Source organism: Paracoccus aestuarii (assembly GCF_028553885.1).
Taxonomy (GTDB): Bacteria; Pseudomonadota; Alphaproteobacteria; order Rhodobacterales; family Rhodobacteraceae; genus Paracoccus; species Paracoccus aestuarii.
The window spans coordinates 2,630,026-2,684,569 of record NZ_CP067169.1 but is presented as its reverse complement, the minus strand read 5'-3'; the positions used below and the strand labels follow the sequence as shown (position 1 = coordinate 2,684,569).

General features: G+C 69.5%; 58 protein-coding genes and 1 pseudogene (2 of these 59 running past the window's edge). 26 read left to right on the top strand and 33 right to left on the bottom strand.

Features of this window, described 5'->3' with window-relative positions:
* Positions 1-229, bottom strand: the start of a protein-coding gene (locus JHW48_RS13610) for a transglycosylase domain-containing protein (RefSeq protein WP_119886615.1). Its footprint begins 2,054 nt before the window's first position; the window shows 229 of its 2,283 coding nt (coding positions 1-229); its start codon is at positions 227-229; the stop codon falls past the left edge of the window.
* 377 nt (positions 230-606) lie between these two features.
* Here JHW48_RS13610 and JHW48_RS13605 point away from each other — a divergent pair, with 377 nt between their 5' ends.
* Positions 607-1,947 carry an ammonium transporter gene (locus JHW48_RS13605; RefSeq protein ID WP_119886616.1) on the top strand — a complete coding sequence of 447 codons (1,341 nt, stop codon included), beginning with the start codon at positions 607-609 and terminating at the stop codon, positions 1,945-1,947.
* A gap of 69 nt (positions 1,948-2,016) precedes the next feature.
* Here the strand turns inward: JHW48_RS13605 and JHW48_RS13600 are convergent, their stop codons facing one another.
* The gene (locus JHW48_RS13600) at positions 2,017-3,018 is read right to left on the bottom strand and encodes a polyprenyl synthetase family protein (protein ID WP_119886617.1); all 1,002 of its coding nucleotides are present in this window, start codon (positions 3,016-3,018) and stop codon (positions 2,017-2,019) included.
* Positions 3,019-3,093: 75 nt separating this feature from the next.
* On the opposite strand from JHW48_RS13600, the gene JHW48_RS13595 reads away from it, so the two are divergent.
* The 3 genes from JHW48_RS13595 to JHW48_RS13585 are packed head-to-tail and all read left to right on the top strand — an operon-like array spanning position 3,094 to position 4,261.
* Positions 3,094-3,303: a putative signal transducing protein gene (locus JHW48_RS13595; protein WP_119886618.1), complete on the top strand. Its 210-nt coding sequence runs from the start codon at positions 3,094-3,096 to the stop codon at positions 3,301-3,303.
* Positions 3,296-4,036, top strand: coding sequence for a tRNA1(Val) (adenine(37)-N6)-methyltransferase (locus JHW48_RS13590; RefSeq protein ID WP_119886619.1), 741 nt, complete (start codon positions 3,296-3,298; stop codon positions 4,034-4,036). Before JHW48_RS13595 ends, JHW48_RS13590 begins: the two co-directional genes overlap by 8 nt.
* A gap of 60 nt (positions 4,037-4,096) precedes the next feature.
* Positions 4,097-4,261, top strand: coding sequence for a YdcH family protein (locus JHW48_RS13585; RefSeq protein WP_119886620.1), 165 nt, complete (start codon positions 4,097-4,099; stop codon positions 4,259-4,261).
* A 75-nt stretch (positions 4,262-4,336) separates the two neighbouring features.
* Here the strand turns inward: JHW48_RS13585 and phbB are convergent, their stop codons facing one another.
* From phbB to JHW48_RS13565, 4 genes are all read right to left on the bottom strand, one after another.
* A complete protein-coding gene (gene phbB / locus JHW48_RS13580; RefSeq protein ID WP_119886621.1) occupies positions 4,337-5,059 on the bottom strand; it encodes a beta-ketoacyl-ACP reductase in 723 nt (240 codons plus the stop codon).
* Between the two features lie 83 nt (positions 5,060-5,142).
* Positions 5,143-6,315, bottom strand: coding sequence for an acetyl-CoA C-acetyltransferase (locus JHW48_RS13575; protein WP_119886622.1), 1,173 nt, complete (start codon positions 6,313-6,315; stop codon positions 5,143-5,145).
* A 110-nt stretch (positions 6,316-6,425) separates the two neighbouring features.
* Positions 6,426-7,253 carry an EAL domain-containing protein gene (locus tag JHW48_RS13570; protein WP_119886623.1) on the bottom strand — a complete coding sequence of 276 codons (828 nt, stop codon included), beginning with the start codon at positions 7,251-7,253 and terminating at the stop codon, positions 6,426-6,428.
* A gap of 97 nt (positions 7,254-7,350) precedes the next feature.
* Positions 7,351-7,899, bottom strand: coding sequence for a TlpA disulfide reductase family protein (locus JHW48_RS13565; RefSeq protein WP_240637873.1), 549 nt, complete (start codon positions 7,897-7,899; stop codon positions 7,351-7,353).
* A gap of 22 nt (positions 7,900-7,921) precedes the next feature.
* Between JHW48_RS13565 and argH the strand changes: the two genes are divergently transcribed.
* The 4 genes from argH to JHW48_RS13545 are packed head-to-tail and all read left to right on the top strand — an operon-like array spanning position 7,922 to position 13,254.
* The gene (gene argH, locus JHW48_RS13560) at positions 7,922-9,322 is read left to right on the top strand and encodes an argininosuccinate lyase (RefSeq protein ID WP_119886625.1); all 1,401 of its coding nucleotides are present in this window, start codon (positions 7,922-7,924) and stop codon (positions 9,320-9,322) included.
* Complete coding sequence (locus tag JHW48_RS13555) at positions 9,319-9,483, top strand: argininosuccinate lyase (RefSeq protein ID WP_119886626.1); 165 nt, start codon at positions 9,319-9,321, stop codon at positions 9,481-9,483. The genes argH and JHW48_RS13555 overlap by 4 nt, the downstream gene beginning before the upstream one ends.
* Position 9,484: 1 nt before the next feature.
* Positions 9,485-10,750, top strand: coding sequence for a diaminopimelate decarboxylase (gene lysA / locus JHW48_RS13550; RefSeq protein WP_119886627.1), 1,266 nt, complete (start codon positions 9,485-9,487; stop codon positions 10,748-10,750).
* Positions 10,741-13,254, top strand: coding sequence for a DUF4175 domain-containing protein (locus JHW48_RS13545; RefSeq protein ID WP_240637874.1), 2,514 nt, complete (start codon positions 10,741-10,743; stop codon positions 13,252-13,254). The genes lysA and JHW48_RS13545 overlap by 10 nt, the downstream gene beginning before the upstream one ends.
* Here the strand turns inward: JHW48_RS13545 and JHW48_RS13540 are convergent.
* Complete coding sequence (locus JHW48_RS13540; protein ID WP_272835631.1) at positions 13,251-14,030, bottom strand: zinc-ribbon domain-containing protein; 780 nt, start codon at positions 14,028-14,030, stop codon at positions 13,251-13,253. The genes JHW48_RS13545 and JHW48_RS13540 overlap by 4 nt on opposite strands.
* A gap of 110 nt (positions 14,031-14,140) precedes the next feature.
* Between JHW48_RS13540 and JHW48_RS13535 the strand changes: the two genes are divergently transcribed.
* From JHW48_RS13535 to JHW48_RS13525, 3 genes are read left to right on the top strand one after another with little or no spacing between them, the layout of a single operon-like run.
* A complete protein-coding gene (locus JHW48_RS13535) occupies positions 14,141-14,815 on the top strand; it encodes a cell division ATP-binding protein FtsE (protein WP_119885238.1) in 675 nt (224 codons plus the stop codon).
* Positions 14,812-15,738, top strand: coding sequence for a cell division protein FtsX (locus tag JHW48_RS13530; protein ID WP_419182389.1), 927 nt, complete (start codon positions 14,812-14,814; stop codon positions 15,736-15,738). The genes JHW48_RS13535 and JHW48_RS13530 overlap by 4 nt, the downstream gene beginning before the upstream one ends.
* Positions 15,735-16,541 carry a lysophospholipid acyltransferase family protein gene (locus tag JHW48_RS13525; protein WP_119885237.1) on the top strand — a complete coding sequence of 269 codons (807 nt, stop codon included), beginning with the start codon at positions 15,735-15,737 and terminating at the stop codon, positions 16,539-16,541. The genes JHW48_RS13530 and JHW48_RS13525 overlap by 4 nt, the downstream gene beginning before the upstream one ends.
* Here the strand turns inward: JHW48_RS13525 and JHW48_RS13520 are convergent.
* The 3 genes from JHW48_RS13520 to JHW48_RS13510 form a co-directional block, all read right to left on the bottom strand.
* Positions 16,526-16,756 (bottom strand): hypothetical protein, encoded by a 231-nt coding sequence (locus JHW48_RS13520; protein ID WP_119885236.1) that lies wholly within the window; start codon positions 16,754-16,756, stop codon positions 16,526-16,528. The two genes, JHW48_RS13525 and JHW48_RS13520, sit on opposite strands and share 16 nt — an antisense overlap.
* A gap of 319 nt (positions 16,757-17,075) precedes the next feature.
* On the bottom strand, positions 17,076-18,038 hold the full coding sequence (locus JHW48_RS13515; RefSeq protein WP_119885235.1) for an acetyl-CoA carboxylase carboxyltransferase subunit alpha: 963 nt from the start codon (positions 18,036-18,038) through the stop codon (positions 17,076-17,078).
* A 67-nt stretch (positions 18,039-18,105) separates the two neighbouring features.
* Positions 18,106-19,290 carry a MalY/PatB family protein gene (locus JHW48_RS13510; protein ID WP_119885234.1) on the bottom strand — a complete coding sequence of 395 codons (1,185 nt, stop codon included), beginning with the start codon at positions 19,288-19,290 and terminating at the stop codon, positions 18,106-18,108.
* A 79-nt stretch (positions 19,291-19,369) separates the two neighbouring features.
* Here JHW48_RS13510 and def (JHW48_RS13505) point away from each other — a divergent pair, with 79 nt between their 5' ends.
* Genes def (JHW48_RS13505) through fmt form a run of 4 tightly spaced genes read left to right on the top strand, consistent with a single transcriptional unit; the run spans position 19,370 to position 21,815 of the window.
* Positions 19,370-19,891 (top strand): peptide deformylase, encoded by a 522-nt coding sequence (gene def, locus JHW48_RS13505; protein ID WP_240637712.1) that lies wholly within the window; start codon positions 19,370-19,372, stop codon positions 19,889-19,891.
* A complete protein-coding gene (locus tag JHW48_RS13500) occupies positions 19,884-20,396 on the top strand; it encodes a peptide deformylase (protein WP_240637711.1) in 513 nt (170 codons plus the stop codon). Before def (JHW48_RS13505) ends, JHW48_RS13500 begins: the two co-directional genes overlap by 8 nt.
* Positions 20,393-20,893, top strand: a complete 501-nt coding sequence (gene def / locus JHW48_RS13495; RefSeq protein ID WP_119885232.1) for a peptide deformylase — start codon at positions 20,393-20,395, stop codon at positions 20,891-20,893. Before JHW48_RS13500 ends, def (JHW48_RS13495) begins: the two co-directional genes overlap by 4 nt.
* A gap of 28 nt (positions 20,894-20,921) precedes the next feature.
* Complete coding sequence (gene fmt / locus JHW48_RS13490; protein ID WP_119885231.1) at positions 20,922-21,815, top strand: methionyl-tRNA formyltransferase; 894 nt, start codon at positions 20,922-20,924, stop codon at positions 21,813-21,815.
* A gap of 147 nt (positions 21,816-21,962) precedes the next feature.
* On the opposite strand, the gene infB is transcribed toward fmt, so the two are convergent.
* The 6 genes from infB to pip form a co-directional block, all read right to left on the bottom strand.
* Positions 21,963-24,515: a translation initiation factor IF-2 gene (gene infB, locus JHW48_RS13485; RefSeq protein WP_119885230.1), complete on the bottom strand. Its 2,553-nt coding sequence runs from the start codon at positions 24,513-24,515 to the stop codon at positions 21,963-21,965.
* Between the two features lie 8 nt (positions 24,516-24,523).
* On the bottom strand, positions 24,524-25,144 hold the full coding sequence (locus tag JHW48_RS13480) for an RNA-binding protein (RefSeq protein ID WP_119885229.1): 621 nt from the start codon (positions 25,142-25,144) through the stop codon (positions 24,524-24,526).
* Positions 25,145-25,169: 25 nt separating this feature from the next.
* Positions 25,170-26,849: a transcription termination factor NusA gene (gene nusA, locus JHW48_RS13475; RefSeq protein WP_119885228.1), complete on the bottom strand. Its 1,680-nt coding sequence runs from the start codon at positions 26,847-26,849 to the stop codon at positions 25,170-25,172.
* 3 nt (positions 26,850-26,852) lie between these two features.
* The gene (gene rimP, locus JHW48_RS13470) at positions 26,853-27,527 is read right to left on the bottom strand and encodes a ribosome maturation factor RimP (protein WP_119885227.1); all 675 of its coding nucleotides are present in this window, start codon (positions 27,525-27,527) and stop codon (positions 26,853-26,855) included.
* Positions 27,528-27,655: 128 nt separating this feature from the next.
* A complete protein-coding gene (gene tspO / locus JHW48_RS13465) occupies positions 27,656-28,120 on the bottom strand; it encodes a tryptophan-rich sensory protein TspO (RefSeq protein ID WP_119885226.1) in 465 nt (154 codons plus the stop codon).
* Entirely contained in the window at positions 28,117-29,109 is a 993-nt protein-coding gene (gene pip, locus JHW48_RS13460) for a prolyl aminopeptidase (protein ID WP_119885225.1), read from the bottom strand. The genes tspO and pip overlap by 4 nt, the downstream gene beginning before the upstream one ends.
* 47 nt (positions 29,110-29,156) lie before the next feature.
* On the opposite strand from pip, the gene ubiG reads away from it, so the two are divergent.
* Positions 29,157-29,885, top strand: coding sequence for a bifunctional 2-polyprenyl-6-hydroxyphenol methylase/3-demethylubiquinol 3-O-methyltransferase UbiG (gene ubiG, locus JHW48_RS13455; protein ID WP_119885224.1), 729 nt, complete (start codon positions 29,157-29,159; stop codon positions 29,883-29,885).
* 3 nt (positions 29,886-29,888) lie between these two features.
* On the opposite strand, the gene JHW48_RS13450 is transcribed toward ubiG, so the two are convergent.
* Genes JHW48_RS13450 through JHW48_RS13435 form a run of 4 tightly spaced genes read right to left on the bottom strand, consistent with a single transcriptional unit; the run spans position 29,889 to position 32,283 of the window.
* Positions 29,889-30,347: a MarR family winged helix-turn-helix transcriptional regulator gene (locus JHW48_RS13450; protein ID WP_170152227.1), complete on the bottom strand. Its 459-nt coding sequence runs from the start codon at positions 30,345-30,347 to the stop codon at positions 29,889-29,891.
* 25 nt (positions 30,348-30,372) lie between these two features.
* The gene (locus JHW48_RS13445) at positions 30,373-31,242 is read right to left on the bottom strand and encodes a carbon-nitrogen hydrolase family protein (RefSeq protein WP_119885243.1); all 870 of its coding nucleotides are present in this window, start codon (positions 31,240-31,242) and stop codon (positions 30,373-30,375) included.
* Between the two features lie 14 nt (positions 31,243-31,256).
* Positions 31,257-31,517: a glutaredoxin 3 gene (gene grxC / locus JHW48_RS13440; RefSeq protein ID WP_119885222.1), complete on the bottom strand. Its 261-nt coding sequence runs from the start codon at positions 31,515-31,517 to the stop codon at positions 31,257-31,259.
* Between the two features lie 31 nt (positions 31,518-31,548).
* Positions 31,549-32,283: a double zinc ribbon domain-containing protein gene (locus JHW48_RS13435; protein WP_119885221.1), complete on the bottom strand. Its 735-nt coding sequence runs from the start codon at positions 32,281-32,283 to the stop codon at positions 31,549-31,551.
* Positions 32,284-32,314: 31 nt separating this feature from the next.
* Between JHW48_RS13435 and JHW48_RS13430 the strand changes: the two genes are divergently transcribed.
* The 3 genes from JHW48_RS13430 (at position 32,315) to JHW48_RS13420 (ending at position 34,802) form a co-directional block, all read left to right on the top strand.
* A complete protein-coding gene (locus JHW48_RS13430) occupies positions 32,315-33,148 on the top strand; it encodes a methyltransferase domain-containing protein (protein WP_119885220.1) in 834 nt (277 codons plus the stop codon).
* Positions 33,145-34,182 carry a ferrochelatase gene (gene hemH, locus JHW48_RS13425; protein ID WP_119885219.1) on the top strand — a complete coding sequence of 346 codons (1,038 nt, stop codon included), beginning with the start codon at positions 33,145-33,147 and terminating at the stop codon, positions 34,180-34,182. The genes JHW48_RS13430 and hemH overlap by 4 nt, the downstream gene beginning before the upstream one ends.
* Positions 34,183-34,247: 65 nt before the next feature.
* Positions 34,248-34,802, top strand: coding sequence for a hypothetical protein (locus JHW48_RS13420; RefSeq protein WP_119885218.1), 555 nt, complete (start codon positions 34,248-34,250; stop codon positions 34,800-34,802).
* A gap of 53 nt (positions 34,803-34,855) precedes the next feature.
* Here the strand turns inward: JHW48_RS13420 and JHW48_RS13415 are convergent, their stop codons facing one another.
* Complete coding sequence (locus tag JHW48_RS13415) at positions 34,856-35,461, bottom strand: L,D-transpeptidase (RefSeq protein WP_119885217.1); 606 nt, start codon at positions 35,459-35,461, stop codon at positions 34,856-34,858.
* Between the two features lie 250 nt (positions 35,462-35,711).
* Here JHW48_RS13415 and dalA point away from each other — a divergent pair, with 250 nt between their 5' ends.
* Positions 35,712-36,227, top strand: coding sequence for a divisome-associated lipoprotein DalA (dalA, locus tag JHW48_RS13410; protein WP_272835630.1), 516 nt, complete (start codon positions 35,712-35,714; stop codon positions 36,225-36,227).
* Between the two features lie 52 nt (positions 36,228-36,279).
* Here the strand turns inward: dalA and JHW48_RS13405 are convergent, their stop codons facing one another.
* The 6 genes from JHW48_RS13405 to hslO all read right to left on the bottom strand — a co-directional run bounded on the left by JHW48_RS13405 (position 36,280) and on the right by hslO (position 42,693).
* Positions 36,280-36,801, bottom strand: coding sequence for a L,D-transpeptidase family protein (locus JHW48_RS13405; protein WP_119885216.1), 522 nt, complete (start codon positions 36,799-36,801; stop codon positions 36,280-36,282).
* Positions 36,802-36,865: 64 nt separating this feature from the next.
* Positions 36,866-38,086: a class I SAM-dependent RNA methyltransferase gene (locus JHW48_RS13400; RefSeq protein WP_119885215.1), complete on the bottom strand. Its 1,221-nt coding sequence runs from the start codon at positions 38,084-38,086 to the stop codon at positions 36,866-36,868.
* Entirely contained in the window at positions 38,083-39,927 is a 1,845-nt protein-coding gene (locus JHW48_RS13395; protein WP_119885214.1) for an ABC transporter ATP-binding protein, read from the bottom strand. Before JHW48_RS13395 ends, JHW48_RS13400 begins: the two co-directional genes overlap by 4 nt.
* The gene (locus tag JHW48_RS13390; RefSeq protein ID WP_119885213.1) at positions 39,924-41,081 is read right to left on the bottom strand and encodes a CCA tRNA nucleotidyltransferase; all 1,158 of its coding nucleotides are present in this window, start codon (positions 41,079-41,081) and stop codon (positions 39,924-39,926) included. The genes JHW48_RS13395 and JHW48_RS13390 overlap by 4 nt, the downstream gene beginning before the upstream one ends.
* Positions 41,078-41,665: an NUDIX hydrolase gene (locus JHW48_RS13385; protein ID WP_119885212.1), complete on the bottom strand. Its 588-nt coding sequence runs from the start codon at positions 41,663-41,665 to the stop codon at positions 41,078-41,080. The genes JHW48_RS13390 and JHW48_RS13385 overlap by 4 nt, the downstream gene beginning before the upstream one ends.
* A complete protein-coding gene (gene hslO / locus JHW48_RS13380) occupies positions 41,662-42,693 on the bottom strand; it encodes an Hsp33 family molecular chaperone HslO (protein ID WP_119885211.1) in 1,032 nt (343 codons plus the stop codon). Before hslO ends, JHW48_RS13385 begins: the two co-directional genes overlap by 4 nt.
* A gap of 154 nt (positions 42,694-42,847) precedes the next feature.
* Here hslO and JHW48_RS13375 point away from each other — a divergent pair, with 154 nt between their 5' ends.
* Positions 42,848-43,285 (top strand): NUDIX domain-containing protein, encoded by a 438-nt coding sequence (locus tag JHW48_RS13375; RefSeq protein ID WP_119885210.1) that lies wholly within the window; start codon positions 42,848-42,850, stop codon positions 43,283-43,285.
* Here the strand turns inward: JHW48_RS13375 and JHW48_RS13370 are convergent.
* Entirely contained in the window at positions 43,282-44,565 is a 1,284-nt protein-coding gene (locus tag JHW48_RS13370) for a PP2C family protein-serine/threonine phosphatase (RefSeq protein WP_119885209.1), read from the bottom strand. The two genes, JHW48_RS13375 and JHW48_RS13370, sit on opposite strands and share 4 nt — an antisense overlap.
* Positions 44,566-44,688: 123 nt before the next feature.
* On the opposite strand from JHW48_RS13370, the gene JHW48_RS13365 reads away from it, so the two are divergent.
* Positions 44,689-45,048, top strand: coding sequence for a hypothetical protein (locus JHW48_RS13365; protein ID WP_119885208.1), 360 nt, complete (start codon positions 44,689-44,691; stop codon positions 45,046-45,048).
* 6 nt (positions 45,049-45,054) lie between these two features.
* Here the strand turns inward: JHW48_RS13365 and ilvA are convergent, their stop codons facing one another.
* Both ilvA and JHW48_RS13355 read right to left on the bottom strand, forming a co-directional pair.
* The gene (gene ilvA / locus JHW48_RS13360) at positions 45,055-46,296 is read right to left on the bottom strand and encodes a threonine ammonia-lyase IlvA (RefSeq protein ID WP_119885207.1); all 1,242 of its coding nucleotides are present in this window, start codon (positions 46,294-46,296) and stop codon (positions 45,055-45,057) included.
* Between the two features lie 39 nt (positions 46,297-46,335).
* A complete protein-coding gene (locus tag JHW48_RS13355) occupies positions 46,336-47,052 on the bottom strand; it encodes a hypothetical protein (protein WP_147388051.1) in 717 nt (238 codons plus the stop codon).
* Positions 47,053-47,175: 123 nt separating this feature from the next.
* On the opposite strand from JHW48_RS13355, the gene JHW48_RS13350 reads away from it, so the two are divergent.
* The 3 genes and pseudogenes from JHW48_RS13350 to JHW48_RS13340 all read left to right on the top strand — a co-directional run.
* Complete coding sequence (locus JHW48_RS13350; protein WP_119885205.1) at positions 47,176-48,405, top strand: argininosuccinate synthase; 1,230 nt, start codon at positions 47,176-47,178, stop codon at positions 48,403-48,405.
* Positions 48,402-48,938 (top strand): molybdopterin adenylyltransferase, encoded by a 537-nt coding sequence (mog, locus tag JHW48_RS13345; RefSeq protein ID WP_119885204.1) that lies wholly within the window; start codon positions 48,402-48,404, stop codon positions 48,936-48,938. The genes JHW48_RS13350 and mog overlap by 4 nt, the downstream gene beginning before the upstream one ends.
* 97 nt (positions 48,939-49,035) lie before the next feature.
* Positions 49,036-49,742, top strand: a pseudogene (locus JHW48_RS13340) (transposase family protein); the annotation flags it as partial.
* A gap of 166 nt (positions 49,743-49,908) precedes the next feature.
* Here the strand turns inward: JHW48_RS13340 and JHW48_RS13335 are convergent.
* From JHW48_RS13335 to JHW48_RS13325, 3 genes are all read right to left on the bottom strand, one after another.
* Positions 49,909-50,666 (bottom strand): IS5-like element ISPaes2 family transposase gene (locus JHW48_RS13335; protein ID WP_119885202.1). Its coding sequence is split into 2 segments (ribosomal slippage): positions 49,909-50,342 and positions 50,342-50,666, totalling 759 coding nucleotides; the frame shifts between segments, so codons are not numbered across the junction.
* 62 nt (positions 50,667-50,728) lie between these two features.
* The gene (locus JHW48_RS13330; protein WP_119885201.1) at positions 50,729-51,448 is read right to left on the bottom strand and encodes an LrgB family protein; all 720 of its coding nucleotides are present in this window, start codon (positions 51,446-51,448) and stop codon (positions 50,729-50,731) included.
* A complete protein-coding gene (locus tag JHW48_RS13325; RefSeq protein WP_119885200.1) occupies positions 51,441-51,821 on the bottom strand; it encodes a CidA/LrgA family protein in 381 nt (126 codons plus the stop codon). The genes JHW48_RS13330 and JHW48_RS13325 overlap by 8 nt, the downstream gene beginning before the upstream one ends.
* Positions 51,822-51,945: 124 nt before the next feature.
* Here JHW48_RS13325 and JHW48_RS13320 point away from each other — a divergent pair, with 124 nt between their 5' ends.
* On the top strand, positions 51,946-54,544 hold the 5' portion of the coding sequence (locus JHW48_RS13320) for an AAA family ATPase (protein ID WP_119885199.1). The gene runs 848 nt beyond the window's last position; the window shows 2,599 of its 3,447 coding nt (coding positions 1-2,599); it begins with the start codon at positions 51,946-51,948; the stop codon falls past the right edge of the window.

The window sequence follows — 54,544 nt, the reverse complement described above, 5'->3', positions numbered from 1 at the left end:
CCCCCAGGATCAGCGCCACGACCATCCCGAGCCGCCAGACGCTGCCCCAGATGATGCGCCAGATCAGGGTGACGAACCCGGCGATCCAGCCGAATATGCCGCCGCGGCGGGCCCGGCCGTGGCGGCGGACCTTGCGGGGCTTTCGGACCGGTTCGGGCGCGGCGGCGGCGCGCTTGTCGGCAATGGGGCTCTTGCCCGATCGGGGCGGGGTGCCGTTGGGTCGTTTCATGCCTTGGATGCCTGCGTGACTGCGATGCCGGTTTTCCGGCCCAATTGCCGGGCAGCCTACAGCAAAGCGCCGCAAAGGGGAATTGGGCTGACCAATCCGTGATGCCGGCCCGGCAAGGCCCCGCCGCCGCATGTCGCTGCCCGCCGGATGGCCAGCGCCGCGCCCGGTTGCACAGCCGCGGGGCAGTTCGCCCCGCAGCCGCACCTGTTCTGCGCACTGAGCGGGCGTTGCCCGCTTTTTGCGCCCATTCCGCGGGCAGTTCACGTTTCTGCCGCCGCGGCGGGCGGGCGCGGCTTTGCCCGCCGGGGGGAAATGCCGATGAAAGGGGCGATGGCAGCCGGACCGGCGGCTGCGGCTCGAAGCGAGGTTACACCGTTATGATCAAGACCCTCCCGCTCATCGCGACGCTCGGCGTGCTGGCGGCCTTTCCCGCCGCCGCGCAAGAGGTCGCGGCCCCGTTGGAGGCGGCCCCCGCCGCCGAGGCCGTCTCGGCGGACGTCGCATACATCTTCGACACGCTGCTGTTCCTGATCGGCGGCATCCTGGTCTTCTGGATGGCCGCGGGCTTTGCTATGCTGGAGGCAGGGCTGGTCCGGTCCAAGAACGTCGCCACCCAGCTGACCAAGAACATCGCGCTCTTCTCCATCGCGGGGCTGATGTACTGGATCGTCGGCTACAACCTGATGTATCCGGGCGACTGGACCATCGCGGGCTGGATCGGCGAATTGTTCAGCATGGCCAGCCTGGACCCCGTCGCGGGTGCCGATCTGGAGGGCGGGTTCTCGATCGGGTCCGACTTCTTCTTCCAGCTGATGTTCTGCGCCACCACCGCCTCGATCGTGTCGGGCACGCTGGCCGAACGGGTCAAGCTGTGGCCCTTCCTGATCTTCACCGTGGTGCTGACCGGCCTGATCTATCCCATCGAGGCCAGCTGGCAGTGGGGCGAGGGCTGGCTCTACGAGATGGGCTTCTCGGATTTCGCGGGATCGACGCTGGTCCATGCGGCGGGCGGCTTCGCGGCGCTGGCGGGTGCCATCGTGCTGGGCGCGCGTCACGGCAAGTATCGCGCCGACGGCCGGATGCAGCCGATGCCGGGGTCGAACCTGGCGCTGGCCACGCTCGGCACGTTCATCCTGTGGATGGGCTGGTTCGGCTTCAACGGCGCGTCGCAGCTGGCCATGGGCACGATCGACGACGTGGCCGATGTCAGCCGCATCTTCGTGAACACCAACATGGCCGCCGCGGCGGGTGCCGTCACCGCGATGATCCTGATGCAGGTGATGTATGGCAAGGTCGACCTGACCATGGTGCTGAACGGCGCGCTGGCGGGCCTGGTCTCGATCACGGCCGAGCCGCTGACGCCCTCGATCCCCGCCGCCGTGCTGATCGGCGCCGTGGGCGGCGTGATCGTGGTCTTTGCCGTGCCGATGCTGGACCGCATGAAGATCGACGACGTGGTCGGCGCCATCCCCGTCCACCTGGTCGCGGGCATCTGGGGCACGCTGGTCGTGCCGGTCACCAATGCCGATGCCAGCTTCGTCACCCAGTTCGTGGGCGTCGTGGCGATCGGGGCCTTCGTCTTCCTGGCCAGCCTGGCGGTCTGGCTGATCCTGAAGGCGACCATGGGCATCCGCGCCAGCGAAGAGGCCCAGATCAGCGGCCTGGACATCAGCGAGATGGGCATGGAGGCCTATCCCGACTTCGTGCAGGCCAAGTAAGCCTGCATCGGGACGAAAAAAGGGGGCGGGTCGCCGGATGCGACCCGCCCCCTTTCCTTTGTCCGGCTGTCAGGCGACGCGGCTGACCACGAAATCGGCCAGATCGGCCAGCATGTCGCGGATCGGATGGGCGGGCAGCTTGGCCAGCGCGGCCCGCGCGCGCGCCGCATGGGCCAGCGCGTCGGCGCGCGCGGCCTCCATCGCGCCGTGGCGGGCCAGCAGGGTTAGCGCATGGTCCAGGTCGCCCTCGCGCTGGTCGCCCGCCTCGATGGTGCGGGTCCAGAAGGCGCGCTCCTCCGGGGATGCGGCGGCGATGGCCTTGATGACGGGCAGGGTCAGCTTGCGTTCGCGGAAATCGTCGCCGACATTCTTGCCCGTGGCCTCGGTCGCGCCGCCGTAATCCAGCAGGTCGTCGACGATCTGGAAGCTGATGCCCAAGGCGTCGCCGTAATCGAACAGCGCACGCACCTGGTCGTCGGGTGCGCCGGCGATGACGCCGCCCACCTCGGTCGCGGCCGAGAACAGCGCCGCCGTCTTGCCGCGCACCACCTGCAGATAGACGCCCTCATCCGTGCCCAGGTCCTGGGCGGCGGAGAGCTGCAGCACCTCGCCCTCGGCGATGGTGGCGCTGGCATTGGCCAGGATCTCCAGTGTGCGCATGTTGCCGGGTTCGACCATCAGCTGGAAGCTGCGGGCGAACAGGTAATCGCCGACCAGCACGCTGGACTTGTTGTCCCAGAGCAGGTTTGCCGTCGGGCGCCCGCGCCGCTGGCGGCTTTCGTCCACGACATCGTCATGCAGCAGGGTCGCGGTATGGATGAATTCGACCGTCGCGGCCAGATGGACATGCCACGGCCCGGGATAGCCCAGCATCTTGGCGGCAGCCAATGTCAGCATCGGGCGCAGGCGCTTGCCCCCGGCCTCGATCAGATGGGCGGTCACCTCGGGAATGCGGGGGGCATGCCGGCTGGACATGCGGTCGCGGATCAGCGCATTCACCGCCGCCATTTCGGCGCCCAAGGCGTCGGACAGCCGATCCAGCGGTTTGCGGACGTTTTCCTGCACGGTCATGGCTTACCCCAACTCTGCGCCACCCGCATTGCCACGGCATCGACAAATGCGCAACCGCCCCTTAACGTCGCGGCCATGAAAGAGCTTTTCCGCAGCAACGATCCCGTCCGCATGTCCGCAGCCACCAGCCTGCTGGAATCCGAAGGCATCCGCGTCTTTCCCATGGACCAGCACATGAGCGTGCTGGAAGGCTCGATCGGGATCCTGCCCGCGCGGCTGATGGTCGCGGATCGGGACGAGTTCATGGCCCGCGCCATCCTGCGCGACAACGGGCTGGATGACTGACAGCCGCATCGACGGGTTCCTGGACGGGCGGCTGCGGCTGGCCCAACCGGCGCGCGGCTATCGCGCGGGGGCGGATGCGGTGATGCTGGCCGCGGCCTGTCCCGCGCGCCCCGGGCAATCGGTGCTGGAGCTGGGCTGCGGGGCCGGGGTGGCCAGCCTGTGCCTGGGCTGGCGCGTGCCGGACCTGACCCTGACCGGGCTGGAGATCCAGGGACCCTATGCCGATCTGGCGCGCGCGAATGCCGATGCCAATGCCATCCCCCTGACCGTGCTGCAGGGCGACCTGGCCCGGCCCCCCGCCGTGTTGCGGGGGCTGTCCGTGGATCATGTCATCATGAACCCGCCCTATTTCCTGGCGGGCACGCCGGCCCCCGATGCCGGGCGCGCCACCGCGCGGGCCGAGGCGACGCCCTTGGGCATGTGGGTCGATGCGGCCCTGCGCCGGTTGCGGCCGGGGGGCTGGCTGACCGCGATCCAGCGCGCCGACCGGCTGGACGGGCTGCTGACGGCGCTGGCCGGGCGGGCGGGGGCGGTCGCGATCCTGCCCATCGCCGCGCGGCCGGGCGATGCGGCGGGGCGGGTGCTGGTCGCGGCCCGCAAGGGGTCGCGCGGGCCGCTGCGCCTGCTGGCGCCGCTGGTCACCCATGGCCCCGGCCAGGCCCTGTCGCCCGCCGCTGCCCGCATCCTGCGCGACGGTGCGCCGATCGACATGGGGAATGCGAAAGTTCCGTGACAGAATCGCGCGGCTGTGCTGCACTGGACCTGTTCGACAACCATGAACAAGGAGGACGCGATGTCGATTGCTTCCCATGTCGAGGAGCTTCGCAAGAAACATCAGAATCTGTCTGCCGCCGTGGAAAGGGCGCAGAGAAGTCCCGGGACCAGCGATCTGGAGATCGTTGCCATGAAGCGCGAAAAGCTGCGCCTGAAGGAGCAGATCACCAGGCTGGGCCATTGATCGGTTGAATTTTCGGAAGATTAGGAAAGGCCCGCGCAGAACGCGCGGGCCTTGTCCATTTCATCATCTGCCCGGTCAGGCGAAATACTGGCCGCCATTGGCGCTGATCGTCGATCCGGTGATGAAGCCCGCCTCCTCGGAGGCCAGGAAGACCACCGTGCGCGCGATCTCCTCGGGTTCGCCCAAGCGGCCGACGGGGATCTGGCCGATGATCGATTCGCGCACCTTTTCGGGCACCGCCATCACCATCTCGGTCGCGATATAGCCGGGGCAGATCGCGTTCACGGTGATGTTGGCGCGCGCGCCCTCCTGGGCCAGGGCCTTGGTGAAGCCCAGATCGCCCGCCTTGGCGGCGGAATAGTTCGCCTGCCCGAACTGGCCCTTCTGCCCGTTGATCGAGCTGATATTGACGATCCGGCCGTATTTGCGTTCGCGCATGCCCGGCCACAGCGGGTGGGTCATGTTGAAGATGCCGGTCAGGTTGGTGTCGATGACCTCTTTCCACTGCTGGGGCGTCATCTTGTGGAACGGCGCGTCGCGGGTGATGCCGGCATTGTTCACCAGCACGTCGATGGGACCCAGATCGGCCTCGACCTTGGCGATGCCCTCGGCGCAGGCCTCGTAATCGGCGACGGACCATTTGTAGGTCTTGATCCCGGTCTCCTCGGTGAAGGCGCGCGCGGCATCGTCATTGCCGGCGTAATTCGCCGCGACCGTATAGCCCGCCTGCTGCAGCGCCTTCGAGATCGCCGCGCCGATCCCGCGCGAACCCCCGGTGACCAAAGCGATTTTCGACATGTGTTCCCCCTCCTTTTTTAGGTCATTGAAATATTGCTAACGAATGGTGTGGGGGCGCGCAAGATCATTGCGCGCCCATTGCCTCAGCGTTCCAAGCACATGGCGACACCCATGCCGCCACCGATGCAGAGCGTGGCCAGACCCTTCCTGGCGTCGCGGCGGCGCATCTCGAACAGCAGCGTGTTCAGCACCCGCGCGCCCGAGGCGCCGATGGGGTGGCCGATGGCGATGGCGCCGCCGTTCACGTTCACGATGGACGGATCCCAGCCCATGTCCTTGTTCACGGCGCAGGCCTGGGCGGCGAAGGCCTCGTTCGCCTCGACCAGGTCCAGATCGCCCACCGACCAGCCGGCCTTCTCCAGCGCGCGGCGGCTGGCGGGGATGGGGCCGGTGCCCATGATCGCGGGGTCCAGACCGGCGGTCGCATAGCTGGCGATGCGGGCCAGCGGGGTCAGGCCGCGGCGGGTGGCCTCCTCCTCGGTCATGACCATGACGGCGGCGGCGCCGTCGTTCAGGCCCGATGCGTTGGCGGCGGTCACGCTGCCATCCTTGGCGAAGGCGGGGCGCAGTTTCTGCATCGCCTCGATCGTGGCGCCGTGGCGGATGTATTCGTCCTTGTCCACGACCGTGTCGCCCTTGCGGGTCTTGACGGTGAAGCCCACGATCTCGTCGTCGAAGCGGCCCTCCTTCTGGGCGGCCTCGGCCTTGTTCTGGGATGCCAGGGCGAATTCGTCCTGCTGGTCGCGGCCGATGCCCCATTTCTCGGCGACGTTCTCGGCTGTCTGGCCCATGTGATAGTTGTTGAACGCGTCCCACAGCCCGTCGCGGATCATCGTGTCGATGAACTTGATGTCGCCCATCTTCTGACCGGCGCGCAGGAAGGCGGCATGGGTGGACAGGGACATGCTTTCCTGACCGCCCGCCAGCACCACGCGGGCATCGCCCAGGATGACCTGCTGGGCTGCCAGCGCGACGGCGCGCAGGCCCGAACCGCAGACCTGGTTGATCCCCCAGGCCGAGGATTCCTGGGGCAGGCCGGCCAGGATATGGGCCTGACGCGCGGGGTTCTGGCCCTGGGCTGCGGTCAGGACCTGGCCCAGGATGGTCTCGTCGACCTCGGCCGCGTCGATGCCGGCGCGCTTGACGACCTCGGCCAGGACGGCGGCGCCCAGCTCATGCGCGGGGGTGTTGGCGAACGACCCCATGAAGCTGCCGACCGGCGTGCGGGCGGCGGATACGATAACGGCTTTTGTCATGGCGGGCTCCTTCCCATCGATGCCGGGCGAACCGGCCTTCGGGGGTCAGGATGCCGTTTGGCGGGCCGAGGTCAAGGCGCAAGACCATGACCCCTTGCCCGGCGCCGCCCTCAGCGCGTCGCCAGCGAGGGCGGCGTCTTCCACGGCGGCGCGATGGTGGGCGCGCCGAAGTAGTATCCCTGCAGGCAATCGATGCCGATATCGATCAGGAAGGCGGCCTCCTCGGCGGTTTCCACGGATTCGGCCACGGTGAACATGTCGAAGTGATGCGCGATGGATTGCAGCGCGCGGGTCAGCACCTGGTTGTCGGGCTTTGTGGCGATTTCCCGGATGAACTGGCCGTCGATCTTGATCATGTCGAAGCAGAAGTCGCGCAGATAGCGGAACGAGGTATAGCCCGCCCCGAAATCGTCTAGCGCCAGGCTGATGCCATAGCCCTGCACCTCGGCCATGAAGTCCTGGACCTCCTCGGGCATGCCCATGGCGCTGCTTTCGGTGATCTCCAGGATCAGGCGTTCGCCCAGCATCGGGTCGCCCGACACGCCGCGGCGCAGCGTGTTGATCCATTCGGGATAGAGGATCGAGCGCGCCGACATGTTGATGGACAAGCGCAGGCCCGGATCCTCGGCCAGGGTCTGCAGGCCCAAAGACAGCGACAGGCAGTCGATCTTGCGGCCCAGCTCCGTCGGTTCGGCCTGGGGCATGAAATCGCGCAGGGGGACCAGGCGGCCGCTGTCGTCGATGATGCGGATCAGCCCCTCGTAGAAGGCGGGGGTCTTGGTCCGCTGCGCCTGGACGATGGGTTGGAAGGCCAGCACGCCGCTGCCCTTTTCCACCGCCGCAGCGACCGATGCCAAGGTGATCCGGTCCTGGTGGCGGATCGCATCCTCAAGGGGCGAGCTGTTTTCCATGCTTCTGTCGCTCACGAGTGGCCTCATCCGAGTCGGGTCTGCTTGCAGTCTGCCCATTGTGGCTTAACCCGGCGTGAAGCGTGACCGGAATCTGCGGTTTGGGTTAACGCATTGCCGCCCCGGCTCACTCCGCCGTCAGCTGCGCGACCAAGGCCTTGGCGGCGTCCGAATCCCATTCCGCATCGCCCAGATAGCGCGCGACCTCGCGCCCCTCGCGGTCGATCAGCACGGTGACGGGCAGGCCCACCACGCCCATGTCGCGGGCGACCTGCTGGCGCGGGTCCAGCAGCACGGGCAGGGTTTCCACCCCCACCTCTTCGAAGAAGGCGTCGATGCGGTCCACGGCGTTGCGGCCCGTGGCGATGGTCACCACCTCGAAATCGTCGCCCCCCAGTTCCGCCTGCAGGCGGTCAAGGGCGGGCATCTCCTCGCGGCAGGGGGCGCACCAGGTCGCCCAGAAGTTCAGCATCACCACCTTGCCCTGCCAATCGGCCAGGGTATGCGCGGCCCCGTCGCGGTCGGTGAATTCGGTCTGGGCCACGGGGGCGGGGCTTTCCGCCACGACCAGCTTGTCCAGCCCCCCGTCGCGGGCGGCCTGCCAGTCGGGGTCCGCGGCGAAGGCGGTGTTTGCACCGAAAACAAGGGCCGTATAAAGCAGGGCGGAACGCAGCATGTGACCTCCGAAGGACGAATTCATGACCGACCGGCCCCAGACCTCCGCCAACAGCATGTGGGGCGGGCGCTTCGCCGCCGGGCCGGACGCGATCATGGAGGCGATCAACGCCTCGATCGGGTTCGACCGGCGGCTCTATGCACAGGACATCCGGGGCAGCCGCGCCCATGCCGCCATGCTGGCGGCCACGGGCATCATCGAGGGTAGCGATGCCGAGGCCATCGGGAAAGGCCTGCTCACCGTCTTGTCAGAGATCGAGGCGGGCGATTTCGCCTTCCGCACCGATCTGGAGGACATCCACATGAACGTGGAGGCCCGCCTGAAAGAGATCATCGGCGAACCCGCGGGCCGCCTGCATACGGGCCGGTCCCGCAATGACCAGGTGGCGACCGATTTCCGGCTGTGGGTGCGCGATCAATGCGACGCGGCGATCGACGGGCTGACCGCCCTGATCCGCGCGGCTTTGTCGCAGGCCGAGGCGGGGGCCGATTGGGTCATGCCGGGCTTCACCCATCTGCAGACCGCGCAGCCGGTGACCTGGGGCCATCACATGATGGCCTATGTCGAGATGTTCGGCCGCGATCTGTCGCGCTTCCAGGACGCCCGCCGTCGCATGAACGAATCGCCCCTGGGGGCCGCGGCGCTGGCCGGGACTGGCTATCCCATCGACCGCGACATGACCGCCGCCGCGCTGGATTTCGACCGGCCCATGGCCAACAGCTTGGATGCGGTCAGCGACCGGGATTTCGCGCTGGAGTTCCTCGCGGCCAGCAGCATCTGCGCCGTCCACCTGTCGCGCCTGGCCGAGGAGCTGGTGATCTGGTCCTCGGCCCAGTTCCGCTTTGTGTCGATGTCGGACAAGTGGTCGACCGGGTCGTCCATCATGCCGCAAAAGCGCAACCCCGACGCGGCCGAGCTGATCCGCGCCAAGATCGGCCGCATCCTGGGGGCGACGGTCGCGCTCTTCACGGTGATGAAGGGCCTGCCCCTAGCCTATTCCAAGGACATGCAGGAGGACAAGGAACAGGTCTTCGACGCCGCCGACACGCTGATGCTGGCCTTGGCCGCGATGACCGGCATGCTGTCGGACCTGACCGCGAATCGCGACCGGCTGGAGGCCGCGGCCTCCAGCGGATTTTCGACCGCGACGGACCTGGCCGACTGGCTGGTGCGCGAACTGGGCCTGCCCTTCCGCGACGCCCATCACGTCACGGGCAGCCTGGTCGCGCTGGCCGAGGGGCGCGGCATCGACCTGCCCGACCTGACGCTGGATGACATGACCGGCGTGCATGCGGGCATCACGCAGGACGTCTTCTCGGTTCTGGGCGTGCATAATTCTGTGGCGTCGCGCCAGAGCTATGGCGGGACCGCGCCCGCCCAGGTGCGCGCGCAGATCGCCCGCTGGAAGGAGATCCTGGCATGAGGAACATCGTCATCATCGTGGCCATCGTCGTCGTCGCAGCCTTGGTCCTGTCGGGCTGCGGCGTGGACGGCCCCCCCGAACGCCCCGAGCCGCGCCTGCAGCAGCAGATCGGCATCAGCATCGGCGGCGATGCCCGCATCGGCGTGGCGGCGAATCTCTGACATGGATCACTTCACCTACAGAAACGGCGAACTGCATGCCGAGGACGTCCCCCTGACCTGCATCGCCAGCCAGGTGGGCACGCCGGTCTATGTCTATTCCGCGGCCACGCTGACGCGGCATTTCGGCCTGTTCCGCCAGGCGCTGGACTGGACGGATCACCTTGTCTGCTTTGCCGTCAAGTCGAACAGCAACCTGGCGGTGCTGAAGCTGCTGGGCGATCTGGGCGCGGGGATGGATGTCGTCTCGGGCGGGGAATATGCACGGGCCCGCGCGGCGGGCGTGCCGGGGGACCGGATCGTGTTTTCCGGCGTCGGCAAGACCATCCCCGAGATGCGCATGGCGATCGAGGGCGGCATCCGCCAGATGAACCTGGAAAGCGAACCCGAGATGCACGCCCTGTCGGCCCTGGCCCACAGCATGGGCGCGACGGTTCCCGTGGCCATCCGCGTCAATCCCGACGTGGACGCCAAGACGCATGAGAAGATCGCCACCGGCAAGTCCGAGAACAAGTTCGGCATCCCGATCAGCCGCGCGATGGAGGTCTATGCCGAGGCCGCCGCCCTGCCGGGACTGCGCGTCGTGGGGGTCGATGTGCATATCGGCAGCCAGCTGACCGATCTGGCGCCCTTCCGCGCGGCCTATCTGAAGGTGGCCGAGCTGACCCGCGCCCTGCGTGCCGCGGGCCATGACATCAGCCGGCTGGATCTGGGCGGCGGCCTGGGCATCCCCTATCGTCGCGACAATTCCGCGCCGCCCTTGCCCATCGAATACGGCCAGGTCATCCGCGAGACGGTGGGCGATCTGGGCTGCCAGATCGAGATCGAGCCTGGCCGCAACATTGTCGGCAATGCGGGCATCCTGCTGTCGCGCGTGATTTATGTGAAGAAGGGCGAGGATCGGGATTTCCTGATCGTGGATGCGGCGATGAACGACCTGCTGCGCCCGGCCATGTACGGGGCGCATCACGACATCGTCCCGCTGATCCAGCCGCCCTTGGGTGCCGAACAGCAGGGCTATGACGTGGTGGGGCCGGTCTGCGAATCGGGCGACACCTTCCAGAAGGGCGCATCCCTGCCCGCGATGGCGCCGGGCGGGCTGGTGGCGTTCCGCTCGGCCGGGGCCTATGGCGCGGTCATGGCGTCGGAATACAATTCGCGGCCCTTGGTCCCCGAGGTGCTGGTGCAGGGCGATCACTTCGCCGTCATCCGCGCCCGTCCCACATATGACGAGATGCTGGGGCGCGATAGCATCCCCGCATGGTTGTGACAGCGGACCACGAACCCGAGGACGGACAGGGCGCCGAGGCGCTGCCGTGCGGCGTCGCCCGCGCGCTGCGCCTGACGCGGTGGGGGATGGTCTGGGAACGCGCGGCGCGGGCCTTCTGGCCCTTGGCCGCGCTGCTGGCCTTGGGCTTTTCGGCGCTGTGGCTGGGGCTGGTCGCGCCCTTGGGCGCGGCGCTGCCGTGGCTGGCGGGGGGCTGGCTGGCGGCGGTGATCGTCGCGGCGGGCCTGGGTGGCTGGCGCTATCGCCGGGTGCGCCTGCCCGAGGCGCTGGCCCGGCTGGACGCGACCCTGCCGGGTCGGCCGCTCAGCGCGCTGTCGGACCGCCCGGCCTTGGGCGACGATGCCCTGTGGCGCGCCCATCTGGACCAGATGCAGGCCATCGCCCGCACGGCCCGGCCGGTGCGCCCGGATGCCGACCTGCCGCGGCGCGACCCCTTCGCGCTGCGCCTGGCGGGGATGGTCGCGCTGGTCATGGCGCTGATCTTCGGCGGCGCGGGCCAGATGGGGCAGGGGCTGCGCGCCATCGCCGCCACCATGACCCCGCCCCCGGGCGCCACCGCCACGGCCACCGGCCCCGCATGGGAGGGCTGGGCCGAACCCCCCGCCTATACCCGCCGCCCGACGCTCTATCTGAACGCCATGGCCGAAGGGGCGGTGCTGGAACTGCCCAAGGGCAGCGCGGTCAGCTTCCGCCTCTATGGCGGGGGGGCGGAGCTCAGCCAGGATATCGGCCCCGACGAGGGCACCGACCCCACCGCCCCGGCCTTTCGCGCCGAACGCTCGGGCGCGATCGAGGTCGCGGGCCGCCGCTTCGACGTGACCGTTCTGCCCGATGCCGCGCCCCGGATCCGGGCGGGGGCCGCGCCCACGCGCCGGGCGGATGGGCGGATGATCCAGGATTTCACCGCCAGCGACGATCACGGCGTCGTCTCGGCCCAGGCCCTGATCGAGCTGGACCTGCCCGCCATCGACCGCCGCTTCGGCCTGGCCGCCGATCCCGATCCGCGCGATCCGGTCCGGCTGGACCTGCCCCTGCCGCGCGGCGACCGGCGCGAGGTTCAGGGCCAGCTGGCCGAGGACCTGTCCCGCCACCCTTGGGCCAATCTGCCGGTGCGCATCACCCTGCGCGCCCAGGACGGCATCCAGCAGGTGGGCCAGGCCGATCCCATGGCGCTGGCCCTGCCGGGGCGGCGCTTCTTCAACCCCCTGGCCGCCACGCTGATCGAGATGCGGCGCGACCTCTTGTGGGCGCGGGGCAATGCCCCCCGCTCGGCCGAGATCCTGCGCGCCGTCACCTGGCGCCCCGATGGGTTCGTGGCCGACGATCTCTATGCCCAGCTGCGCGGCGCGGTGGGGATGCTGGAGGCCGGTCCCTTGGACCCCGATGACCGCGACGCCTTGGCCGAGGCCCTGTGGCAGGCCGCGATCCAGCTGGAGGATGGCGGCCTGGCCGACGCACTGCAGGCCATGCGCGAGGCGCAGCAGAAGCTGTCCGAGGCGATCCGCAACGGCGCCAGCCCCGACGAGATCCAGCGCCTGATGGACGCGCTGCGCGAGGCGACCGACGCCTATACCCGCATGCTGGCCGAACGCGGCGACGGCCAGGATCAGGCCGACAGCCCCGATCGCGGCCAGCAGGGCCAGCAGATCACCGGCGACCAGATCCAGCAGATGATGGACGAGATCCAGCGCCTGATGAACGAGGGCCGCATGGCCGAGGCCCAGGCCCTGCTGGACCAGTTCAACCGCATGATGGAAAACCTGCAGGTCCAGCAGCAACAGGGCCAGGGCGAGGGCCAGGGCCAGCAGGGCAGCCAGCCGATGAACCGCCTGGCCGACACGCTGCGCGAGCAGCAGCGCCTGTCGGACGAGGCCTTCCGCGAACGCCAGCGTCAGCAGGGCCGTCAGGGCGAGGGCCAGGATGGCGGCGAGGGGCAGGACGGCGACAGCCTGGCCGACCGCCAGGGCGCGCTGCGCGACGATCTGGCCCAGCAGCAGGGGCTGATGCCCGGCCAAGGCTCCGAGCAGGGCGACGAGGCCCGCCGCCAGCTGGACGAGGCCGGCCGCGCGATGGAGGATGCCGAACAGGCGCTGCGCGACGGCGACACGGCCGGGGCCATGCAGCGCCAGGCCGATGCGATCCGGTCGATGCGCGAGGGCATGCGCGCCCTGGGCGACATGGCCGCGCGCGAGGGTCAGCAGGGCCAGCAGGGCGAGGACGGCCAGCAGCCCGGCGGCCAGCCCGGCCAGACGGCCGAGGGCGGCCAGGCGCAATCCCCCTATGAGGGGCAGCCGATGCTGGATCCGTTGGGGCGCGAAAGCTCGGGCGGCGGCAATGTCATCACGAACGGCGATCCGCTGGCCGAGGGGCTGGACCCCGCGCGGCGCGCCCGCGACCTGCTGGACGAGATCCGCCGCCGCAGCGGCCAGCCCGACCGGCCCCAGGACGAACGCGACTATCTGGGCCGGTTGCTGGACCGGTTCTAGGGGGCCATGCCCACCCACTCGGCCAGCCAGAACCGCGCCGCGTCCAGCGCGGATCGCAGCGCCGCCGCCTGTTCGGCCAAGGGCCCGCCCTGCGCCGCGATCCGCGGCGCCGCCAGATAGACAGCCACCACCGCAAAGGCCAGCACCAGGGCCAGCGCCATGCCGATGGCGCGGCCCCGCCGGGGCGCGGGGCGCGGCTCGGTCAGCAGGATCGGCGCGCTGGCCGCACGCGGGCGCGGCACCGCCGTCAGCCCCGCCGCCGGGCGGGTCAGCACCGGACGGCGCGCGGCCGGGGCCGCGGGCTGCGGTTCGGGTTCCGGTGCGGGTTCCCGTTCGGGTTCGGGCGGGGGCGGGGTCAGGACCGGGGTCTGGGCCACGGGTGTCATCGCGCGGCTGCTGCCTGCGGGCAGGATGACGGTCGTGGCGGGCCAGTCGATCTCCTCGGATGCGGGATCGGCGGTGGCATCTGCAGCGGGCGTTTCGGCGGCGCGCAGGCGGCGTTCATGTTCGACCTCGTCCTGCAGGATGTCCAGCAGGTCGGGGGCCAGACGGCTGGATGCCGGGGGCAGGGCGGTGACCGCGGGCCGGTCGTCGCCGTCATCGCCCGACGCGCGCTGGAAGGCCGCCAGGTCCAGCCGGTCGGCGCCCGGCGGGCGGGCCTGCCAGACATGGCCGCAATCGCTGCATTCGACCTCGCGCCCGGCGGGGGGGATGGCATCCGCCGGCAGGGCGTAGCGCGCCGCGCAACCGGGACAGATCAATTCGATTTCAGCCATGCCACCCTCGTATTCGTCGTGCGGCTGTTCTATCAAGCGCAGGTCCGGCTTCCAAGTGCGCCGGGCGTCAGGTCCGCGCCAGACGGGCCGCAGCGGAAGAGAGGTGGCGCTTGATCGAGATGCGGGACGTAGGCTTCGGCTATCACGGCCAGGCCGAGCTTCTGTCGGGGATGACCCTGACGCTGCAGCAGGGGATGTTCCATTTCCTGACCGGGCCTTCGGGATCGGGCAAGACGACGCTGCTCAGGCTGTGCTTTGCCGATCTGCTGCCGACATCGGGGCAGATGACGGCCTTCGGGCATGACATGCGCGGCCTGTCGCGCGACGACATCGCGGATCTGCGCCGCCGGGTCGGCGTCGTCCATCAGGATCCGCAATTCCTGGACCACCTGCCCCTGGCCGAGAACGTGGCCCTGCCGCTGACCGTCGCCTCCGAGCCGGTGGACATGGAGGCGCTGCGCGATCTGCTGGGCTGGGTCCAACTGACCCAGCATGCCCGGACCCTGCCGCCGTCGCTGTCGGGCGGGGAACGCCAGCGCGCGGCCTTGGCGCGGGCGGTGATCCTGTCGCCGGACCTGGTGCTGGCGGATGAACCGACGGGCAATCTGGACTGGGACATGTCGATGCGGCTGATGCAGCTGCTGATCGAGCTGAACAAGTCGGGCAAGACCGTCCTGGTGGCGACCCATGACCTGAACCTGATCCGCGCGGCCAAGGCGCAGGTCACGGCGCGGGTCCTGCGCATCAGCGGCGGCAGCCTGCAACTGGCGGGGGCGGATCTGTGATGCGCGACAAGCTGACGGGGATCAGGCTGGGCAGCCTGTGGCAGGGGCTTCTGGGCGAAAAGGGCGGGACCGGCGGGCGGATCGTGCCGCCCACGGGATTCACCGCGCAGCTGACGCTGTTCTCGGCCGGGGCGATGGCCTTTCTGGCGGTCTTCGCGCTGGCCCTGGCGCTGGCCACGGGGCGGCTGGCCGATCGCTGGTCGGCAGAGCTGGCGGGCAGCGTGACGGTCCGCGTCAGCGCCCCGGTCGCCGAACAGGAACAGCGCGTGCAGGCGGCGATGACGGTCCTGCAATCCACCCCCGGCACCGGCCAGCCGCGCCTGCTGCCCCAGGACGAGCTGGCCCTGCTGCTGGAGCCGTGGTTCGGCCCCGACATGCCGGTCGACGCGCTGCCCGTGCCCGCGCTGATCGACCTGCCGGTCGAGGGCGGATTCGACGCCGAGGGCCTGCGCCTGCGGCTGGAGGCCGAGGTGCCGGGCGCGGTGCTGGACGATCATACCGAATGGCGCCGGCCGCTGGTCTCGGCGGCGAACCGGCTGCGGGTGCTGGGCGTGGTGTCGCTGATCCTGATCGGGGCGGCATCGGCGGCGATGATCACGCTGGCGGCCAAGGCGGCGCTGGCGGCCAATGGCCAGGTGATCCGCGTCATGCGGCTGATCGGCGCGCGCGACCTGACCATCGCCACGGCCTTCGTCCAGCGCTTCACCCGCCGCGCGGCGGTGGGGTCGGCCATCGGCACGGCGGCGGGGATGATCGCCCTGGCCATCCTGCCCGATGCCAGCGCGGCGGGCGGTTTCCTGACGGGCCTGGGCTTTCGGGGCTGGGACTGGCTGATGCCGCTGGCCATCCCGGTCATCGCCGCCGCGGTCGGTTTCCTGGCCACGCGATGGGCCGCGCTGAAGATGCTGGGGGCCGTGCGATGAACCGCCCCGGCCCGATGACCCCGGTCCAGCATCTGCGCAACCTGCTGTTCTACATCCACCTGATCTTCGCCACGCTGATCATCGGCATCCTGGGCATCCCGTCCCTGCGCCGGGGCCGCGATGGCGCCAATGCGGTGGCCACCCGCTGGATCGGGCATTTCATCTGGGCGGCCCGCGTCTATCTGAACCTGACCTGCGAGATCCGCGGCACGCCCCCCACCCAGAACTGCATCGTCGCGGCCAAGCACCAGTCCTTCTGGGACATCATGGTGATCGCCCATGCCGTGCCCCGCCGCGCCTTCATCATGAAGCGCGAGGTGATGCGCGTGCCCGTCATGGGCTGGTATGCGTGGAAGACCGGCTGCATCCCCATCGACCGCACCCGCGGGCGCGACGCGATGGCCGCGATCAACGCCACCATCAACCAGCGCATGTCGGCCGAGGGCGTGGGCCAGCTGATCATCTATCCGGAGGGGACGCGGACCCTGCCGGGCCAGCGCCGCCCTTACAAGCATGGCGTGGCCACGATCCGCGCGGGCACCGGCCTGCCGGTGGTGCCGGTCGCGGTGAATTGCGGCATGTTCTGGCCGCGCGGCGGATGGGGCATCCGCCCGGGCCGATCGGTCGTGGAATTCCTGCCCGTCATCGGCCCCGATGTCCCCGCCGAGGGCCTGATGCCCCGGCTGGAGGCCGAGATCGAGACGACCTCGGACCGGCTGATGGCCGAGGCGGGGCTGCGCCTGCTGGAACCGGGCGGGGCCGATGACAGCCCCGCCCGGCCGGGCGGTCACCTCAGCTCGTAATAGCGCGGCACATGCGGCGCATGGGGCGGCAGCCCCAGATCGCGCCGCAGATGCGGGCTCAGATGCCTGAGGTCCGGCGGCCGGGGCCGCCTGCGCCGAGGCAGCAGCGCCGCGCGGATCGCGGCCCAGAGGACCGCCGTCGCACCATGGCGCGCGATCAGGCGGTGGATGGCGGGGCGCAGGCTGTGGCGCTGCGGATGCAGGTCTGCAATCATCGGTTCTCTCCGATCAAGGGGTCAGGGTGGGTGGTGACCATGACGGCATGCGGACGGGCGCGCTGAATCGGCGCCGGACCGGATCTGTCGTCATGGGGGTGCCCGTCAGGGCCGCCGGATCAGCGTCGCTGTCGCGAGGCCTGGCCGGAGGATGCCGGTGCGGTGAAAGCGAGGGTCGTGTTCATGCGCCCTCCCTTGTCGTCGCGTGGCTGCGGGCTTGGGCAGGCTGCGGCAGAACTGCATGTCGCGCAATCCTGCAATGCGAAAAGCCGCCCCGAAAGGGACGGCTGTTGCAGGGCGGTCACAGTTGCGTGACCCGTCAGGCGGTCAGGCCGCGCGATCCCATGGCCAAGAACTTGGCGCGGCGGTCCTGGATCAGGTCCTTGGGCGACAGGCCATGCAGGTCGTCCAGCATGGCCGCGATCTCGTGTCCGACGGCGGCGATGGCGTCGCCCGGATGGCGCTGCGCGCCGCCCATGGGCTCGGCGATGATCCGGTCGATCACGTCCAGCGATTGCAGGTCCTGGGCGGTCAGGCGCAGGGCCTCGGCCGCGTCGCGGGTGCGTTCGGCATCCTTCCACAGGATGGATGCGCAGCCCTCGGGCGAGATCACCGAATAGATCGAATGTTCCAGCATCGCGATGCGGTTGGCGGTGGCGAAGGCCACGGCCCCGCCGGACCCGCCCTCGCCGATGATGACGCTGACCAGCGGCACGCCGATCTCCAGGCATTTCATGGTGCAGCGGGCGATGGCCTCGGATTGCCCGCGTTCCTCGGCGCCCTTGCCGGGATAGGCGCCGGGCGTGTCGACCAGCGTGATGACCGGCAGGCCGAAGCGATGGGCCATGTCCATCAGCCGCACGGCCTTGCGATAGCCCTCGGGGCGGGCCATGCCGAAATTGTGGTGGATGCGGGACTTGGTGTCGTTGCCCTTCTCATGGCCGATGACCACGCAGGGGGCGTCGTTGAACCGCGCCAGCCCGCCCATCACCGCATGGTCGTCGCCAAACGCGCGGTCGCCGGCCAGGGGCGTGAATTCGGTGAACAGCGCCTGGACATAGTCGCGGCAATGCGGGCGATCGGGATGGCGGGCCACCTGCGTCTTGCGCCAGGGATCCAGCGAGCCGTAGAGATCGCGCAGCAGATCGGCCGATTTGCGGTCCAGCGCCGCGGCCTCCTTTTCGACATCGACGGCGCCTTCGCCCTTGCGGGCCATGGCGCGCAGCTCCTCGGCCTTGCCTTCGATATCGGCCAGGGGTTTTTCGAAATCCAGGTAGACCATGCGACATGCCTTCGGGGTTCGGTTCGGGGCTATATAGGCCGGTCGGGCAGGGGTTGCAACGCGACCGCTATTGCAGGTCGGCGAAGGCATGGGTCAGGCGGCGCGCGGCCTCCTGCACGCGGGCGCGGGGCGTGGCCAGGTTGAAGCGCAGATAGCCCGATCCGCCCGCCCCGAAGCTGTCGCCGTGATTGGCGGCGATCCGCGCGTCGCCCTGGACGCGGGCGATGACCTCGGGCTGGGCCATGCCGGTCCCCGAGAAATCGACCCAGGACAGATAGGTCGCCTGCAGCGGCATCGACCGCAGCCCCGGGATCGCGTTCACCGCCGCGTCGAAGACCCGCCGGTTGCCGTCCAGATAGGCCACCAGCGCATCGACCCAATCCGCCCCCTCGGGCGAATAGGCGGCGGCGACCATGTCCATGCCCAGCATCGCGGGCGATATGCCCGCCGCCATCAGCGCGTCGCGGAACCGCGCCCGCAGGCCGGGATCGGCGATGATCGCCTGACCGATATGGGCCCCCGCGATGTTGAAGGTCTTGGTCGCCGCGTTCAGCGTCACCAGCCGGTCGGCGATGTCCGGCGCGGCCAAGGCCGTCACCACATGGCGCGGCGCGTCAGGCATGACCAGATCGGCGTGGATCTCGTCCGAGACCAGGATCAGGTCGTGGGCCTTGCAGAAATCGGCGACGGCGCGCAGCTCCTCGGCGGACCAGACGCGGCCGCCGGGATTGTGCGGCGAACACAGGATCAGCATCCGCTCGGACCCGTCCAGCCGCGTCTCCCAGTCCTGCCAGTCCATGTGATACTGCCCGTCCCGAAGCGCCAAGGGCAGCTCGACCAGGCGGCGCCCGCCGGCGCGCACGATCCGGCCGAAGGCGTGATAGACCGGGCTCATGACCACGACCCCGTCGCCGGGCGCGGTGAAGGCGTTCAGCGCCATCGCCACCCCGTTGACCAGCCCCGCGCAGGTCAGGATCCAGTCGGGCTGGATGGTCCAGCCGTGGCGCGCCTGCATCCACCAGCCGATCGCGTCCAGATAGGGCCGGTTCGCGCCGGGATAGCCATAGACGCCATGCGCCGCCGCGCGATCGACCGCGGCCTGGACGCAGGCGGGGGGCGCGAAGTCCATGTCGGCCACCCACATCGCCAACCCGTCATCCGCAGACACGCCATAGGCCGCCTGCATGTCGTCCCATTTGCTGCAATGGGTGCCGCGGCGGTCGATGATGCGGTCGAAATCGGGGGCGGGCATGGCGGGGTCCTTCCGGTTGGGTTCCCCTTGCATACGCCTGTTGTTGCTTATGGTGAAGGCTTGGCCTAAATCCAAGGGCATGAGCCTCAGACCGATCCTGATCCATCCCGATCCGCGCCTGAAGAAGGTGGCCGAACCCGTCGCCCGCATCACGCCGGAGATCGAGACGCTGGCCGCCGACATGCTGGCCACCATGTATGACGCGCCCGGCATCGGCCTGGCCGCGCCGCAGATCGGCGTGGGCCTGCGCGTCTTCGTGATGGACGCCACCCGCGAGCCCGAGGCCGAGCCCGCGCCCCTGGTCATGGTGAACCCCCGCGTGACCTGGGAATCCGAGGCGCTGAACAGCTACGAGGAGGGCTGCCTGTCCATCCCCGAGCAGTATGGCGAGGTGACCCGCCCCGCCCAGATCCGCATGGAGTGGCTGGGGCTGGACGGCCGCATCCATGAACGCGAATTCGACGAGCTGTGGGCCACCTGCGCCCAGCATGAACTGGACCATCTGGACGGGGTGCTGTTCATCGACCACCTCTCGGCGATCAAGCGGCAGATGATCACCCGCAAGATGGTCAAGCTGAAGCGGGAACAGGCCCGTGCCTGACAGGGCAGGCTGGGTCCGCCCCGATCTGACGGGCGATCTGGCACGGGGCCGGGTGCAGCGGGTGCTGCTCTGGCCCGACCCGGTCCTGCTGACGCGCTGCGACCCGGCCGGATACCTGACCGGACCGGAGCTGCGCCAGCTGGCCGCCGACCTGCTGGTCACCATGTACGAGGCCGGGGGCAGGGGCCTGGCCGCGCCCCAGATCGGCGTGCTGCGCCGGGTCTTCGTGATGGATGCGGGCTGGAAGGACGGCCGCCCCGCGCCGCTGATCGCCGCCGATCCGGAAATCACCGCCCCGTCCGACGCCCGCGACACCGCCTCCGAGACCTGCCTGTCGATCCCCGGTCGCCCCGTGGACATGGACCGCCCCGAGGCCGTCACGCTGAACCATTACGACCTGGACGGCATCTTCCGCAGCCTGCGCCTGACCGGCCCTGCCGCCCGCATCGCCCAGCACGAGGCCGACCATCTGGACGGTCGCCTGATCCTGAAGGACCCCGCATGACCGTCCGCGCCTGCCTGCCTTGGGGCGATCCGCGCCTGCACCGCCCCGCCGATCCGGTCGAGGCGGTCACGGACACCGTCCGCATGATCTGGGACGACATGATCGACACGATGGAGGCGATGCCGGGCGTGGGCCTGGCCGCCCCCCAGATCGGCATATCGCTGGCCTTGGCCGTCGTCGACGCATCGGACAGGCGGGGCCAGGCGATCCGCATGGCCAATCCCGTCGTGCTGCACAAAAGCATCCAGATGCGCGCCCATGACGAGGCCAGCCCGAACCTGCCCGGCGTCTCGGCCCGGATCGAGCGGCCCCGCGCGGTCACGGTGCGATACCTCAACGACCAGGGCGAAAGCGAGGATCGCGATTTCGTGGGCCTCTGGGCCACCAGCGTCCAGCATCAGATCGACCATCTGGCGGGGCGTCTCTTCGTCGATCGCCTGTCGCCGCTGCGGCGCCGGATGCTGGTCGCCAAATCGGCCAAGCTGGCGCGCCGCTGATCCCCGAACCCGAACCGGAAAGGCCGCCATGCGCATCGTCTTCATGGGCACGCCCGATTTCTCCGTCCCCGCGCTGCGGGCCATCGCCGCCCGGCATCAGGTCCTGGCCGTCTATTGCCAGCCGCCCCGCGCGGCAGGTCGGGGGCAGAAGCCCCGGTCCTCGCCCGTCCAGCGCGCGGCCGAGGATCTGGGCATCCCCGTGCGCAGCCCCGTCTCGCTGCGCGACGCGCAGGCGCAGGCGGATTTCGCCGATCTGGGCGCCGATGCCGCGGTGGTCGTGGCCTATGGGCTGATCCTGCCGCAGGCGGTGCTGGACGCGCCGCGATTGGGCTGCGTGAACATCCACGCCTCGCTGCTGCCGCGCTGGCGGGGCGCGGCGCCGATCCACCGCGCGATCCTGGCCGGGGATACCCAGACCGGCATCGCCATCATGCAGATGGAGGCCGGGCTGGATACCGGCCCGGTCCTTGCCGAACGGCGCCTGCCCATCACCGATCGCGACACGACGGCCAGCTTGCATGACAGCCTGGCACAGATGGGCGCCGAGCTGATCCTCGACGTGCTGGAGGTGCTGCCCGGCGACCCCGTGCCCCAGCCCGAGGCCGGGGTGACCTATGCCGCCAAGATCGACAAGGCCGAGGCACGGATCGACTGGACCCGTCCCGCGGCCCAGATCGACCGCCAGATCCGCGGCCTGTCGCCCTTTCCGGGCGCGTGGTGCGACATCGCGGGCGAACGGGTCAAGCTGCTGGACAGCCGGCTGGCCCAGGGGTCGGGCGCGCCCGGCACCGTCCTGCCCGATTTCACCATCGCCTGCGGTGACGGCGCGGTGCGCATCCTCCTCGCGCAGCGCGCGGGCCGCCGCCCCATGACGCCGCAGGACCTGCTGCGGGGCTGGGCGCTGCCGGCGCAGCTGGGCTAGGGGCGGGAACCGCCCCTTCGCGCCCGGCCGCGGTGGGGGCCGCAGGCCCCTGCCCGGCGGGCGCGAAAGCCCCCGCAGGACCGATCGGGCATGAAAAAACCGGCCCCGCGGTGACGGGGGCCGGTTCGATTCGCGGCGCGGAGAGGGTCAGAGCGTGCGCTCGACCTCCTCGCGCTCGAAGATCTCGATGACGTCGCCGGGGCGGATGTCGTCGTAATTCTCGAAGGCCATGCCGCATTCCTGGCCGGACTGCACTTCCTTGACCTCGTCCTTGAAGCGCTTCAGCGTCTTCAGCGTGCCCTCGTGGATCACCACGTCGTCGCGCAGCAGACGCACGCCCGCCGAACGGCGCGCCACGCCTTCGGTGACCAGACAGCCCGCGACCTTGCCGACGCCGGTGACCTTGAAGACCTCCTTGATCGACGCATAGCCGATGAAGTTCTCGCGCACTTCGGCAGACAGCAGCCCCGAGGCCGCCGCCTTGATGTCGTCCACCAGGTCATAGATGATCGAGTAATAGCGGATCTCGACCCCTTTCTGGTTGGCAGCATTGCGGGCCGGCGCGTTGGCACGGACGTTGAAGCCGATCACCGGCGCTCCCGACGCCTCGGCCAGGCCGATATCGGATTCGGTGATAGCGCCGACGCCGTAATGCAGGACCCGCACGCGGACCTCGTCATTGCCGACCTTTTCCAGGGCCTGGACGATCGCCTCGGCCGAACCCTGCACGTCGGCCTTCACGACCACGGGCAGTTCGGCCACGTTCACATCTGCCTTGGCCTTGGCCATCAGCTGTTCCAGCGTGGTGGCGGCACCGGCGGCGGCGCGCTTGTCCTTGGCCTGGGCGATGCGGAACTCGGCGATCTCGCGGGCCTGGGCCTCGGTCTCGACCACGTTCAGCACGTCACCGGCCTCGGGCGTGCCGTTCAGGCCCAGCACCTCGACGGGGACCGAGGGACCGGCCTCCTCGACGCGCTCGCCCTTGTCGTTGATCAGCGCGCGGACCTTGCCCCATTGCTCGCCCACGACGAAGATGTCGCCGCGACGCAGGGTGCCGTGCTGGACCAGCACGGTGGCCACGGGGCCGCGGCCCACATCCAGCTGTGCCTCGATCACCGCGCCTTGGGCCGCCCGGTTCGGGTTGGCCTTCAGCTCCAGGATCTCGGCCTGCAGGGCGATGGCCTCCAGCAGGGCGTCCAGACCGAGGCCCGTCTTGGCCGAGACCTCGACATCCTGAACCTCGCCCGACATGGCCTCGACGACCACCTCGTGCTGCAGCAAGTCGGTGCGGACCTTCTGGGGGTCGGCTGCGGGCTTGTCGATCTTGTTGATCGCCACGATCATGGGCACGTTCGCGGCCTTGGCGTGGTTGATCGCCTCGACCGTCTGCGGCATCACGGCGTCATCGGCCGCGACCACCAGGACCACGATATCCGTCACCTGCGCGCCACGGGCCCGCATCGAGGTGAAGGCCGCGTGGCCCGGCGTGTCCAGGAAGGACAGGACCGCACCCGATTCCGTCGTCACCTGATAGGCGCCGATATGCTGGGTGATGCCGCCGGCCTCGCCCGAGACGACATTGGCGTTGCGGATCGCATCCAAGAGCGAGGTCTTGCCGTGGTCCACATGGCCCATGATCGTGATGATCGGCGGGCGCGAACGCAGGTCCTCGTCCTTGTCGACGACGGTGTCGATGACCTGTTCCACATCGGCATCGCTGACGCGGACGGCGCGATGGCCGAATTCCTCGATCACCAGCTCGGCCGTGTCGGCGTCGATGGGCTGGTTCATGGAGACCATCATGCCCATCTTCATCAGCGACTTGACCACGTCGGCGGCGCGTTCCTTCATCCGGTTCGCCAGTTCCTGCACGACGATCGTCTCGGGCAGCTGGACGTCGCGGACCTGCTTTTCGGCGCGGACCGACTGGCCCATCGCCTTCTGGCGGGTGCGTTCCTGCTTGCGCTTCATCGCGGCCATGCTGCGCTGGCGGCCGCCTTCGCCGTTCAGCGCCTGGTTCAGCGACAGCTTGCCGCCGCGGCGGTTGTCGTCCGTCTTGCCCTTGCCGGCCTTGTCGCGGTCGGGACGGTCGGCCACGCGATCGGGCTTGCGGGCCACGCCGGTGGACACGCCCTTGGTCTCGGCGCGCGCGGCGGCGGCCTCGATCGCGGCCTGGTCGGGGGCGGCGGGCTTGGCGGCGGCGGCGGGCTTGGGACGTTCCTGGCGCGGCTCGGCCTTGCGGCGGGCCTCGTCGGCGGCGTCCTGGGCGGCCTGCGCCTCGGCCAGCGCCTTGGCCTTCAGGGCCTCCTCGCGCTCGCGCTCCTCGCGGGCCTTGGCCTCGATCTCGGCGCGGCGGCGCTCGCGCTCCTCCTCGCGGGCCTTCTCCTCGGCCGCGCGGCGGGCATTGTCCTCGGCCTCGCGCGCCTTGGCGGCGGCGAGGGCCTTCAGACGGCGCTCCATCTCGGCATCCGAGATGCCGGCGGGCCGCTTGGAGCTGTCGCCGGCCATGCGGGCGGTCAGCGGGTTCTTTTCTTTCTGGGCATCGGTCATCGGCGTGGCGGCCTTGGGCACCACGACGCGCTTGCGCTTGGTCTCGACGACGACGCTTTTGGTGCGTCCGTGGCTGAAGCTCTGCTTGACCTGTCCCGAACGGCCAGCGCCGCCGAGACCCAGGGGGGGTTTTCCGTCTTTATCGCTCATCTGCGTCTTCATTCCTTCCCGACGGCCGTATTGCCGTCGTCATGCCCGCGCAGACCCGTCAGTCTGGCAGCTTCCAAGATTACCTTGTCCGTCAGGCCACCCTTCGCAAGCGCGCCGTGTATGACATGATCTCGCCCAAAGGACAAACCCAATTCCGATGCCGTCAGGCAGCCGAACCAGCGCCCGCCGGTGGGCGTCCACAGCTTGCCCTTGCCGCGTTCCGACCCGTCGCTGGCCTGCAGCAGGACCTTGGCCCGGCCTTCGGCCAGCCAGCCCTTGACCTTTTCGAACCCGGCCACCGCGCGGCCCGATTTCCGGGTCAGCGAGACCAGGTCGATCAGCCGCCGCGCGATGCCCTGTTCGACCAGCCCGGGCAGGTCGGGATCGACCTGCACCTGCTGGCGCGCGGCGCGCGAGAACAGGTTCTTCGCCACCGCCTTCTGAAGGGCGGCCGGATCGGCCGCCACCCAGATGCCCCGGCCGGGCAGCTTTTCCGCCAGGTCGGGCGCGACCTGGCCGTCGGGCCCGATCACGAAGCGGATCAGGCCCCGCTTGGGCTGCACCTCGCCCGTGGCGATGCACCGGCGTTCCGGGTCGTCCCGGTCCTTGTCACGTCCACCACGGCTCAAGCGCGCACTCCGATCCGGGGCCGGGTCAGTCCCCGGCCTCCTCGTTGTCATCCAGCTCCGGCTCGTCCTCGGCGCCGTCCATCTCGGTCGGATCGACCCAGCCCAGAAGGACGCGGGCGGTCATGACCATGGTCTGCGCGTCCTCCAGCGTGACGCCGTGGGGTTCCAGCAGGCCGTCATCCTTGACGCGCTGGCCGTTCGCGGTGGTCCAGCCGCCGGCCAGTTCCCAATCCGCGCAGGTGGCGAAATCTTCCAGCGTCTTGATGCCGTCCTTGGCCAGGGCCTCCACCATCTGGGGGGTCAGGCCCTCGAATTCAATGAGGCTGTCCTCGGCGCCCAACTCGCGCGCGGCGTCCAGGGCGGCCTTGTTCTTGGCCTCCAGCACGTCGCGGGCGCGGGCCTGCAATTCGGCCGCGGTGTCCTCGTCCACGCCGTCGATCGACAGCAGCTCGTCCTGGTCGACATAGGCGACCTCTTCGAGATTGGTGAAGCCCTCGGCCACCAGCAGCTGGGCGAAGAACTCGTCCAGGTCCAGCGTCTCCATGAAGAGCGCGGTGCGGGTGTTGAACTCGGCCTGACGGCGCTTGGATTCCTCCTCGTCGGTCAGGATGTCGATGTCCAGACCGGTCAGCTGGCTGGCCAGGCGCACGTTCTGGCCGCGACGGCCGATGGCCAGGGACAGCTGCTCGTCGGGGACGACCACCTCGATCTTGTTGGCCTCCTCGTCGAAGACGACCTTGCTGACCTCGGCGGGCTGCAGGGCGTTCACCAGGAAGGTGGCCTGATCCTCGTTCCAGGGGATGATGTCGATCTTTTCGCCCTGCAATTCGCCGACGACGGCCTGGACGCGGCTGCCGCGCATGCCGACGCAGGCGCCGACCGGGTCGATGCTGCTGTCATAGCTGATCACGGCGATCTTGGCGCGCGAGCCGGGATCGCGGGCCACGGCCTTGATCTCGATGGTGCCCTCGTAGATCTCGGGGACCTCCATCTTGAACAGCTCGGCCATGAACTGCGGATCGGTGCGCGACAGGAAGATCTGGGGCCCGCGGGTCTCGCGGCGCACATCCTTGACATAGGCGCGGATGCGGTCGTTCGGGCGATAGCTTTCGCGGCCGATCTTCTCGTTGCGGCGCAGGATCGCCTCGCCCCGGCCCACATCGACGATGATGTTGCCGTATTCCTCGCGCTTGACGACGCCGTTGATGATGCTGCCGGCGCGGTCCTTGAATTCCTCGTATTGCCGGTCGCGCTCGGCCTCGCGGACGCGCTGCAGGATGACCTGCTTGGCCGATTGGGCGGCGATGCGGCCCAGTTCCACGGGCGGGACCTGTTCCTGGAACGTGTCGCCGACCTGCGGGGCGCCGGCGAAATCCTCGACGCGCTGGCCGTCGCGGATCCAGGCATTGGCCGGGTCGCGCTGGCGTTCGAAATAGGGCTTGGCCTGTTCGGCGGTGAATTCGGCCTGGTAATTCTCCAGCGCCTCGTCCTCGACCACGGTGCGGACGCGGGTGAAGGTGGCGTTGCCGGTCTTGCGGTCGATCTTGACCCGGATGTCCATCTCCGCGCCGTAGCGGGACTTGGCGGCGCGGGCCAGGCTGTCCTCCATCGCCTCGATGACCAGCTCGGGCTCGATCATCTTCTCGCGGGCGACGGCCTCGGCCGTCTGCAACAGTTCAAGCTGGTTGGCAGAGGTGATCGCCATCGCTCACTCCTTGGGTTCTGCGGCGGTGGCGCCGTCATCATCGGTTTCGATCGCGTCGAAGGCGGTTTCGTCCAGGTTGTCGATCTCGACCCCGGCTTCCTTCTTCTGACGCAGCATTTCGCGGATCAGCTCGTCCGTCAGGACCAGTTTCGCATCCGCCAGCAGGTCGAAATGCAGGCCGATCGTGTGGGTCTGACCCTGGTCCTCGATATTGATCAGGATCTCCTCGCCCTCGACGCCGGCCAGGATGCCCTTGAAGCGCTTGCGCCCGTCGATGGGCTGGCCCAAGTCGATGCGGGCCTCGTAGCCCTCGAAGGTCACGAAATCCTTGATCCGGGTCAGCGGCCGGTCGATGCCGGGGCTGCTGACCTCCAGATGGTAATTGTCGGTGATCGGATCCTCGACATCCAGCGTGGCGCTGACCGCGGTCGAGATGTCGGCGCAATCGTCCACGTTGATGCCGCCATCGGGCCGGTCGGCCATGATCTGCAGCGTCGCGGTCTTGCCGCCCTGCAGGCGGATGCGCACCAGCTCATAGCCCAGATCCTCGATCACCGGGGTGATGATCTCGGCCAGGCGGCGGTCGATGGCGGTCTTCGCGATCAGGTCGTTGGTGGACGTGGCCGCGGTCGGCGTGCCGGGTTCGGGAAGGCCGGGTTCGTGCAGATCGTCGGACATGGGATCCTTTCGGACATGAAAAAGGGGCCGTCAGCGGGCCCCATGCGGATGTTCCGGTGGGCAGGGTTTGGACGCCTGCACCGCTGTTGACGGGGATATAGCCGCAACCCCGCCCGATTGCAAGCCCATCAGCGGCCCGCCGCCCCGGGATTGTCGCGCCAGATGCGCCAGTTCAGCCCCGCGGCCACCACCAGCCAAGCCAGATAGGGCAGCAGCAGCAGCGCGGACCGCCAGTCCAGCTGCCAGAAGGCCACGATCATCGACGCGACCGTCACCAGCAGCGTCAGGATCACGACCATCCCCAGGGCGATCTGGCGCGCGCCGAAGAAGACCGGCGTCCAGAGCGTGTTCAGCGCGATCTGGGCCGACCACAGCGCCAAGGCCATGCCCGCGCCGGGCAGGGTGGCCACCCGCGCCGCCGCCACCGCCGACAGCAGGTAGATCGCGGACCAGGCGACCGGAAAGGCCCATTTGGGCGGGGTGAAGGCAGGCTTTCGCAGCGCGTCATACCACGCGCCGGGGCGAAAGATGATGCCGGTCGCCGCGGCGGCGGCGCTGGCCAGCAGAAAGATCATCAGCAGATCGAAGGTCATCGGCGGGCCTTTCGGGCACGATCCTCGTCGCGGATCGAATCCATCACCGCGACCAGTTCGGCGGTGATGCGGGGTTCGGAGAGCGCATGGCCCGAGGCGGGCACCAGCCGCAGGTCGCATCCCGGCCAGCCCTGCGCCAGGGCATGGGCGCTGGCCGGGGGGCAGACCATGTCATAGCGGCCCTGCACGATGATCGCGGGCAGATGCGCGATGCGGTGGCGGTCGCGCAGCAGCTGGCCCTCGTCCAGAAAGCAGCCATGGCTGAAATAGTGATTCTCGAGCCTGGCGAAGGCGCGGGCGTAATCGGGGGGCGCATGGCTGACCGCGGCCGATTGCAGGCCCGCCAGCGCGTTCTCCCACATCAGCCAGGGCTGGGCATAGCGTGCCTGCCGCCCGGGATCGTCGTCAAAAAGGCGCGCGTGATAGGCGCCGATCATGTCATGGCGCTCGGCTTCGGGGATGGGGTCCTGGAACCGCGCCCACAGATCGGGAAAGAACCGCGCCGCGCCGCCGCCATAGAACCAGTCCAGTTCGGCCCGGGTGCCCAGAAAGACGCCGCGCAGGATCAGCCCGGTCGCGTGATCGGGATGGGCCTCGGCATAGGCCAGGGCCAGCGTCGCCCCCCAGCTGCCCCCGAAGAGCAGCCAGCGGTCGATCCCGAGGCGGCGGCGGATCGTCTCGATATCGGCGATCAGATGCGGGGTGGTGTTGGCGGTGACCGACGCGGTCGGGCGCGACCGCCCGCAGCCGCGCTGATCGAACAGGATCACCCGGTAATGGTCGGGGTCGAAGAAGCGCCGCATATAGGGGCTGCACCCGCCGCCGGGCCCGCCATGCAGCACCAGCACGGGCCGCCCGCGCGGATTGCCGCATTCCTCGACATAGAGGACATGGCCGTCACCCACGTCGATCATGTGGCGGTCGAAGGGCTCGGCCGCCGGGTGGAGGCGGCCATGTGCCGCGGTGATTTGTCCTGCCAATCGGTCCATGACTTTACTATAAGTGCTGATGACGCCGCCCGCCAGAAGGACCGCCCATGCGCAGCATCGATCAATCCGAGATCGCCAAGTTCGAGGCCATGGCCGCCGAATGGTGGGACCCTGCGGGCAAGTTCCGCCCGCTGCACCAGATGAACCCGCTGCGGCTGGACTACATCGCCGACCAGATCGCGGTGGAATTCGGGCGCGACCGGCGCGGGCTGCGCCCATTTGCGGGGCTGCGGGTGCTGGATATCGGCTGCGGCGGCGGGCTGGTCGCGGAACCGATGGCGCGGCTCGGGGCGCAGGTGACCGGGGCGGATGCGACCGAGGTGAATATCGGCGTCGCACGCGCCCATGCCGAACAGCTGGGGCTGGAGATCGACTATCGCGCGACCACGGCCGAGGCCTTGGTCGAGGCGGGCGAGGGCTTCGACGTGGTCCTGGCGCTGGAGATCGTCGAGCATGTGGCCGACCCGGCCGATTTCGTGGCCACCTGCGCGGCGCTGCTGCGCCCGGGGGGGCTGTTGATCCTGTCGACGCTGAACCGCACCATCCGCAGCTTCGGCGCGGCGATCATCGGGGCGGAATACGTCCTGGGCTGGCTGCCGCGGGGCACGCATGACTGGAACCGCTTCCTGACCCCGGACGAGCTGACGGCCAAGGTCCATGCCGCCGGCCTGATCCTGGCGGATCGCAAGGGCATGGTCTTCAACCCCATCGCGCGCAGCTGGCGGCTGTCGGATCGGGACCTGGCGGTGAACTACATCATGACGGCGCGGAACTGAGCCTCAGTCGCGGGGCGGGTCGGCCTCCAGCCGCTGGCGCAGCTCGCGCAGGACAGGCAGGGCGCCGCGCACCCGGTCGGCGCCGATGTCGCGCACCACGCCGGTGATCAGCGGCATGAAGGCCGATATGGCCTGATCGCGCGCCGCCCGCCCCGCCGTGCTGATCGACACGAACTTGCGCCGCGCATCGTCCCAATCGGGGCGGATATGCACATGCCCCGCCCATTCCAGCCGCGACAGCGTGTTGGTCATCGCGCCGCGGGTGACGTGGAAGGCATCGGCCAGCTGGGCCGGGGTGCGTTCCTCGTTCACATGGGCCAAGAGGTTCAGCACCGAGAAATGCGAGATCTGCATCCCCTTGGGCAGGGCCTTCTGGATCAGGTTGCGCGACAGCTGTTCGGTGATCAGCACCTCGGCGAACAGGCTGGCGGCCAGGCGGTCGGGCGACCGGCCTCCGGCCATGCTGTCCGGTGCCGCCTCGGGGCCGTCAGGAAATGTCGCGCGGTCGGTCATCGGTCTCCGGGCCCCGGAAGGGGCGGTCATGGGTCAGCGAGGGGATGCGGGACCGTGCCTCATCCACCGCCGAAAGGTCAAGGGAAACAATGACCACGCCGGGCGCGGATCCGCCATCGGCCAGGACCCGGCCCCAAGGGTCCACCGCCAGGCTGTGGCCATGGCTGCGCCGGGGCGGGCGGTCGGGGCTGTGCGGGGCGGGATGGGTGCCGCATTGCGCGGCGGCCAGCACGAAGCACCCCGTCTCGATCGCGCGGGCGCGCAGCAGCACCTCCCAATGGGCGGCGCCGGTCTGGGGGTGAAAGGCCGAGGGGACGGTCAGCACCCGCGCCCCCGCCTGCGCCAGCCGCCGATAAAGCGCCGGAAAGCGCAGGTCATAGCAGATGCTGAGGCCCAGGGGCACCATCCCCGCCCGCGCCAGCACCGCCCGGTCGCCGGGGCGGTAGGCGGCGCTTTCGCGAAAGGTCTGGCCGTGATCCAGCGCCACGTCGAACATGTGCAGCTTGTCGTATCGCGCCGCGATTGCGCCGTCCGGGGCGATCAGGAAGCCGCGATTGGCGAATCGCCCATCCTCATCCCCGGTCGCCAAGGCCAGCGAGCCGATCTGCAGCCAGATCCCCAGCTCCGCCGCCAGCGCACGCAGGGCGGCCAGGGTCGGATCGTCGTCCTGACGCATCAGCATGCGGGCCTGATGGGCGCGGTCGGGCGACAGGATGTTCGTGGCCTCGGGCGTCAGGATCAGGGTGGCGCCCCGGCCCGCGGCCTCGCGGATCAGGGCGGTGGTCGCGGGCAGGTTCGCCCGCGGGTCGTCGCCGACGGTCAGCTGAACCAGCCCGGCCGTCAGCGACGCGCCCGCCATCAGGCGGCGCCCTTCAGCAGCGGGTCCAGCTTTCCCGCCCGTTCCAGCGCATAGAGGTCGTCGCAGCCCCCCACATGGGTCTGGCCCACGAAGATCTGGGGCACGGTCCGGCTGCCTCCGGCGCGCTGCGTCATGCGCGAGCGCAGGGACGGGTCGGCGCCGACGTCGATCTCGTCATAGCTGACGCCCTTGCGGTCCAGAAGGTCCTTGGCGCGGATGCAGAAGGGGCAGGTGCGGGTGGTGTAGATCTGAACGGTCATCGGTCCTCACGTCTTGGGGTCAGCGCCCTATCTAGTGATCCTTGACCGCCCGTGCCACCACCGCCATCGAAACGGGCCCCGATCCCGCCGCCAGAAGCGCCGTCGCCGCCGCCGTGATCGTGGCCCCCGATGCCATCACGTCATCGACCAGCAGGACCGGCCGCCCCTGGATCATCGCTGCATGGCGCGGATGCAGGGCCAGGGCGCCCTGCTGGTTGGCGAATCGCTCGGCCGCGCCGCGGCGGTCCTGGGGCGCTGTGTGGCGGCACCGCCGCAACAAGTCGGCGCAATGGTCCAGCCCCAGATCGCGCGCCAGCCGGGCCGAGATCTGGGCCGACTGGTTGTATTTCCGCCGCACCAGCCGGCGCAGGTGCAGCGGCACGGGCGCCACGACCATCCCCTCGCAGGCCAGGGGGCGCGCGGCCCGGGCCAGCCATCCCGCCAGGGCCGGTGCCAGGTCCAGCCGGTCGCCATGCTTCAGCGCCAGGATCAGCTTGCGCCCCGTACCGCCATAGACCATCGCCGCGCGGCCCCGCGACCAAGGGCGCATCGCCCCAAGGCAGTCGTCGCAGACCAAGGCCTCGTCGCTGCCGGTGCCGTCATCGGGCAGGGGCGCCCCGCAGCAGTCGCAGCAGGCGCCGGTGATGAATTCCGCATCGGGCCAGCAGTCGGGGCACAGATGCACCGCCCCCGCGCCGCCCTGGGCCACGCCCGCCCCGCAGGACAGGCATTGCGGCGGGTAAAGCAGGCTCAGCGCCGCTTTCATCGCCCCCGAAAGCACCCTATGGTCCAACCCCATGAGCGACACCGCATCCCCCCGTCCCGCGCTGACCGACCGGACCGCCCTGGCCCGCCAGCGCGACCGCGCCCTGCGGTCGGGCCTGGTGGACCTGTTCCACCAGATCGCCGCCGACGAGATCCACGATAGGCTGACCGAGGTTAACAGAACCTTTACGGATCCCGCCCTGGTCACGGGTTTTCCCGACCTCTGGGCGGCGCGTTTCCCCCAGGCCCGCGTGATCGCCGACGATCCGGTGCTGGACCTGCAGCCCGGTGCGCATGACCTGGTGATCCACGCTTTGTCGCTGCATTGGGCGGATGATCCGGTGGGCCAGCTGATCCAGTGCCGCCGCGCGCTGCGGCCCGACGGGCTATTCCTGGGCGTCTGCTTCGGCAACCAGACCCTGGCCGAGGCCCGCGCCGCCCTGGCCTTGGCTGAATCCGAGGTAACGGGCGGTCTGTCCCCCCGCATCCTGCCCATGGCCGAGATCCGCGACCTGGGCGCGCTGCTGCAGCGCGCGGGGCTGGCCCTGCCGGTGGCCGATGCGCTGCATCAGCGCGCCAGCTATCGCGACCTGATGCATCTGGGCCGCGACCTGCGCGCCATGGGCGAGGGCAATGCCATGGCTGCCCGCCAGCGCCGCCCCCTGCGGCGCGCGGTGCTGGCCCGCGCGGCGCAGCTCTTGGCCCAGGACAGCCCCGACCGCGACGATCCGTCCCGTGTCGCCGTCAGTTTCGATCTGGTCTTTCTGACGGGCTGGGCCCCGTCGGACAGCCACCCCAAGCCGCTGCGTCCCGGCTCGGCCCAGAAATCGCTGGCCGAGGCCTTGACCGAAATCAGGAAAAGATGATGCGACCCACCCATGCCCCCGCCGACCATCCCGCGATCAAGCCCGCCAAGACCGGCATCCTGATCGCCAATCTGGGCACGCCGGACGGCTATGATTACTGGTCGATGCGCCGCTATCTGAACGAGTTCCTGTCCGACCGCCGGGTGATCGACATCGCGCGCTGGAAATGGCAGCCGCTGCTGCAGGGGATCATCCTGACCACGCGGCCCTTCAGCTCGGGCAAGAACTACAAGCTGATCTGGAACAACGAGGCGAATGAAAGCCCGCTGATGACGATCACCAAGTCCCAGACCCAAATGCTGGCCGAACGCGCCCATCAGGAATGGGGCGATCAGGTGATGGTCGATTTCTGCATGCGCTACGGCAACCCATCGACCCATGACGTGCTGGACCGGATGGTCAAGGCGGGCTGCCGGCGGATCGTGTTCCTGCCGCTCTATCCGCAATATGCGGGGCCGACCTCGGCCACGGCCAATGACCAGCTGTTCCGCGCGCTGATGGAGCAGACCTGGCAGCCCTCGGTCCGCACGGTGGACCCCTATGTGGACCGGCCCGACTATATCAAGGCCCTGGCCGACAGCGTGCGCCGTGCCTTGGGCGACACGGTCCCCGCCAAGCTGGTCGCCAGCTATCACGGCATGCCCAAGCGATACCTGATGCAGGGAGACCCGTACCACTGCCAGTGCCAGAAGACGTCGCGCCTGCTGCGCGAGGAGCTGGGCTGGCCCGAGGGGATCATCGACACCACCTTCCAGTCGGTCTTTGGCCGCGAGGAATGGCTGCGCCCCTATACCGTCGAACATGTGGCCGAGCTGGCGCGTCAGGGCCATACCGACATCGCGGTGATCTCGCCCGCCTTTTCGTCCGACTGCATCGAGACGCTGGAGGAGATCAACGGCGAGATCAAGGAGGCCTTCGAGGAGGCGGGCGGCCATGGCTTCACCTACATCCCCTGCCTGAACGACGATCCCGCCCATATCGAGGTGATGATGAACATCGTGCGCGAGAACATCGCAGGCTGGGTCCGGGACTGAGGCGGGGAACCAGGACCCGTCGCATCGGTTGGGTATCCAACAGATGACACAGGAGGGTTATTCCGATGACCGATGACAGCAGGACCGCCAGCGCCGAGGAAAAGCGCGCCCTCAGCAAGGACGAGTTGGAGCTGGCCGACCGCGCCCGCCATCCCGCCTTGGGCGACCTGTCCGACAGGGAGCTGTCGGACCTGGTCGGGCTGCTGCGCGACCGCCGCAACCGCGCGCGTGACATCGGCGACCGTCAGGGCCGCGAGGCGCGTGGCAAGGCGGATGCCTCGGGCGCCGCACCGGCGGCGGGCAATGCGGGCACGCTGACCAAGCAGGACTATCTGTCGGCGGCACTGGACCGCGCCACGGCCGAGCGCGAAAAGCGTCAGGGCGGGGGCGAGGCCGAGGGCGGCGACCAGAAGGCCCTGTCCGAAAAGGCGCTGCAGATGAAGACCGAGGCCGACGCGGCCAAGGCCGATGACGACAGCGGCGCGATCCATCCCGACGACCCGAATGCCGATCCCGGCAAGGGCGATCTGGCCGACAAGGAGCGCCGCACGGCACCCTCGGGCGCGCTGGACCATGCAGGCGAGCTGCCCTCGCGGGAACGGTCGCGCACCCGTTACTGATGTCGGCATGACTGCCGGTGACAGCCGCCCCCGACGAGGCGGCTGTCGTCGTTTCAGGTCATGACCAGGACCTGGGTGCCGACCTTGGTCAGGCTGAACAGCTCGGCGATATGTTCGTTATAGAGGCCGATGCAGCCGTTCGAGGACCGCCGCCCGATCTTACGCGTGTCATGCGTGCCGTGGATGCGGTAATATTGCCAGGTCAGCCACAGCGCATGGGTGCCCATCGGGTTGTCGGGCCCGGGGGGCACGAATTCCGGCCATTCCGGGTTGCGTTCGCGCATGGCGGGGGTGGGGGCCCAGCTGGGGCCCTCGACCTTGCGGATGATCTCGGTCCGGCCGGTGCGGACCAGATCGGCGCTGACCGGGATCGAGCTGGGATAGACCCGATAGGTCGATCCGTCCTCGCCCCAGAAATGCACCGCGCGCGATGTCAGGTCGCAGAGCACCGCGCCATTGGTCAGGTTCTGAAAATGCGGCCGCCAGTCCTGGCCGCGAAAGCTGGAGATGTTGTGCTGGGGCGCGGGGCCGGTGGCCACGGGCGCGCCGGTCGCGGGGTCGATCTCCTGCGCCCATGACGGCAGGGCCAGGCCGGCGGCGCCGAGCGCCGCAGCCGAGCCCAGGAAGGCCCGGCGGTTGAGAAAGGATGACGTGCTCATCGTCTCAGGTCCTCGTTCGGATCACCGCTCTTGCGGGGCGGTCTGCGGGGGAAATCGGGCCGGGCAGGGCAGGCGCCCGGCACGCTGAAAAAGATAGCGCGCGATGTGATTCGCGACAATTCACGCTGGCGTTCCGGGGCGTTTTGGCACCACCCGTGGCCGGTTTGCATCGATCACGCCAAGTTGGGTTTGAACCCGCCCGACCCAACGGTTAGGACTGGGGCAAGCAGGCGAGGGAATGGGCTGGAAAATGATGAATATCAACGTGCTTGCCATGGTTTCGCTGGTCGTTCTGGGGGCGTGCATGCCGCGCAACCTTGCCCCGGTTCCGGCGATGGCCCCGGTCGATCCGGCCGCCGCGATGGCGCCCGCGGCCGATGATCCGGCGGCGATTTCCGCGCGCGTGCTGCAGCAGGTCAACATCCTGCGCGCCAATATCGGCGCGCCCGCGCTGATGCCCAATCCCCAGCTGGACGCCGCCGCCGCCGCCCATTCGCGCGACATGTCCGCCCAGAACCGCGCCTGGCACTGGGGCTCGGACGGGTCCTCGCCGCTGGACCGCGCCCGCCGCCAGGGTTTCATGGGCACCATCGTGGGCGAGAACATCTCGGAGACCTACGAGAACGACATGGAGACCCTGGCCGCCTGGATGTCGACCCGCGACACCCGCGACGTGATCATGGACCCGTCGGCCTCGCAGTTGGGCTTCGCCTTCTTCCGCGAACCGTCGGGCAAGGTCTGGTGGACGCTGCTGACCGCCCGCTGACATGAAAAAGGCCCCGGCGGTGCCGGGGCCGTGCCCGTCATGGCGGACGCGATCAGGCGCGGATCACGACCGGGGTATGGGGCAGCAGCATGGCATAGATCTCCTCCATCTCCTGGTCGGTGACGGCGATGCAGCCGGCCGTCCAGTCGCGCGCCTGCGGGAACAGGTAGTTGCCCTGCGGCCCGCGGCCATGGATGAAGATGTCGCCCCCCGGATCGCGGCCATGGGCGGCGGCGAAGGCGCGGTCCTGCTCGTTGGGATAGTTGATCCCGACCGACAGATGGAAGGCGCTGCGCGGGTTGAAGCGGTCGATGAAATAGACCCCTTCCGGCGTCTTGCCGTCGCCCGAGAACTGCTTGTGGCCGATGGGCTGGTTGCCCAGGCTGACATCATAGGACCGGATGACCTGCTGGCCGCTCAGCAGATGCATGCGGCGCTGGCCCTTGTTGATATGGACCTGGGTGATCGGGGGACCGTTGTAGCGCTGGAACTTGCTTGCCTGTTGGGGGCGTCCACAGGCGGCCAGCAGGGCCAGCATCGAGATCGTGAACGTCCGACGGGTCGTGTTGCTCATCACTGCCTCTGAAGCGTTTTTCATTATTTGTGATCCGGGAATACCACGGATGGGCCAGCCCTGCCTAGCCAAGGGTTAAAGATGCGACGATTTCCACATGGGCCGAGAACCGGAACTGGTCGACCACCTGCAGATCGCGAATCACATAGCCGGAATCGGCCAGAATCCGCGCATCCTTGGCAAAACTGACCGGATCGCAGGAAACCGAGGCGATGCGCTGCACGCGCGATGCGGCGATGTGACGCGCCTGCGCCTCGGCCCCGGCGCGGGGCGGGTCGATCACGATCGCGTCAAATGCCGACAGCTCGTCCGGCAGCAGGGGGCGGCGCGCCAGGTCGCGGATCTCGGTCGTCACGCGCTGCAGGCCGGGGGTCCGGCGCCGTGCCGAATCAAGGGCCTGCAGGGGCGCGGCCAGCCCTTCGACCGCATGGACCGCGGCGTCCTCGGCCAAGGGCAGGGCGAAGGTGCCGCAGCCGCTGAAGAGATCCGCGACATGGCGCGCCCCCCGCGTGGCGTCGCGGACGGCGGCCAGCAGCGCGGCCTCGCCCTCGGCGGTGGCCTGCAGAAAGGCGCCGGGCGGCGGCACGACCATCGCGCGGCCCATCGGCAAGGCGGGGCTGCGCCGGGTGATCGCTTGGCTGTCCCAGTCCAGCCGGGCCAGGTCGCCCTCCTCGGCCAGGGCGGCCAAGGTCTGGAACAGCGCGGCATCCATCGGCTTGCCGCCGCGCACGGCCACGTCCAGCCCGGCAGGGCCGTGGATGACCACCAGCGACAGCTCGCCCATGCGCGACGCCCCCGCCACCACGATCCGGCGCAGCAGCGGCAGGGCGGCGGTGATCTGGGGCCGCATCACCTGGCATTCGACCAGATCGACGATCACCTGCGAGCCGCGGGCGTGAAAGCCCAGAAGCGCCCCTTTTTTGGTGCGCCGCCCCGACAGGACCGCCCGGCGCCGCGATTGCAGGGGCGAGGTCCGCACCAAGGGCACCGGCGCGGCGATGCCTTGGGCCTCCAGCGCGGCCTGGACCACGCCGCGTTTCCAGTCGGCAGTGAAATCCGCATCCGCATGCATCAGGGCGCAGCCCCCGCAGGCCCGGAAATGCGCGCAGATCGGGCGCACCCGGCGATCCGAGGGCGTCACGATCCGCGGGGTCGCGATGCGGCCGTCCTGGGCGTCGCCCTCGATCACCTCTCCGGGCAGGGTCAGGGGTGCGCGGGCGCGATCGGCGCCGCGATGGGCCACGCCGTTGCCGCCCCGGTCCAGCCGCGCGACGGTCCAGGTCACTGGGCGGCCTCCTCGGTGCCCAGAAAGCCGCCGGACTGGCGGCTCCAGTATCGGGCATAGCGGCCGTCGCGGGCCAGCAGGGCGTCATGGCTGCCCTCCTCGACGATGCGGCCATCCTCGATCACGATGATGCGGTCCAGTTCGGCGATGGTGGACAGGCGGTGGGCGATGGCCAGGACCGTCTTGCCGGCCATGGCGCGGGTCAGGGCCTGCTGGACCTGGGCCTCGACCTCGCTGTCCAGGGCGCTGGTCGCCTCGTCCAGGACCAGGATGGGGGAATCCTTCAGGAAGGCGCGGGCCAAGGCGATGCGCTGGCGCTGGCCGCCCGACAGCTTGACGCCGCGTTCGCCCAGATGCGCGTCATAGCCGGTGCGCCCCGCATGGTCGCGCAGTGTCAGGATGAAGTCATGCGCCTCGGCCGCGCGGGCGGCGGCGACGATCTGGTCCTGGGTCGCGTCGGGGCGGCCATAGCGGATGTTGTCGCGGGCGGATCGGTTGAACATGGCGGTTTCCTGGGTGACCATCGCGATCTGGCGGCGCAGGCTTTCCTGGGTGACCTGGCGCAGGTCATGGCCGTCGATGCGCACCGCGCCGCGTTCGACATCATAGAGCCGCAGCAGCAGCGCCACCATCGTCGATTTCCCCGCCCCCGAGGCGCCGATGATGCCGATCCGTTCGCCCGGCGCGATGTCCAGCGACAGATCGCGGATGCCGCCCTCGTCGCGGCCATAGGCGAAATCCACCCGGTCGAAGGTGACCCGGCCCGCCACGCGGTCCAGGCTGCGCGCGCCGGGCGCGTCGGTCAGGTCATGGGGCGGGGACAGGGTGCGCATGCCGTCCTCGACCTCGCCGATATTGCCCCACATGCCCATCAGCGCCATGCTGACCCAGCCCGTCATCTGCGACAGGCGCATGGCGATGGCGCCCGATGCCGCGACATCGCCCACCGTGGCCAGCCCCTCGCGCCACAGCAGGATCGCGCCCCCCACCAGCACCACCGGCAGGATCCCCGCGATCACCATCAGCGACAGCCGGAACCAGGTCGAGACGACGCCGAAATCCAGCGCGCGCTCGCGAAACCCCGCCATTGCGCCCAAGGCGGCCTGATCCTCGTGATCGGCATGGGCGAACAGCTTGACGGTCTTGATGTTGGTGATCGTGTCCACGACCTGGCCCGTGACATTCGCCCGCGCCGAGGCCCGCGCCCCGGACTTGGCCCGGATGCGCGGCAGAAAGAACCGGATCAGCGCCAGATAGAGCCCCATCCAGACCAGCAGCGCCAGCGCGCTGTAGCCGTCCACCGCCAGCAGAAACAGCGCCGAGCCGATGACCGAGGCCAGGGCGAAGGCCACGACGTTCACCATCTCGGAGGCGACGTCGGTGACGGCGCGGGCGGTCTGCATCTGTTTCTGCGCCAGCCGCCCGGCAAAGTCGTTGTCGAAAAAGGTCACCGCATGGCCCATCGTCCAGCGATGCAGGCGCGACAGGACCAAGGGCAGGATGTTCGGCCCGATGATGACGTTGGAACTGGCCGTGGACAGCCCGAAGATCGCCGGGCGCAGGATCAGGAAGAACCCCGCGAACAGCGCGACCAGCCCCCAGTTCTGCGCCCAGAACGTCCTCGGCGCGCTGGAGGCGACGGCATCGACCACCATCCCCAGCAGCAGCGCCGAGACCACGTCTGCCACCCCGCCCAGGGCCGATGCGAAGGCCGCGAAGCCCAGGCCCGGCCAGGCCCCCGACAGGCACCAGCGGAAAAAGGACCACAGGCTGCGGGGCGGCGCGCCCTCGGCGGGGCGGAAGGCGTCGACCATGCGGCCGAAACGGGTGTGCAGGCTCATGTCGGGTCCTTTGCGGCCAGATGCGCGGCGTCGATCAGCGCGGGCGCGGGCAGGGTGAAACCCGATGCGATCCAGGCCCGTTCCGCAGCCCTGAGCGCGCGGCCCAGATCGGCGCCCTGCAACGGCGCCAGATCGGCGGCCGAGACGGGCATCGGCGCATCCGCCGCCCGCGCCACGCGGTCGCGCCAGTCGGGCGGCAGGGCCAGGCCCTGGGCCAGGATCAGCATGCCCAGATCCAGCCCCGCGGGCACGCCGTGGCGCCATGCCGCCTCGGCCGGATCGGTGCCCGCGGCCAAGGCGTCCCGCAGCCGGGCCAGCGCGCGGCCATCGGCGCGCGACAGGCGCAGCGCTTCGGTCGGATCGCCGCTGGCCAGCGCGGCCAGGCGCCGCAACCAGGGGCCGGGCGCATCCTCGGCCCGCAGCAGGGCCGCCAGCCGGTCGGGGCGGGCACCCGGCAGAACCTGGTCCAGCACCCCCGCCCGCGCCATCAGCGCGACCGAGGGGCCGGGATCGGGCGCGGCCAGCAGCTTGCGCATCTCGGCCCCGATGCGTTCGCGGGCGATGCGCGCCAGCCCCGCGGCATGACGCCCGCAGGCCTCCAGCGCGGCGGGATCGGCATGGCGGCCATAGCAGGCCAGAAAGCGGAAGAAGCGCAGGATGCGCAGGTAATCCTCGGTGATGCGGGCATCGGGATCGCCCACGAAGCGCAGCCGCCGGTCAAGCAGATCCGCAAGCCCGCCCATCGGGTCCAGCACCTGCCCCGCCCGGTCGGCATAGAGCGCGTTGATGGTGAAATCCCGCCGCGCCGCGTCCTGGGCCAGGTCGCGGGTGAAGGCCACGACGGCGTGGCGGCCATCGGTCTCGACATCGCGGCGAAAGGTGGTGACCTCGAAGCCGCGGCCCTCGCAGACCAAGGTGACGGTGCCATGGTCGATCCCGGTGGGCACGGCGCGCAGACCCGCCGCGCGGGCCAGGGCGATCACCCGGTCGGGGGTCGCGTCCGTGGCGATGTCGATATCGTCCACCGCCCGGTCCAGCAGGGCGTTGCGCACCGCTCCGCCGACCAGAAAGGCGCGGTCGCCCTGACGCTCCAACGCGTCGAGCACCCGGCCGAGCGCCGGATCGGCCAGGATATGCCCCGGCAGCCGCGTCATCGCGCCAGCCCCCGGGCCAGGCCCAGCAGGATCCGCGCCGTCGCCCCCCAGAGGTAATAGGGCCCGAAGGGCGCCGCGTGATAGCTGCGCCAGCCGCCGCGCCAGCGCCGCCGCTCGATCCGGTATCGGGCCGGGTCGGCGACATGGGCGAAGGGCAGGGCGAAGACCTCGTCGACCTCGCCCGCCTCGGGGACGGGGGTGAAGGATCGGTCGATCACCGCCAGGACGGGTGTCACGGAAAACCCGGTGACGGTGCGGTGCGGGGGCAGGGTGCCCAGCACGCGCAGATGGTCGGAGGGCAGGCCGATCTCCTCGCGGGCCTCGCGCAGGGCGCAGGCCACGGCATCGGCATCGCCGGGATCGACCTTGCCGCCGGGCAGGGCGATCTGGCCCGGATGATGGCGCAGCCCCGAGGCGCGCTTGGTCAGGACCAGCCGCCCGTCATCCGCGTGAAAGGCCGCCAGCACGCCCGCCGGGCGCAGGGCCGTGCCCGGCGGGGTCACGTCGGGGTTCAGGTCGTAATCCGAACTGGGCCCCGGCGCCGCGCGCAGCGCACGGGTCAGATGCGCCTCGGACCAGATCACCCGGCCGCCTTGTCGGCATCCGGCCCCTCGGGCAGGGGGTTGCCGTCGGCATCCACCGTCGCCTCGAATCCCAGGCTCGCGGGGTCGAATTCGTAATGCGCGCCGCAGAACTGGCAATCGGCGGTGACGATGCCCGCATCCGTGGTCATATGCCCGATATCCTTGGCCGAATAGATGGCCAGCGTGCCGCGCACCCGGTCCGAACTGCACGAGCAGCCGAATTCCACCCGATGGGCGTCGAAGACGCGGGGCGTCTCCTCGTGGAACAGGCGCAGCAGCAGGTCGGTCGGCCCGACCGAGGGGCCGATCAGCTCCAGCGTCTCGACCGTATCCAGAAGGATGTTGGCGCGGTTCCAATCCTCGGATTCCGCGCCCTGCAGGATGTCGGCGGCCTCGATCAGCCCACCCTCGCCGGTGCCGCCGCCGACCGGGTCGGCGGGTTGGGCGGGCAGGGTCTGCAGCATGACGCCGCCGGCGCGCCACTGGGCGGGCTGGCCGGTCATGCGCGACTGGCCCGAGGCGAGGTGGAACCGCGTCGGCAGCTGTTCGGATTGCGCGAAATAGGTCTGCGCGCAGGCCGAGAGCGAGCCGCCCGCCAAGGGGGTGATGCCCTGATAGGGGGTGGATCCCGGGCCTTGGTCGATCAGCACGGCGAAATACCCCTCGCCGATCTGCTCGAAGGGGGCGCGCCCGTCCAGGCGATCGGCGTCGAAGCTGGCCCATGCCCGGATGCGGGCCGGGCTGCCATCGGCCTCGGGGGCGAAATAGTCGGCGGCCAGGGTGCGGATCGCGCCGGTGCCGCGGACCTGCAGGCTCAGCTTCCAGCGCAGCTTGACGGTCGGGCCGATCAGCGCGGTCAGCAGCGCGATCTCGGCCACCATGGCGCTGACGGCGGGAGGATAGTCATGGCGCGTCAGGATATGGTCCAGAACACCGTCCAGCCGCACGACGCGGCCGCGGATGGCGCTGCGGTCCAGTTGAAAGGGCAGGACCGTATCGTCCCAGGCTATCTGGTTGACTTTGTTCATTATCTATCCTTGAGGGGCAGGCGGCACCGCAGCTGTGGGCCAGGTTGGGGCCAATATAGGACATTTTGCGGCAATCCCAAGGGGGGGGCGCCCGCATGGCTTCCCGCGCCCGCCGCGCCGCGCTATCACGGCGCTGTCCCAGCCCCGAGGTCCCATGATCCCCCGTTTCGGCCCCCCGCCCCGTATCGGCCGCAGCCACCGCCTGCGCCCGGGGGCCTATGCCATCCTGATCCGCGACGGCCGGGTGCTGCTGACCCATCAGCAAGCGCCCGAGCCGGAATTCCAGCTGCCCGGCGGCGGCGTCGATCCGGGCGAACACCCCGTCGCGGCCCTGCATCGCGAGGTCCGCGAGGAGACCGGCTGGAGCATCGGCACGCCGCGCCTGTTGGGCTGCTATCGCCGGTTCTGCTTCATGCCCGATTACGGGTTTCACGCGGAAAAGCTCTGCGCGATCTGGCTGGCCCGGCCGATCCGGCGCCTGTCGGCCCCGACCGAGCCTGGCCACAGCGCCCATTGGATGCCCCCCGCCGAGGCGCTGGACCGCCTGACCGATCCCGGATCGCGCGCCGCGCTGCGGCACTGGATGGGCTAGTCGTCCAGCCGGATCACCTTGCCCGTCCCGCGATGTTCGATCAGGATCGCGGACATGTCGTCCTGGCGTTCGCCGCGGCAGTATTCCGACACGGACCAGGCCATGGATTCCAGGAAGGAATGCCCTTGCAGGAAGGCGTTGGTGCGCATCACCGCCTCCAGCCCGTCATTGCCCAGCTGGCGGCCGTTCGGGGTCGCGGCCTCGGTGATCCCGTCCGAGGCGATCAGCAGCCGGTCGCCCGGATCCAGGGTGATGTCGATCTCGTCAAACAGCGGGTGTTCGAAGACCCCGACCGGCATGCCGCCCTGTCCCAGATGCTGGACCTGGCCGTCGGCGCGCTGCAGGGCCGGGTGGGGATGGCCCGCCTGGACCATCCGCAGCCGCCCCGAGACATGGTTCAGCTCGGCATAGATCATGGTGAAGTAGGTGTCGGTGTTCATCTCCTCCAGCATCATGTTGTTGAAGAAATGCGCCAAGGCGGCGGGTCCGACGGAATCGCTGCCCGCCTGCGCGCCGCGCAGGGCGATGTTCTGGTCCGACGATCCCGACAGATGCACCGAAAGCTGCGCCGTCAGCAGCGCCGCCGTCACCCCGTGGCCCGACACGTCCAGCGCATAGAGCCCCACCCGTTCCGGGCAGATCGGAAAGAACCCCACCAGGTCCCCGCCGATATGGCCCGCCGGACGCAGCAGCAGGCTCAGCTCGAACTGGCCGAAGCGGCCCGATCGTTCGCGCACCAGGCCCTGCTGCAGCTTGCGGGCCTCGCGCAGGTCGCGTTCGATCGCGGCCTGGGTCTCGGACAGCTGGGCCAGCGCGGCGCGCAGCTGGGTGTTGCTGGCGCGCAGCTCCTCCTCGACGCGCAGGATGCGTTCGCCGGCGGCGATGCGGGCCAGAAGCTCCTGCGGCGCGACGGGCTTGTGCAGGAAATCGTCGGCCCCCGCCTGCAGCCCCTCGGTGATGGCGCGGGCATCGGGATTCGATGTCAGCAGGATGAAATAGCCGTAATTGGGCCGCGACATCGCCCGGAAGGCAGCGCAGAATTCCAGCCCGGTCATGCCCGGCATGTTCCAGTCCGACAGGACCAGATCCGGGGCAAGGCGCGCGCAGATGGCCAAGGCCTCGTCCCCCGTGGCGGCCTCGGCCACCTGATAGCCGCCGCGTGTCAGCAGCCGCGCCAGCAGCCGCCTCTGGGCGGCGCTGTCATCGACCAGCAGCACCAGCCGCGCGGTGGGGGGCGTGGGCAGGGTAACCTTGGCGGAGGGGCGATTCGCGGCTGTCATGGGGACTGGATAAGCCACGGGGGGTAAAGACAAGGTAAACCCCAAGGTATTGTCGGCATTAAACCTTTTGAAATCGTCGCAGCCTATGGTGAAACCAGTCTGACGATTCGAAAGGTCACGGACATGATCGACTGGAACCGAGTGATCGACCTGCGCGACGCGATGCGCCCCGATGATACATGGCCGCTGATCGAGGCCGTGCTGACCGAGATCGAGGCGCATCTGTCCGCGCTCGACCGCCGCGTGCCCTATCTGGCCGAGGATCTGCACCTGCTGTTCGGGCTGGGCGCGACGATCGGGTTCAGCGATTTCTGCGACCTGTGCCGGCGCGGCGAACAGCAGCTGTCGCAGACCGGTCGGTTCGACCTGGGCATTCCGGCGCTGCGGGCCAGCTTCGGCCATGCGCGCCAGCTGTTCCTGCGCGACCTGCCCCATGTGATCGGCGACGACCGCCCCGACGAGGCCAGCGCCCGCGCATCATGACCGGGATCAGACCAGCAGTTCGGACAGGATCCCGTCATTGGTGATGTCGCGATAGGCAAAGCCCGACTGGTCCAGCCGCGCCATCAGCGCCGTCAGGTTCGCAGGCTCCGAGGTCTCGATCCCGATCAGCACCGAACCGAAGTTGCGCGCCGATTTCTTGAGGTATTCGAACCGCGCGATGTCGTCGTTCGGGCCCAAAAGCTCCAGGAAATCACGCAGCGCGCCGGGGCGCTGCGGCATGCGCAGGACGAAGTATTTCTTCACGCCCTGGAAGCGCTGCGCGCGTTCCTTGACCTCGGGCAGGCGCTCGAAATCGAAATTGCCGCCCGAGCAGACCGCCACGACCGCCTTGCCCGACAGATCCCCCAGATCGCCCAGCACGTCCAGCGCCAGCGCGCCCGCAGGCTCCAGCACGACGCCCTCGGTGTTCAGCATCTCCAGCATGGTGCGGCAGATGCGGTCCTCGGGGGCCAGATGCACGTCATGTTCCGAAAACCGCGACAGCGCCTCGAAGGGCAGGGCGCCGATGCGCGCCACCGCGGCCCCGTCGACGAAGCTGTCCACGGCGGGCAGGGCCACCGGCGCGCCCGCGCGCAGCGCCGCCTGCAGGCTGGCACCGCCCAGGGGCTCGGCAAAGGCGAAACGGGTGTCCGGCGCCTCGGTCGCCAGCAGCTTGGTCACGCCCGCCGACAGGCCGCCGCCGCCCACGGGCAGCACGACCAGATCGGGCGCGCGGCCCAGCTGGGCCAGCATCTCCAGGCCCACGGTCGCCTGGCCCTCGATGATGTCGGGCGCGTCGAAGGGCGACAGGAACTGCGCGCCCTCATCGGCGCAGAAGGCCTGGGCCGCGGCCAGGGTCTGGTCGAAATAGTCGCCTGTCAGCACGATCCGCACCGCATCGCCGCCGAACATCCGGGTCTTGGCGATCTTTTGTCCCGGCGTGGTGACGGGCATGAAGATCGTGCCCTGCGCGCCGAAATGGCGGCAGGCATAGGCCACGCCCTGCGCATGGTTGCCCGCGCTGGCACAGACGAAATGGCCCGGCGCGCCGCCGCCCACCAGCTTGCGCATGGCGTTGAAGGCGCCCCGCAGCTTGTAGCTGCGCACGGGCGTCAGATCCTCGCGCTTCAGCCAGATCTCGGCGCCGTATTTCGCCGAGAGGTGGTCGTTGCGTTGCAGGGGCGTAGGCTCGAACAGGTCGCGAAGCGCGGCCTCGGCCAGACGGACGGCGGCGGCAAAGTTTTCCATGCCCCGCCCATGCCGCGAAACGCGCCCCTTGGCAAGCCGTCAGCGCAGCGCACGCTCTTCGACGAAATGCCCCCAGAGGGTGGTGATCAGCGACAACGTGATCAACGCGCCCAGCCAGGACAGCGCCGCATGCACCAGCACCGCCTGCGTCACCGATGTCGATGCCATCGACCCGATGACATGCGGCATCAGGGTCTGCGCCGCCGTCGTCGCCAGACCTAGCAGCAGGAAGGTCGATCCCCGACCCTTCGTCGCCGCCCATGCGGCCCCCCAGGGCCGGGAATGGCGCAGCGCCGCGCCCGGCAGCACCGTCAGCAGGCGCAGGATCAGCGCGTTCAGCAGCACGTTGCCGGCGAAAGCCACGGCGACGATCCAAGCGGGCTGGCTGCCCAAACGCACCGCCACGCCGAGCAGCAGGAAGGCCGCCGCCATGGCGGGCATCAGGGCCAGCAGGACCATGCCCAGCCGACCCAGATAGGCCAGCATCTGCCGCCCGCGCCCGGCGTCGCGCAGACGCGCGGGCTCGCCCAGCAGGATGTGGCGATGCCACGCGACCGCCATCGCGACATGGAGGGCGATGGCCAGCAGCATCGCCGCCTCAAGCGGCACGACGCCCCCACCCTGGACCCGCAGCTGCGGTGTCCCCACCAGCAGCATCGGTCCCGCCGCAAAGCCCAGCCACAGCAGCCCGGGCAGCAGCGACAACCGCAGCGTGGCGCCCCGGTTGCCCAAAAGCTGCCGGACGGCATGAAACACCAATCGACAGGCCAGCATCAAATCACCTGATTGAAATCGCGCTCACGCTAATCGCCCCCGAACCCTTGTGACAACGCGCAAATCGCCGTATTCCCGCTGAAACTTCGACGAAGGGTTAACCGCATGTCCGACGCGCCGAAAAAAGTCGTCCTCGCCTATTCGGGGGGGCTTGATACCTCGATCATCCTGAAATGGCTGCAGACCGAATATGGCTGCGAGGTGGTGACCTTCACCGCCGATCTGGGCCAGGGCGAGGAGCTGGAGCCCGCGCGCGAGAAGGCGCTGATGCTGGGCATCGCGCCCGAGAACATCCACATCGTTGACGTGCGCGAGGAATTCGTGCGCGATTTCGTCTTCCCGATGTTCCGGGCCAATGCGCTCTACGAGGGGCTGTATCTGCTGGGCACGTCGATCGCCCGGCCGCTGATCTCGCAGCATCTGGTGCGGATCGCGCAGGAATCGGGCGCGGATGCGGTGGCGCATGGCGCGACCGGCAAGGGCAACGACCAGGTCCGGTTCGAGCTGTCGGCCTATGCGCTGGACCCGTCGATCAAGGTGATCGCGCCCTGGCGGGAATGGGACCTGACCAGCCGCACCAAGCTGATCGAGTTCGCCGAGAAGAACCAGATCCCCATCGCCAAGGACAAGCGCGGCGAGGCGCCGTTCAGCGTGGACGCGAACCTGCTGCACACCTCCAGTGAGGGCAAGGCACTGGAGGACCCGGCGGTGGCCGCGCCCGACTATGTCTATCAGCGCACCGTGAACCCCGAGGACGCCCCCGATCAGCCCGAATTCATCGAGGTGACATTTGAGAAGGGCGACGCGGTCGCGATCAACGGCGAGGCCATGTCGCCCGCCACGATCCTGACCAGGCTGAACGAACTGGGCGGCGCGCATGGCATCGGGCGCCTCGACTTCGTCGAGAACCGCTTTGTCGGCATGAAGTCGCGCGGCATCTATGAGACGCCGGGCGGCACGGTCCTGTTGGAGGCCCATCGCGGCATCGAGCAGATCACCCTGGACAGCGGCGCGGGCCACCTGAAGGATTCGATCATGCCGCGCTATGCGGAGCTGATCTATAACGGCTTCTGGTTCAGCCCGGAACGCGAGATGCTGCAGGCCCTGATCGACAAGTCGCAGGAACATGTCACCGGCACCGTGCGGCTGAAGCTCTACAAGGGTCTGGCAACCTGCGTGGGCCGCTGGTCGGATCATTCGCTCTATTCCGAGGCGCATGTGACTTTCGAGGACGACGCCGGCGCCTATGACCAGAAGGACGCTGCGGGCTTCATCCGCCTGAACGCGCTGCGCCTGAGGCTGATCGCCAACCGCAACGCCCGTGTGGCGAAATGACCGCCGGGGCCGCCCGCATCGCCATCGTCACCGTCAGCGACCGCGCGTCGCGGGGCGAGTACGAGGACAAGGGCGGCCCCGGTGCCGAGGCCTGGCTGCGGGGCGTCATCACCTCGCCCATGACCATCGACCGCCACATCATCCCCGACGGCCGCGACAGCGTGGCCAGCACCCTGCGCGACCTGGCCGACGGTGGCGCGGACCTGATCCTGGTCACCGGCGGCACCGGCCCCGCCCCGCGCGACCTGACGCCCGAGGCGGTCGCCGACATCATGGACAAGGAACTGCCCGGTTTCGGAGAGGAGATGCGCCGCGCCTCTCTCCGCGAGGTGCCGACCGCCATCCTGTCGCGCCAGACCGCCGCGATCCGCGGCAAGACGCTGATCATCACCATCCCCGGCAAGCCCGCGGCCATCGCGACCTGCCTGGACGCGGTCTTTGCCGCCGTCCCCTATTGCTTGGACCTGATGGGCGCGGCCCGGATCGAGACCGACCCGCAGCGTTTGGAGGCGTTCCGCCCCAAATCAGCCTGATCGCCCTTGCTTGGCGTGGCGATTGGGTATTTGGACCTAGTTGTTTGATCCCACGGTTTGATGGTGTGATCCTTTCGCGGGAATGGAAGGAAGCATTATGGGCCAGGTTCGCCATGGAAGCGCCATGACCACGCTTGCCGTAAGAGCTGCAATAATGAGGGCCGGCTCGCCATCGGTCCGAGGGCCTGGCCCGAATGATCGCAAGCTTCGCGCGCGCAACTGAGCCGGGATCTTGGGATCAATCCCAAGACGGTTGCGAAGTGGCGCAAGCGCCAGACGGTCGAGGACCTCAAGACCGGGCCAAAAGGAACCGCGCTCGACGATCCTGACCGAGGCTGAGGAGGCGACCATCGTCGCTTTCCGACGGCACACGCTGCTGCCGCGGGAGTTCAAGCGTGAAGCAAACGATCCGGGGGATCGTTTGTAGCGCAGAACGCCTCTATGCCCTGCAGCCATCCATCCCGCACGTGACACGCTCAGCGCTCCATCGGTGTCTGCAGCGATGAGCCATTGCGGCGCCACCGGTTCAAGCCCAATGACGAATGCATCTCTCGGCTGCCTGACGTGGAGGGCAGCAAACCGAAGCGGCAGAAGTTCAAACGCTACCCCATCGGCTTCTTTCACATCGACATCGCCGAGGTGCAGACCGATGAGGGCAAGCTCTTTCTGTTCGTTGGCATCGACCGCACGAGCAAGTTTGCCGTCACCCAGCTCGTCGACAAGGCAGACAGGAAGACAGCCTGGGAACTCTTGCAGCGCATGCTCGAAGCATTCGGCGGGTCGCCTCATCGTATCAGGTCCATACCATTCTCACCGATTGAGCCAGCGGGCGCCACCGGTTCAAGCCCGATGGCGAGGGGCATTCAGTTCGCCGAGCAGCCCCCAGAACTGTTCAGTCCCGGCATCTGTTGGATCGGATTTGGGATGAATCTGTCTGGCTCAGATGTCTAGGCTCCAGACTCATTAAGTTTCACAGCCAGAACAAGACGGTTGCGGCGAGCATGATCGCTGAGAAGAACGTTTCCGGGCAGCGGTCATAACGGGTTGCGACGCGCCTCCAGTCCTTCAGACGTCCGAACATGATTTCGATGCGGTTACGCCTTTTGTAACGCCGCTTGTCGTATTTGACGACCTTCTTGCGGGACCTCCGTCCGGGGATGCGAACCTTTATCCCCTTGTCTTTCAAAGCGTCTCTGAACCAGTCAGCGTCGTAGCCCCTGTCGGCCAGAAGCCACTCAGCCTTCGGCAGGCTGCCCAGCAGCGCCGCCGCGCCGGTGTAATCGCTAACCTGGCCGGCCGACATGAAGAACCCGATCGGCCGCCCCTTCGCATCGGCGACAGCGTGCAACTTGGTGTTCATACCGCCTTTGGTGCGCCCGATCTGGCGCCCGCGCCCCCCTTTTTCACCCCAAGGCTCGAGGCCGTGCGGTGTGCCGTGAGATAGGTCGCGTCATTCATGATCGTCTTGTGCTCGGCGCTCTCGGCGGCAAGGCCGACAATGATCCGGGCAAAAACCCCGTTATCGCTCCAGCGCTTCCAGCGGTTGTAGAGGGTTTTGGCCGGGCCGTATTCCTTCGGCGCGTCACACCACCGCAACCCATTACGATTGATGAAAATTATGCCGCTGAGAACGCGACGATCATCGACCCGGGGCTTGCCATGGCTCTTGGGAAAGAACGGTTTCAGACGCTCCATTTGGGCGTCGCTCAGCCAGTAAAGATTACTCATCGATCAGGTCTCCTTGAGGAGCCTGAATCATGCAAAGACCGTAAGATCAATGGGTCTGGAGCCTAGCCGCCGAACAGACGTAGGGCCAAAGGCGCGATGATCGCCGTCAATACCGCATTCAAACCCATGCCTATCCCTGAGAACGCGCCCGCGGTGGCATTCACCTGAAACGCCCGGGCGGTCCCGATCCCGTGGGCCGCGACCCCCACAGCGAAGCCGCGCGCGCGCCAGTCGCGGATCTTCAGCGCGTTCAACAGGGGCGTCACCACGATGGCGCCGAAGATCCCGGTCAGCAGCACTAGCGCGGCGGTCAGCGTCGGTTGGCCGCCCAGCTGTTCGGCGATGCCGATGGCCACCGGCGCGGTCGTGGACTTCGGCGCCAGCGAGGCTAGCACCGATCCCTCGATCCCGAAGGCGCGCGCGATCAGCAGGGCCGAGAGGACCGCAACCCCCGATCCCGCCAGCAGCCCCGCCACCATCGGCAGCGCGGCGCGGCGCACGCGGGGTAGGTTGTCGTAAAGCGGCAGGGCCAGCGCAACCGTGGCCGGGCCCAGCATGAAATGGACGAACTGCGCGCCCTCGAAATAGGTCGCGTAATCGGTGCCCGTCGCGCCCAGCAGCACCGCAAGCAGGATCACCGCGACCAGCACCGGGTTGGCCCAGCTGGCCCGTCCGAGGCGGCGCGACACCGCATCCCCCGCCAGATAAGCCAGCAGCGTCGCCGTCAGCCACAAGAGCGGCCCCTGCGCCAGATAGGACCAGATCAGCGCCGGATCACTCACGGCCTTGGTCCCGCAGCGCCTCGCGCTCCTCGGACCCGGTCAGCCGGGCCACGGCGGTGAAGGCCCAGGCCCCCGCCGCGATGGCCAGCAGCGTCGATCCCATCAGCGCCACGGCCAGCCCCAGCCCCTGGTCGCGCAGCAGATCCCAATGCGCCACGATCCCCACCCCCGCCGGCACGAAGAACAGCGACAGATGCGCCAGCAGCCCTTGCGTCACCGGCCGGATCGCTTCGGCCAAAGCGGGCCGCAGGATGCAGGCCAGGACCAGCAGCACCAGCCCTGTCACCGGCCCGGGCAGCGGCAGGGACAGGGCGCGGGACAGGACCTCTCCGGTCAGCTGGAAGCCCAGGATGATGGCAAGCGTCTGGATCATCGCGCCAGACTAGCCGGAGCCCCCGCGCCGCGCCAGTGGCCGCGATCACGGGCGCTCCGGTTGACTTGCCCCCCCGGGCCATGGAAGATCACCCATCCTTTCACCGCCCCACGGACCCCGCCCCTTGCGTTTCGACCGCCTGCGCCTGAACGGCTTCAAGAGCTTCGTCGACCCGACCGACCTGGTCATCCGCGAGGGGCTGACCGGCGTGGTCGGCCCCAATGGCTGCGGCAAGTCGAACCTGCTGGAGGCGCTGCGTTGGGTCATGGGCGAGAACCGCCCCACCGCCATGCGCGGCGACGGGATGGAGGACGTGATCTTCGCCGGCACCACGCGGCGCGGCGCGCGCGCCCATGCCGAGGTCTCGCTGACCATCGACAATCGCGACCGGCTGGCGCCCGCGGGCTTTAACGATGACGACCAGTTCGACATCACCCGCCGCATCACCCGCGACGCGGGCAGCGCCTACAAGATCGCCGGCAAGGACGTGCGGGCGCGCGACGTGCAGATGCTGTTCGCGGATGCCTCGACCGGGGCGCACAGCCCGGCGCTGGTGCGTCAGGGCCAGATCAGCGAGCTGATCAACGCCAAGCCCAAAAACCGCCGCCGTATCCTGGAGGAGGCGGCGGGCATCTCGGGCCTCTATGCGCGGCGCCACGAGGCCGAACTCAAGCTGAACGGGGCCGAGGCGAACCTGACGCGGGTGGATGATACGCTGGACCAGCTGTCCACACAGGCCGCCAGCCTGGCCCGTCAGGCCCGCGCGGCCGCGAGATACCGCGAGATCGGCGCCGCTTTGCGCCAGGCCGAGGGGCTGTTGCTGTGGCGCCGCTGGTCGGATGCCGAGGCCGCGCGCCTTTCCGCCGCCGAGGCGCTGGCCCGCGCGCTGCGGGCGGCGACCGAGGCAGGCGCGGCATCTGACGCCGCCGAAGGTGCGCGCGCCACGGCCGAGGCCGCGTTGCCCCCCCTGCGCGAGGAGGAGCAGATCGCCGCCGCCCTCGTCCAGCGCCTTGCCGCCGAACGCGATGCCCTGACCGAGGCCGAGGCCCGCGCGACCCAGGCCATCGCCGCCCTGTCTGCCCGCATCGCCCAGCTGGACCGCGACATCGATCGCGAGGAGGCGCTGAACCGCGACGCGGTCGAGGTGATGGACCGCCTGGACTGGGAAGGCACCGAGCTGGACCGCGCGGCCCAAGGCCATGACGACCGGGTGGAGGTCGCGTCCGAACTGGCCGAGGCGGCCTCGGACACGCTGCGCGAGGTCGAGGCGCGCTTGGCCGAGCTGACCGACGAATCCGCCCGTCTGGCCGCGCGCCACCAATCCGCCGAACGTCTGGCTGCCGATCTGCGCCGCATGTTCGACCGTGCCGACCGATCCGCGACCGAGGCCGCCGAGGCCGTGGCCCAGGCCGATGCCGCGGGCGAGGCCGCCAGCGCCGCGCTGGACCGCGCCGATGCCGCCCAGGACGCCGCCCGCGACCGCGCCTTGGCCGCCGAGGACGCTCTGGCCGAGGCCGAGGCCGCCCGCGCCGATCTGGAGGCCGTGGAATCCGCCGCCCGCCAGTCCCGCGCCGAGGCCGAGGGCGAGGCCGCGGCGCTGGCCGCCGAACGCACCGCGCTGCAGCGGCTGGTGGATCGGGGCCGTTCGGGCGGGGCGACGCTCTTGGACCGGGTCGAGGTGGCGCGCGGCTACGAGGCGGCCTTCGGCGCAGCCCTCGGCGACGATCTGCGCGCGGGCGTGACCGGGGACGGGTCGGGCTGGCACGACCTGCCCGGATGGGACGCGCCCCAGCCTTTGCCGCCGGGTGCCGATCCGCTGGCCCCGCATGTGCGCGGCCCTGCGCTGCTGGCCCGGCGCCTGTCCCAGACCGGGCTGGTGCTGGATGCGGCGCGGGGGGCCGCGATGCAGGACGCCCTGCTGCCCGGCCAGCGGCTGGTGACGCCTGCGGGCGATCTGTTCCGCTGGGACGGGATGCGGGTGATGGCGGGCGAGGCCAGCTCGGCCGCGGCGCTGCATCTGCAGAAGGTCAACGAACTGGCCCGCATCACCGCCCAATCCGACGAGGCCCAGGCCCGGGCCGAGGACGCCCGCGCCACCCATGAGACCGCGCGCGACGCCCTTTCCGCCGCCGCCCAGACCGAGAAATCCGCCCGCGACGCCCGCCGCGAGGCCGAGCGCCTGCTGTCCGAGGCCGCCCGCGCCGCGACCCGCGCCGAATCGGACCTGGCCCTTGCCGCCAGCCGCGCCGACAGCGCGGGCGCGGAACTGGCCCGTCACCGCGCCGATGCCGCGGATGCCCGCGAACGGCTGGCCGAGGCCGAGGATCAGTTGGCGGCCTTGCCCGATCGCGGCGATGCGGCGGCGGCGGTCGAACATGCCCGCACCGCCGTCGAGGCCGCGCGCATCGCCACCATGACCCGCCGCGCCGCCCTGGACGAATTGCGCCGCGAGGGCCAGGCCCGCCTGAAGCGCCAGCAGGAGATCGCCAAGGAGCAATCCGGCTGGCGCCTGCGCCTGGAACAGGCGGGCACGCGCGCGGCGGAACTGGCCTCGCGCCGCGACGCGGCCTGCGGCGACCTGGCCGAGGCGCAGGACCAGCCGGGCATCCTGGCCGACCGGCGCGCCGACCTCGACACGCGCGAGCAAACGCTGATCGCGCGACTGACCGCGGCGCGTGCGGGCCTGGCCGGGGCCGAGGATCACGCCCGCACCGCCGCCATGG

Bases quoted from the DNA above. Each gene is read 5' to 3' on its own strand.
- JHW48_RS13605 (WP_119886616.1), top strand. From the start codon at position 607: ATGATCAAGACCCTCCCGCTCATCGCGACGCTCGGCGTGCTGGCGGCC.
- JHW48_RS13600 (WP_119886617.1), bottom strand. From the start codon at position 3,018: ATGACCGTGCAGGAAAACGTCCGCAAACCGCTGGATCGGCTGTCCGAC.
- JHW48_RS13595 (WP_119886618.1), top strand. From the start codon at position 3,094: ATGAAAGAGCTTTTCCGCAGCAACGATCCCGTCCGCATGTCCGCAGCC.
- JHW48_RS13590 (WP_119886619.1), top strand. From the start codon at position 3,296: ATGACTGACAGCCGCATCGACGGGTTCCTGGACGGGCGGCTGCGGCTG.
- JHW48_RS13585 (WP_119886620.1), top strand. From the start codon at position 4,097: ATGTCGATTGCTTCCCATGTCGAGGAGCTTCGCAAGAAACATCAGAAT.
- phbB (WP_119886621.1), bottom strand. From the start codon at position 5,059: ATGTCGAAAATCGCTTTGGTCACCGGGGGTTCGCGCGGGATCGGCGCG.
- JHW48_RS13575 (WP_119886622.1), bottom strand. From the start codon at position 6,315: ATGACAAAAGCCGTTATCGTATCCGCCGCCCGCACGCCGGTCGGCAGC.
- JHW48_RS13570 (WP_119886623.1), bottom strand. From the start codon at position 7,253: ATGAGGCCACTCGTGAGCGACAGAAGCATGGAAAACAGCTCGCCCCTT.
- JHW48_RS13565 (WP_240637873.1), bottom strand. From the start codon at position 7,899: ATGCTGCGTTCCGCCCTGCTTTATACGGCCCTTGTTTTCGGTGCAAAC.
- argH (WP_119886625.1), top strand. From the start codon at position 7,922: ATGACCGACCGGCCCCAGACCTCCGCCAACAGCATGTGGGGCGGGCGC.
- JHW48_RS13555 (WP_119886626.1), top strand. From the start codon at position 9,319: ATGAGGAACATCGTCATCATCGTGGCCATCGTCGTCGTCGCAGCCTTG.
- lysA (WP_119886627.1), top strand. From the start codon at position 9,485: ATGGATCACTTCACCTACAGAAACGGCGAACTGCATGCCGAGGACGTC.
- JHW48_RS13545 (WP_240637874.1), top strand. From the start codon at position 10,741: ATGGTTGTGACAGCGGACCACGAACCCGAGGACGGACAGGGCGCCGAG.
- JHW48_RS13540 (WP_272835631.1), bottom strand. From the start codon at position 14,030: ATGGCTGAAATCGAATTGATCTGTCCCGGTTGCGCGGCGCGCTACGCC.
- JHW48_RS13525 (WP_119885237.1), top strand. From the start codon at position 15,735: ATGAACCGCCCCGGCCCGATGACCCCGGTCCAGCATCTGCGCAACCTG.
- JHW48_RS13520 (WP_119885236.1), bottom strand. From the start codon at position 16,756: ATGATTGCAGACCTGCATCCGCAGCGCCACAGCCTGCGCCCCGCCATC.
- JHW48_RS13515 (WP_119885235.1), bottom strand. From the start codon at position 18,038: ATGGTCTACCTGGATTTCGAAAAACCCCTGGCCGATATCGAAGGCAAG.
- JHW48_RS13510 (WP_119885234.1), bottom strand. From the start codon at position 19,290: ATGCCCGCCCCCGATTTCGACCGCATCATCGACCGCCGCGGCACCCAT.
- def (WP_240637712.1), top strand. From the start codon at position 19,370: ATGAGCCTCAGACCGATCCTGATCCATCCCGATCCGCGCCTGAAGAAG.
- def (WP_119885232.1), top strand. From the start codon at position 20,393: ATGACCGTCCGCGCCTGCCTGCCTTGGGGCGATCCGCGCCTGCACCGC.
- fmt (WP_119885231.1), top strand. From the start codon at position 20,922: ATGCGCATCGTCTTCATGGGCACGCCCGATTTCTCCGTCCCCGCGCTG.
- infB (WP_119885230.1), bottom strand. From the start codon at position 24,515: ATGAGCGATAAAGACGGAAAACCCCCCCTGGGTCTCGGCGGCGCTGGC.
- nusA (WP_119885228.1), bottom strand. From the start codon at position 26,849: ATGGCGATCACCTCTGCCAACCAGCTTGAACTGTTGCAGACGGCCGAG.
- rimP (WP_119885227.1), bottom strand. From the start codon at position 27,527: ATGTCCGACGATCTGCACGAACCCGGCCTTCCCGAACCCGGCACGCCG.
- tspO (WP_119885226.1), bottom strand. From the start codon at position 28,120: ATGACCTTCGATCTGCTGATGATCTTTCTGCTGGCCAGCGCCGCCGCC.
- pip (WP_119885225.1), bottom strand. From the start codon at position 29,109: ATGGACCGATTGGCAGGACAAATCACCGCGGCACATGGCCGCCTCCAC.
- ubiG (WP_119885224.1), top strand. From the start codon at position 29,157: ATGCGCAGCATCGATCAATCCGAGATCGCCAAGTTCGAGGCCATGGCC.
- JHW48_RS13450 (WP_170152227.1), bottom strand. From the start codon at position 30,347: ATGGCCGGAGGCCGGTCGCCCGACCGCCTGGCCGCCAGCCTGTTCGCC.
- grxC (WP_119885222.1), bottom strand. From the start codon at position 31,517: ATGACCGTTCAGATCTACACCACCCGCACCTGCCCCTTCTGCATCCGC.
- JHW48_RS13435 (WP_119885221.1), bottom strand. From the start codon at position 32,283: ATGAAAGCGGCGCTGAGCCTGCTTTACCCGCCGCAATGCCTGTCCTGC.
- JHW48_RS13430 (WP_119885220.1), top strand. From the start codon at position 32,315: ATGAGCGACACCGCATCCCCCCGTCCCGCGCTGACCGACCGGACCGCC.
- hemH (WP_119885219.1), top strand. From the start codon at position 33,145: ATGATGCGACCCACCCATGCCCCCGCCGACCATCCCGCGATCAAGCCC.
- JHW48_RS13420 (WP_119885218.1), top strand. From the start codon at position 34,248: ATGACCGATGACAGCAGGACCGCCAGCGCCGAGGAAAAGCGCGCCCTC.
- JHW48_RS13415 (WP_119885217.1), bottom strand. From the start codon at position 35,461: ATGAGCACGTCATCCTTTCTCAACCGCCGGGCCTTCCTGGGCTCGGCT.
- dalA (WP_272835630.1), top strand. From the start codon at position 35,712: ATGATGAATATCAACGTGCTTGCCATGGTTTCGCTGGTCGTTCTGGGG.
- JHW48_RS13405 (WP_119885216.1), bottom strand. From the start codon at position 36,801: ATGAGCAACACGACCCGTCGGACGTTCACGATCTCGATGCTGGCCCTG.
- JHW48_RS13395 (WP_119885214.1), bottom strand. From the start codon at position 39,927: ATGAGCCTGCACACCCGTTTCGGCCGCATGGTCGACGCCTTCCGCCCC.
- JHW48_RS13390 (WP_119885213.1), bottom strand. From the start codon at position 41,081: ATGACGCGGCTGCCGGGGCATATCCTGGCCGATCCGGCGCTCGGCCGG.
- hslO (WP_119885211.1), bottom strand. From the start codon at position 42,693: ATGAACAAAGTCAACCAGATAGCCTGGGACGATACGGTCCTGCCCTTT.
- JHW48_RS13375 (WP_119885210.1), top strand. From the start codon at position 42,848: ATGATCCCCCGTTTCGGCCCCCCGCCCCGTATCGGCCGCAGCCACCGC.
- JHW48_RS13370 (WP_119885209.1), bottom strand. From the start codon at position 44,565: ATGACAGCCGCGAATCGCCCCTCCGCCAAGGTTACCCTGCCCACGCCC.
- JHW48_RS13365 (WP_119885208.1), top strand. From the start codon at position 44,689: ATGATCGACTGGAACCGAGTGATCGACCTGCGCGACGCGATGCGCCCC.
- ilvA (WP_119885207.1), bottom strand. From the start codon at position 46,296: ATGGAAAACTTTGCCGCCGCCGTCCGTCTGGCCGAGGCCGCGCTTCGC.
- JHW48_RS13350 (WP_119885205.1), top strand. From the start codon at position 47,176: ATGTCCGACGCGCCGAAAAAAGTCGTCCTCGCCTATTCGGGGGGGCTT.
- mog (WP_119885204.1), top strand. From the start codon at position 48,402: ATGACCGCCGGGGCCGCCCGCATCGCCATCGTCACCGTCAGCGACCGC.
- JHW48_RS13325 (WP_119885200.1), bottom strand. From the start codon at position 51,821: ATGATCCAGACGCTTGCCATCATCCTGGGCTTCCAGCTGACCGGAGAG.